This window comes from Peribacillus sp. ACCC06369, assembly GCF_030348945.1.
Lineage (GTDB): Bacteria > Bacillota > Bacilli > Bacillales > DSM-1321 > Peribacillus.
Genome location: NZ_JAUCEN010000002.1, coordinates 2,941,248 through 2,998,918, shown reverse-complemented (window position 1 = coordinate 2,998,918; position 57,671 = coordinate 2,941,248). Strand labels below are relative to the sequence as shown.

At 39.3% G+C, this 57,671-nt stretch carries 60 protein-coding genes, 1 pseudogene and 1 riboswitch (2 of these 62 cut by a window edge); of the genes and pseudogenes, 44 read left to right on the top strand and 17 right to left on the bottom strand.

From position 1 onward, the window contains the following. Window positions 1-536 carry the 3' portion of a HelD family protein gene (locus tag QUF78_RS15355; RefSeq protein WP_289325345.1) on the top strand. The gene continues 1,714 nt to the left of window position 1, outside the view, so 536 of the gene's 2,250 nt are visible here — the last part of the coding sequence; its start codon lies beyond the left edge, outside the window; the stop codon is at window positions 534-536. Between the two features lie 36 nt (window positions 537-572). Here the strand turns inward: QUF78_RS15355 and QUF78_RS15350 are convergent, their stop codons facing one another. Then, on the bottom strand, window positions 573-1,094 hold the full coding sequence (locus QUF78_RS15350; RefSeq protein WP_289325344.1) for a GNAT family N-acetyltransferase: 522 nt from the start codon (window positions 1,092-1,094) through the stop codon (window positions 573-575). Between the two features lie 141 nt (window positions 1,095-1,235). Here QUF78_RS15350 and QUF78_RS15345 point away from each other — a divergent pair, with 141 nt between their 5' ends. Then, window positions 1,236-1,427 (top strand): hypothetical protein, encoded by a 192-nt coding sequence (locus tag QUF78_RS15345; protein WP_289325343.1) that lies wholly within the window; start codon window positions 1,236-1,238, stop codon window positions 1,425-1,427. An 80-nt stretch (window positions 1,428-1,507) separates the two neighbouring features. Continuing rightward, entirely contained in the window at window positions 1,508-1,921 is a 414-nt protein-coding gene (locus QUF78_RS15340; RefSeq protein WP_289325342.1) for a hypothetical protein, read from the top strand. An 84-nt stretch (window positions 1,922-2,005) separates the two neighbouring features. Here the strand turns inward: QUF78_RS15340 and QUF78_RS15335 are convergent, their stop codons facing one another. After that, a complete protein-coding gene (locus tag QUF78_RS15335; protein WP_289325341.1) occupies window positions 2,006-3,196 on the bottom strand; it encodes an alanyl-tRNA editing protein in 1,191 nt (396 codons plus the stop codon). A 193-nt stretch (window positions 3,197-3,389) separates the two neighbouring features. On the opposite strand from QUF78_RS15335, the gene QUF78_RS15330 reads away from it, so the two are divergent. Together QUF78_RS15330 and QUF78_RS15325 are read left to right on the top strand one after the other, a co-directional pair. Next, window positions 3,390-3,545 (top strand): hypothetical protein, encoded by a 156-nt coding sequence (locus tag QUF78_RS15330; protein ID WP_289325340.1) that lies wholly within the window; start codon window positions 3,390-3,392, stop codon window positions 3,543-3,545. A gap of 31 nt (window positions 3,546-3,576) precedes the next feature. Then, complete coding sequence (locus QUF78_RS15325; protein ID WP_289325339.1) at window positions 3,577-4,449, top strand: CvfB family protein; 873 nt, start codon at window positions 3,577-3,579, stop codon at window positions 4,447-4,449. A 45-nt stretch (window positions 4,450-4,494) separates the two neighbouring features. Here QUF78_RS15325 and QUF78_RS15320 read toward each other — a convergent pair whose 3' ends face one another. Genes QUF78_RS15320 through QUF78_RS15310 form a run of 3 tightly spaced genes read right to left on the bottom strand, consistent with a single transcriptional unit; the run spans window position 4,495 to window position 5,577 of the window. Beyond that, window positions 4,495-5,064 carry a manganese catalase family protein gene (locus QUF78_RS15320; RefSeq protein ID WP_289325338.1) on the bottom strand — a complete coding sequence of 190 codons (570 nt, stop codon included), beginning with the start codon at window positions 5,062-5,064 and terminating at the stop codon, window positions 4,495-4,497. 12 nt (window positions 5,065-5,076) lie between these two features. Then, the gene (locus QUF78_RS15315; protein WP_289325337.1) at window positions 5,077-5,343 is read right to left on the bottom strand and encodes a spore coat protein CotJB; all 267 of its coding nucleotides are present in this window, start codon (window positions 5,341-5,343) and stop codon (window positions 5,077-5,079) included. Then, window positions 5,344-5,577 (bottom strand): spore coat associated protein CotJA, encoded by a 234-nt coding sequence (locus QUF78_RS15310; RefSeq protein WP_063234475.1) that lies wholly within the window; start codon window positions 5,575-5,577, stop codon window positions 5,344-5,346. It abuts the gene before it with no gap. Window positions 5,578-5,832: 255 nt separating this feature from the next. Here QUF78_RS15310 and QUF78_RS15305 point away from each other — a divergent pair, with 255 nt between their 5' ends. From QUF78_RS15305 to QUF78_RS15290, 4 genes are all read left to right on the top strand, one after another. After that, window positions 5,833-6,648 (top strand): 3D domain-containing protein, encoded by an 816-nt coding sequence (locus QUF78_RS15305; protein ID WP_289325336.1) that lies wholly within the window; start codon window positions 5,833-5,835, stop codon window positions 6,646-6,648. A 156-nt stretch (window positions 6,649-6,804) separates the two neighbouring features. Then, a complete protein-coding gene (gene recQ / locus QUF78_RS15300; RefSeq protein WP_289325335.1) occupies window positions 6,805-8,928 on the top strand; it encodes a DNA helicase RecQ in 2,124 nt (707 codons plus the stop codon). Between the two features lie 132 nt (window positions 8,929-9,060). After that, window positions 9,061-9,267: a cold-inducible protein YdjO-related protein gene (locus QUF78_RS15295; RefSeq protein WP_061463486.1), complete on the top strand. Its 207-nt coding sequence runs from the start codon at window positions 9,061-9,063 to the stop codon at window positions 9,265-9,267. Window positions 9,268-10,123: 856 nt separating this feature from the next. Then, window positions 10,124-10,318 carry a cold-shock protein gene (locus QUF78_RS15290; RefSeq protein WP_034307294.1) on the top strand — a complete coding sequence of 65 codons (195 nt, stop codon included), beginning with the start codon at window positions 10,124-10,126 and terminating at the stop codon, window positions 10,316-10,318. Between the two features lie 85 nt (window positions 10,319-10,403). Here the strand turns inward: QUF78_RS15290 and QUF78_RS15285 are convergent, their stop codons facing one another. Beyond that, entirely contained in the window at window positions 10,404-11,318 is a 915-nt protein-coding gene (locus tag QUF78_RS15285) for a YitT family protein (protein WP_289325334.1), read from the bottom strand. 1,099 nt (window positions 11,319-12,417) lie between these two features. Here QUF78_RS15285 and QUF78_RS15280 point away from each other — a divergent pair. The 8 genes and pseudogenes from QUF78_RS15280 (at window position 12,418) to QUF78_RS15245 (ending at window position 18,829) form a co-directional block, all read left to right on the top strand. Then, window positions 12,418-13,614: an MFS transporter gene (locus QUF78_RS15280; RefSeq protein ID WP_289325333.1), complete on the top strand. Its 1,197-nt coding sequence runs from the start codon at window positions 12,418-12,420 to the stop codon at window positions 13,612-13,614. Between the two features lie 207 nt (window positions 13,615-13,821). Next, window positions 13,822-13,969 (top strand): annotated as a pseudogene (locus QUF78_RS15275) (bile acid:sodium symporter family protein); the annotation flags it as partial. A 242-nt stretch (window positions 13,970-14,211) separates the two neighbouring features. Beyond that, the gene (locus QUF78_RS15270) at window positions 14,212-15,003 is read left to right on the top strand and encodes an SGNH/GDSL hydrolase family protein (protein ID WP_289325332.1); all 792 of its coding nucleotides are present in this window, start codon (window positions 14,212-14,214) and stop codon (window positions 15,001-15,003) included. Next, window positions 15,000-15,914, top strand: coding sequence for an ABC transporter ATP-binding protein (locus tag QUF78_RS15265; protein WP_289325331.1), 915 nt, complete (start codon window positions 15,000-15,002; stop codon window positions 15,912-15,914). The genes QUF78_RS15270 and QUF78_RS15265 overlap by 4 nt, the downstream gene beginning before the upstream one ends. Beyond that, window positions 15,907-16,887, top strand: coding sequence for an ABC transporter permease (locus QUF78_RS15260; RefSeq protein ID WP_289325330.1), 981 nt, complete (start codon window positions 15,907-15,909; stop codon window positions 16,885-16,887). Before QUF78_RS15265 ends, QUF78_RS15260 begins: the two co-directional genes overlap by 8 nt. Window positions 16,888-16,911: 24 nt before the next feature. Next, a complete protein-coding gene (locus QUF78_RS15255) occupies window positions 16,912-17,112 on the top strand; it encodes a hypothetical protein (RefSeq protein ID WP_289325329.1) in 201 nt (66 codons plus the stop codon). A gap of 368 nt (window positions 17,113-17,480) precedes the next feature. Then, complete coding sequence (locus QUF78_RS15250) at window positions 17,481-18,317, top strand: MBL fold metallo-hydrolase (RefSeq protein WP_289325328.1); 837 nt, start codon at window positions 17,481-17,483, stop codon at window positions 18,315-18,317. Between the two features lie 80 nt (window positions 18,318-18,397). Further along, window positions 18,398-18,829, top strand: coding sequence for a CBS domain-containing protein (locus QUF78_RS15245; RefSeq protein WP_289316146.1), 432 nt, complete (start codon window positions 18,398-18,400; stop codon window positions 18,827-18,829). A 41-nt stretch (window positions 18,830-18,870) separates the two neighbouring features. Here the strand turns inward: QUF78_RS15245 and QUF78_RS15240 are convergent, their stop codons facing one another. Next, a complete protein-coding gene (locus QUF78_RS15240; protein ID WP_289325327.1) occupies window positions 18,871-20,844 on the bottom strand; it encodes a S9 family peptidase in 1,974 nt (657 codons plus the stop codon). A 170-nt stretch (window positions 20,845-21,014) separates the two neighbouring features. Beyond that, window positions 21,015-21,335, bottom strand: a complete 321-nt coding sequence (locus QUF78_RS15235) for a YckD family protein (protein ID WP_289325326.1) — start codon at window positions 21,333-21,335, stop codon at window positions 21,015-21,017. 256 nt (window positions 21,336-21,591) lie between these two features. Here QUF78_RS15235 and QUF78_RS15230 point away from each other — a divergent pair, with 256 nt between their 5' ends. Beyond that, window positions 21,592-21,738: a lmo0937 family membrane protein gene (locus QUF78_RS15230; protein WP_289316149.1), complete on the top strand. Its 147-nt coding sequence runs from the start codon at window positions 21,592-21,594 to the stop codon at window positions 21,736-21,738. 95 nt (window positions 21,739-21,833) lie between these two features. Here QUF78_RS15230 and QUF78_RS15225 read toward each other — a convergent pair whose 3' ends face one another. After that, window positions 21,834-22,751, bottom strand: a complete 918-nt coding sequence (locus QUF78_RS15225; protein ID WP_289325325.1) for an NAD(P)/FAD-dependent oxidoreductase — start codon at window positions 22,749-22,751, stop codon at window positions 21,834-21,836. A gap of 690 nt (window positions 22,752-23,441) precedes the next feature. Here QUF78_RS15225 and ltrA point away from each other — a divergent pair. After that, the gene (gene ltrA, locus QUF78_RS15220; RefSeq protein ID WP_289323229.1) at window positions 23,442-24,704 is read left to right on the top strand and encodes a group II intron reverse transcriptase/maturase; all 1,263 of its coding nucleotides are present in this window, start codon (window positions 23,442-23,444) and stop codon (window positions 24,702-24,704) included. Window positions 24,705-24,793: 89 nt separating this feature from the next. On the opposite strand, the gene QUF78_RS15215 is transcribed toward ltrA, so the two are convergent. Beyond that, window positions 24,794-25,117, bottom strand: a complete 324-nt coding sequence (locus tag QUF78_RS15215; protein WP_252281196.1) for a catDE operon transcriptional regulator CatR — start codon at window positions 25,115-25,117, stop codon at window positions 24,794-24,796. Between the two features lie 237 nt (window positions 25,118-25,354). On the opposite strand from QUF78_RS15215, the gene QUF78_RS15210 reads away from it, so the two are divergent. The 4 genes from QUF78_RS15210 (at window position 25,355) to QUF78_RS15195 (ending at window position 29,812) form a co-directional block, all read left to right on the top strand. Then, entirely contained in the window at window positions 25,355-26,461 is a 1,107-nt protein-coding gene (locus QUF78_RS15210; RefSeq protein WP_289325324.1) for a nitric oxide synthase oxygenase, read from the top strand. Window positions 26,462-26,525: 64 nt separating this feature from the next. Continuing rightward, on the top strand, window positions 26,526-26,795 hold the full coding sequence (locus QUF78_RS15205; RefSeq protein ID WP_289325323.1) for a hypothetical protein: 270 nt from the start codon (window positions 26,526-26,528) through the stop codon (window positions 26,793-26,795). Between the two features lie 305 nt (window positions 26,796-27,100). Further along, the gene (locus QUF78_RS15200; RefSeq protein ID WP_289323635.1) at window positions 27,101-28,459 is read left to right on the top strand and encodes an IS1182 family transposase; all 1,359 of its coding nucleotides are present in this window, start codon (window positions 27,101-27,103) and stop codon (window positions 28,457-28,459) included. A gap of 414 nt (window positions 28,460-28,873) precedes the next feature. Next, window positions 28,874-29,812 carry a magnesium transporter CorA family protein gene (locus QUF78_RS15195; RefSeq protein ID WP_289325322.1) on the top strand — a complete coding sequence of 313 codons (939 nt, stop codon included), beginning with the start codon at window positions 28,874-28,876 and terminating at the stop codon, window positions 29,810-29,812. A 30-nt stretch (window positions 29,813-29,842) separates the two neighbouring features. On the opposite strand, the gene QUF78_RS15190 is transcribed toward QUF78_RS15195, so the two are convergent. Further along, on the bottom strand, window positions 29,843-30,034 hold the full coding sequence (locus tag QUF78_RS15190; RefSeq protein WP_289316154.1) for a hypothetical protein: 192 nt from the start codon (window positions 30,032-30,034) through the stop codon (window positions 29,843-29,845). Between the two features lie 98 nt (window positions 30,035-30,132). On the opposite strand from QUF78_RS15190, the gene QUF78_RS15185 reads away from it, so the two are divergent. Continuing rightward, a complete protein-coding gene (locus QUF78_RS15185; protein WP_289316155.1) occupies window positions 30,133-30,294 on the top strand; it encodes a hypothetical protein in 162 nt (53 codons plus the stop codon). Between the two features lie 135 nt (window positions 30,295-30,429). On the opposite strand, the gene QUF78_RS15180 is transcribed toward QUF78_RS15185, so the two are convergent. Further along, on the bottom strand, window positions 30,430-30,564 hold the full coding sequence (locus QUF78_RS15180) for a YuzL family protein (RefSeq protein ID WP_089363323.1): 135 nt from the start codon (window positions 30,562-30,564) through the stop codon (window positions 30,430-30,432). Window positions 30,565-30,662: 98 nt separating this feature from the next. Between QUF78_RS15180 and QUF78_RS15175 the strand changes: the two genes are divergently transcribed. Continuing rightward, on the top strand, window positions 30,663-30,914 hold the full coding sequence (locus QUF78_RS15175) for a YkuS family protein (RefSeq protein WP_289325320.1): 252 nt from the start codon (window positions 30,663-30,665) through the stop codon (window positions 30,912-30,914). 45 nt (window positions 30,915-30,959) lie between these two features. On the opposite strand, the gene QUF78_RS15170 is transcribed toward QUF78_RS15175, so the two are convergent. Next, window positions 30,960-31,415: an OsmC family protein gene (locus QUF78_RS15170; RefSeq protein ID WP_289325319.1), complete on the bottom strand. Its 456-nt coding sequence runs from the start codon at window positions 31,413-31,415 to the stop codon at window positions 30,960-30,962. A gap of 349 nt (window positions 31,416-31,764) precedes the next feature. Here QUF78_RS15170 and QUF78_RS15165 point away from each other — a divergent pair, with 349 nt between their 5' ends. The 3 genes from QUF78_RS15165 to QUF78_RS15155 are packed head-to-tail and all read left to right on the top strand — an operon-like array spanning window position 31,765 to window position 34,102. Continuing rightward, window positions 31,765-32,526 (top strand): SDR family oxidoreductase, encoded by a 762-nt coding sequence (locus QUF78_RS15165; RefSeq protein WP_289327329.1) that lies wholly within the window; start codon window positions 31,765-31,767, stop codon window positions 32,524-32,526. A 27-nt stretch (window positions 32,527-32,553) separates the two neighbouring features. Beyond that, a complete protein-coding gene (locus tag QUF78_RS15160) occupies window positions 32,554-33,057 on the top strand; it encodes a hypothetical protein (protein ID WP_289325318.1) in 504 nt (167 codons plus the stop codon). Continuing rightward, the gene (locus QUF78_RS15155) at window positions 33,050-34,102 is read left to right on the top strand and encodes an alpha/beta fold hydrolase (RefSeq protein WP_289325317.1); all 1,053 of its coding nucleotides are present in this window, start codon (window positions 33,050-33,052) and stop codon (window positions 34,100-34,102) included. The genes QUF78_RS15160 and QUF78_RS15155 overlap by 8 nt, the downstream gene beginning before the upstream one ends. Window positions 34,103-34,283: 181 nt before the next feature. Here QUF78_RS15155 and QUF78_RS15150 read toward each other — a convergent pair whose 3' ends face one another. After that, window positions 34,284-34,883: a nitroreductase family protein gene (locus QUF78_RS15150; RefSeq protein ID WP_289325316.1), complete on the bottom strand. Its 600-nt coding sequence runs from the start codon at window positions 34,881-34,883 to the stop codon at window positions 34,284-34,286. Window positions 34,884-35,126: 243 nt separating this feature from the next. Here QUF78_RS15150 and QUF78_RS15145 point away from each other — a divergent pair, with 243 nt between their 5' ends. From QUF78_RS15145 to QUF78_RS15115, 7 genes are all read left to right on the top strand, one after another. Beyond that, window positions 35,127-36,104, top strand: a complete 978-nt coding sequence (locus QUF78_RS15145; protein WP_289325315.1) for a ring-cleaving dioxygenase — start codon at window positions 35,127-35,129, stop codon at window positions 36,102-36,104. Between the two features lie 24 nt (window positions 36,105-36,128). Continuing rightward, complete coding sequence (locus tag QUF78_RS15140) at window positions 36,129-37,076, top strand: ring-cleaving dioxygenase (protein WP_289325314.1); 948 nt, start codon at window positions 36,129-36,131, stop codon at window positions 37,074-37,076. Then, the gene (locus QUF78_RS15135; protein ID WP_289325313.1) at window positions 37,076-37,684 is read left to right on the top strand and encodes an alpha/beta hydrolase; all 609 of its coding nucleotides are present in this window, start codon (window positions 37,076-37,078) and stop codon (window positions 37,682-37,684) included. The genes QUF78_RS15140 and QUF78_RS15135 overlap by 1 nt, the downstream gene beginning before the upstream one ends. 20 nt (window positions 37,685-37,704) lie before the next feature. Next, window positions 37,705-38,313 carry a flavin reductase family protein gene (locus QUF78_RS15130; RefSeq protein ID WP_289325312.1) on the top strand — a complete coding sequence of 203 codons (609 nt, stop codon included), beginning with the start codon at window positions 37,705-37,707 and terminating at the stop codon, window positions 38,311-38,313. Between the two features lie 231 nt (window positions 38,314-38,544). Next, window positions 38,545-38,647, top strand: a riboswitch (SAM riboswitch). Between the two features lie 82 nt (window positions 38,648-38,729). Then, window positions 38,730-40,118 (top strand): S-methylmethionine permease, encoded by a 1,389-nt coding sequence (gene mmuP, locus QUF78_RS15125; protein WP_289325311.1) that lies wholly within the window; start codon window positions 38,730-38,732, stop codon window positions 40,116-40,118. Then, window positions 40,115-41,077, top strand: a complete 963-nt coding sequence (gene mmuM / locus QUF78_RS15120; RefSeq protein WP_289325310.1) for a homocysteine S-methyltransferase — start codon at window positions 40,115-40,117, stop codon at window positions 41,075-41,077. The genes mmuP and mmuM overlap by 4 nt, the downstream gene beginning before the upstream one ends. 597 nt (window positions 41,078-41,674) lie before the next feature. Then, on the top strand, window positions 41,675-41,842 hold the full coding sequence (locus tag QUF78_RS15115; protein WP_162878727.1) for a hypothetical protein: 168 nt from the start codon (window positions 41,675-41,677) through the stop codon (window positions 41,840-41,842). Window positions 41,843-42,677: 835 nt separating this feature from the next. On the opposite strand, the gene QUF78_RS15110 is transcribed toward QUF78_RS15115, so the two are convergent. Next, window positions 42,678-43,076: a helix-turn-helix domain-containing protein gene (locus QUF78_RS15110; RefSeq protein ID WP_289316167.1), complete on the bottom strand. Its 399-nt coding sequence runs from the start codon at window positions 43,074-43,076 to the stop codon at window positions 42,678-42,680. A 230-nt stretch (window positions 43,077-43,306) separates the two neighbouring features. Between QUF78_RS15110 and QUF78_RS15105 the strand changes: the two genes are divergently transcribed. Both QUF78_RS15105 and aspA read left to right on the top strand, forming a co-directional pair. Then, window positions 43,307-44,293, top strand: coding sequence for an asparaginase (locus QUF78_RS15105; RefSeq protein ID WP_289327328.1), 987 nt, complete (start codon window positions 43,307-43,309; stop codon window positions 44,291-44,293). A gap of 23 nt (window positions 44,294-44,316) precedes the next feature. Further along, window positions 44,317-45,747, top strand: coding sequence for an aspartate ammonia-lyase (aspA, locus tag QUF78_RS15100; protein ID WP_289325309.1), 1,431 nt, complete (start codon window positions 44,317-44,319; stop codon window positions 45,745-45,747). A gap of 284 nt (window positions 45,748-46,031) precedes the next feature. Here aspA and glpT read toward each other — a convergent pair whose 3' ends face one another. Beyond that, window positions 46,032-47,393, bottom strand: a complete 1,362-nt coding sequence (glpT, locus tag QUF78_RS15095) for a glycerol-3-phosphate transporter (protein WP_289325308.1) — start codon at window positions 47,391-47,393, stop codon at window positions 46,032-46,034. A gap of 967 nt (window positions 47,394-48,360) precedes the next feature. On the opposite strand from glpT, the gene QUF78_RS15090 reads away from it, so the two are divergent. From QUF78_RS15090 to QUF78_RS15065, 6 genes are all read left to right on the top strand, one after another. Beyond that, entirely contained in the window at window positions 48,361-48,888 is a 528-nt protein-coding gene (locus tag QUF78_RS15090) for a DUF4309 domain-containing protein (protein ID WP_289327327.1), read from the top strand. A 221-nt stretch (window positions 48,889-49,109) separates the two neighbouring features. Further along, window positions 49,110-49,553 carry an SRPBCC family protein gene (locus QUF78_RS15085; RefSeq protein WP_289325307.1) on the top strand — a complete coding sequence of 148 codons (444 nt, stop codon included), beginning with the start codon at window positions 49,110-49,112 and terminating at the stop codon, window positions 49,551-49,553. A 166-nt stretch (window positions 49,554-49,719) separates the two neighbouring features. After that, on the top strand, window positions 49,720-49,983 hold the full coding sequence (locus QUF78_RS15080) for a metal-sensitive transcriptional regulator (RefSeq protein WP_289325306.1): 264 nt from the start codon (window positions 49,720-49,722) through the stop codon (window positions 49,981-49,983). Window positions 49,984-50,216: 233 nt separating this feature from the next. Beyond that, entirely contained in the window at window positions 50,217-51,677 is a 1,461-nt protein-coding gene (cls, locus tag QUF78_RS15075) for a cardiolipin synthase (protein WP_289325305.1), read from the top strand. Window positions 51,678-52,049: 372 nt separating this feature from the next. Beyond that, window positions 52,050-52,799: a (S)-benzoin forming benzil reductase gene (locus QUF78_RS15070; protein ID WP_289325304.1), complete on the top strand. Its 750-nt coding sequence runs from the start codon at window positions 52,050-52,052 to the stop codon at window positions 52,797-52,799. 238 nt (window positions 52,800-53,037) lie between these two features. Further along, window positions 53,038-54,300, top strand: a complete 1,263-nt coding sequence (locus tag QUF78_RS15065) for a glycosyl hydrolase family 18 protein (RefSeq protein ID WP_289325303.1) — start codon at window positions 53,038-53,040, stop codon at window positions 54,298-54,300. A gap of 207 nt (window positions 54,301-54,507) precedes the next feature. On the opposite strand, the gene QUF78_RS15060 is transcribed toward QUF78_RS15065, so the two are convergent. After that, a complete protein-coding gene (locus QUF78_RS15060; RefSeq protein WP_289325302.1) occupies window positions 54,508-55,746 on the bottom strand; it encodes an MFS transporter in 1,239 nt (412 codons plus the stop codon). A gap of 221 nt (window positions 55,747-55,967) precedes the next feature. Here QUF78_RS15060 and QUF78_RS15055 point away from each other — a divergent pair, with 221 nt between their 5' ends. Continuing rightward, window positions 55,968-57,671, top strand: partial view of an ABC transporter ATP-binding protein gene (locus tag QUF78_RS15055; protein ID WP_289325301.1) — the 5' portion only. The gene runs 12 nt beyond the window's last position; only the first 1,704 of its 1,716 coding nucleotides appear in the window; the start codon lies at window positions 55,968-55,970; the stop codon falls past the right edge of the window.

Sequence of the window (57,671 nt, the reverse complement as noted above, 5' to 3'; positions counted from 1 at the left end):
ATCGTATTTTCCCGCGGGCGACGTATACTGAATTACAAAAAAGTTATAGAACCACTGTTGAAATAATGAAACAAGCTAACCGGATTCTACAGTTGTTAACATACGATTTCCCGGAAGTAGAACCTGTAGTCCGTCATGGCCGGAATCCGGAATTCATTTCCATAGAAAAGGAAGGCTGGGAAGAAAAGCTGATCGAACTTATTGAAGGGCTTAAAGGGGAAGGTTTCAAAACGTTTGCCGTCATTGCAAAAACGATGAAAGATTGTAAACTGGCAAACGAGAAACTTAGTGGATTCCATCAAGGCTTTCATTTAATAAATGAGGCGGGAAACATCCCCAAGGATAAGACGTTAATTGTTCCTTCATATCAAGCCAAAGGTCTGGAATTCGATGTCGTATTTGCAATATCCCTGGAAGAAGCATATTGCCGTGAAAATGAGCTTGATATCAAACTGCTATATGTAACAATGACAAGGCCATTGCACCGGCTTTATTTTTTAGGTAATGAGAAAAATGCTTTCCTTATCGAGACATGAGAGGAAGGGGGAATGTAACCATCCTCCAGGTTATGTTTACAAATGAAAAAGGATATCCTGAATATCTTTCCACCCAAAACCGACTTCGATAAGCTCGATGCCAGCCATTCTAACGGTTTTTTCAGCAATGACTTGACCGCCGAGCGCCTTGTAAAAACCGCAAGAAGGATTATCCTTCAATGCCCAGATTATTAAATTCTTATGTTCCATTTTAATGAGCTCATGTATGACCGCTTTTATCATTTTTCGGCCAAGTCCCTGTCGTTGATATTCTTTTAAAAAATAGACAGCATATACTTCCCCTTGAATATGCGGATCATTCGTTTGTTCAGGCCCTGCGGCAGCGAAACCGATGATTTCCCCATTGGCATTTTCCGCAACAAAGGTGGCATTATGCAGCATCTTTAAATTTCTTTGCCAATTTTTCTTTCTGGCTTCCAGATTCAAGGAAGACAAGTATTGATCCGGGAGGATCCCTTTATATGTCGTTTGCCAGCTGTTTATATGTACATTTGCTATTCCATTTACATCTTCTTCTCTCGCTTTCCTGATTTTCATCAAAAACACCTTCTTTTTTTGTAGTTTTCCCTAGAATATCATGGGAAAAGTGAATAAGCATTTTATTTATGTTTATAACTGCATTAGAAAGGATAAGAAATAAAAGAGAGATTCAACCAGATGAAGGGAAGGATGAGAAAGATGAAATTGAAAGTTGGTTTTTATTTTCCAGGCGGCAAAGAATTAGAGCATGAGGTAGAGGGCGATGACTCCACTCAAATGATTTCAAATATTCAAAAGCACCGTTATTATAATTTGGTTAAAGGCGATTGCCATTATGTTGTAGATACGGAAAAAGCAGCTTATTTTTCTGTAACGGAAATAATGGATTGAGAATGAACCGCATTGGACTTTTGTTCCATTGCGGTTTATTCTTTTTGATGTAAGGAAACCGGAAAAGGAGTTAATGGACAATGAAGATCAATTTTACCAAGAAACAATATGAAACATTATTCAAAATGGTTCAGTACGGATATTGGGTTGCTTCCGATACTGAAAATAATAAAGAATTCAGTGAGATGGAACAGTATCTTAATTCCTTTGCCAAAGATTTCGGCATGGAAGGAGTACAGTATGTGAAGGAATATGAAATATATGATTTAAGCAAGGAACTGGAGGATCAACTTCATGAAGTCATAGATGAGTATGAAGAAGGCGTGTTCAGGGATAAGCTGGCCTATCATATGGCAAGAAAAGAATTTGCCGAGGAATCGGAAAACCATGAATATAATCAGGAGAAAGCATTTATACGTATCATGGAGCTTGAAGAAAAATATCATCTTCATATTGAAAAAGAAGGGTTACGGAAATTGAAAATAGAAGAATAAGGAGATAGAGGACTTTAACTGTCCTCTATCTTCTTATTTCTGTAAAATAAATCACGAGTTGGCATAGACTATTTCGCAGAAGTTTTATTCACCAGGATTTTGGCCTAATTTTTCAACTGTGTATTGGTAAAATGCCATTAGGTCATTTTGTGATGCAAAACCTGCTTGTGCAGTCTGTTCGTTCCCTCCGCCTTTCCCATTATAAGAACTGAGTTCAGCTTTAAAATATTGTCCGCAATGTAAGGGGAAGGACCCACTGTGCGAAAGAATAACCTTTTGCTCCTTACGTGATGCTAATAATACGATGACCTCTTCCATTTTTACAATCGTACCTGAAAGGTAAAGCAGTTCTTTCATTGAGCTATCTTCGAAAATATGAGAGATGAATCCCCCTACATTTTCAGCAAGCAGGGTGTCAGCAAGATACTTGGCATTTTCAAGTTTTAAGTTTTCATTTTCCGATAGCAGCTGCTTGTAGTCATTTTCCAGTTTCTCCACCCTATTAAGTATCTCTGTACGTCCGGTATTGAATTTAGTCGATAAGGCTGAAAGAATTCCAAGACTCTCGGAAAAATCGTCCAATGCCCTGAAGCCACACTTAAAATAGAGGCGGGTATGTTCTTTCTGCTTCTCCGTTTTGAAAATTTTTATTAAGCCAATCTCCCCGGTTCTTTCTACATGGGTTCCACCGCAAGGGTTATACTCAATTCCTTCTATTTCAACAATACGGATATTCTCAGACACTTTAGGCATTTTGACGACAGGAAGTGTCTGTAATTGCTCTTTTGTCACGTAATATATCAGTATTTCTCGATTCTCAATGATATATTGATTAACTTGCTTTTCAACTGCAGCCGTATGTACTTCAGTCCATTTAGATCCGGATGTAATATCAATCGTTAAATATTCCTTTCCAAGATGAAAGCTGACCGTATTAGCGTCAAACAATTCCCGACAGACTGCAGAGAGTAAATGCTGGCCGCTATGCTGTTGCATATGATCGAAACGGCGGGACCAATCAATTTCACAGTGAACCATCTCTGAACCTGGCCGTGTTTCAGTCTTATGAAGAATCCTTCCATCATTGCTATTTATAACGTCAAGAACGGTGATTCCTTTTATTTTTCCAGTATCTGCAGGCTGGCCGCCCCCTTCGGGATAAAAGGCGGTTTCTTCAAGAGTGATGTAGTAAAAGCCATTTTCTTCAAAGGTCTCCCGGATTTGGGTTTCCCATCGGGAAGTCTTGGTGGACGTATAATACAATTTATTTGTCATGAATGTTTTCTTTTTCCTTTCAGTTGATCGCTAAATTATATCATCGAAATAACTAAGATTGAAATTGCAGGATCAGAAGATCGTTCAGGTAGATAAGTATCGACCGCACTTGATGAAAGGGAAAAGGGAATCTCCTTGGGAGCTAAGATTATTTAATTAAACCATATAAACCGAGCCAATTATCCAAAGGATCATGCATAGTAATGGTAAACAAGGACAGATTCTGGTCCCTCAGGCTTTAGATAAAGACGGCAAGGGTGAAAAAAAAAACCGTAATAGGTATACAGAACAAGAAAAAAATGATAAATTCAAATATGATGGAAAAATAAATAATTGGGTACAATTGTAGGTAAAGGTAAGTCACAGGAGGATTTAAATACATGCAAAAAATTCAGGCCGGTTTGGCTGTAGAGTTAGAAGTGGAACGTAAGGCTGATTTCGGATGGTTTTTAACTGACGGTTCAGAAGATGTCTTACTTCATCATAATGAAATGAATGATGGAACGGAACTTGAACTTGGAGATGAAGTAACTGTATTCATCTACCATGATAAACAAGCAAGGCTAACAGCGACAATGAAGATCCCCGAAATTCAGATTGATCAGTATGGCTGGGCGGAAGTTGTCAATGTGAAAAGGAAACTTGGTGTTTTTGTGAACATCGGCCTTTCCAAAGATATTCTTGTATCACTGGACGACCTTCCGAATATTGATCGTTTATGGCCTGAGGTTGGCGACCGTCTATATGTATCCCTAAAGACAGATCGTAATGACCGTCTGTTTGGTAAACTTGCAACGGAAGATGTAATCCAGGAGATAGCAGTAAAAGCTCCTTTAAAAGGAGTCCGTAACACCACTGTTAAGGGAAATGTCTATCGTTTGCTTATGGTTGGGTCTTTCTTTGTTTCCCAAGAAGGATACCGTTGTTTCATTCACGAAAGTGAACGTAAGGAGGAGCCCCGACTTGGTGAATTAGTTGAAGGGCGCGTCATTGATAGTAAAGAAGATGGAACGCTTAACGTTTCTTTAATTCCCTTTAAACAAGATTTAATGGGGGAAGATGCTGATGTCATCTTCACATATTTAATGAATCGTGGCGGTGCCATGCCGTATGGCGACAAAACGCCACCTGATGATATCCAGTTTAACTTCGGTTTAAGCAAGGGAGCGTTCAAACGTGCTCTGGGCAAACTGATGAAAGAAGAAAAGGTTTACCAGGAAGATGGATGGACATATTCCTCAGACCGTAAATGAAAAAAGCAGCGGATTTTTATCCGCTGCTTTTTTCATGTGGTTTCATTAAAAAAACTTCTTTTTACCTTTTTCTTCTTTTAAAATCTCCACAGCTTCCCTGAACCTCATCGAATGGATAATTTCCCTCTCACGCAAAAACCTGAGTGAATCATTGATATCAGGATCATCCGAGATGTCGATCAACCACTGATAGGTTGCTCTGGCCTTCTCTTCAGCGGCGATATCTTCATATAAATCTGCAATGGGATCTCCTTTGGCTTGGATATATGTGGCAGTCCATGGATTCCCCGCCGCGTCATGATAATAAAGGGCACTATCATGATTAACATAATGATCACCTAGCCCGGCTGCAACCATCTGCTGAGGGGTTGCGTCTTTTGTAAGTTTATAAATCATCGTGGCGATCATTTCTAAATGGGCGAATTCTTCCGTTCCAATATCCGTCAGCAGGCCAATCACTTTATCTGGAATTGTATATCGTTGATTTAAGTAACGGAGTGCTGCAGCCAACTCACCATCAGCACCCCCATATTGTTCTATTAAATACCTTGCCAAACGAGGATTACAGTCTCTTACTTTAACTGGATATTGCAGCTTCTTTTCATAAACCCACATAGATATCTCTCCTTATACCTGCCATGGCCAAGGGCCTTGGCCCCATTCCCATTTATTTTCACCGTCTGGACTGTTTCCAAAACCCAATAACGGACCATATTTAGGCTCAAAAACCGATTTCAATTGTTTGGAGTATTCATGAAATTGATTGAATTGCTGTAATGCTTGCTGATCGTTAGGATGTGTATCCAAATAAAGAGTCAACTCGACAAGTACGAAATCCGCAGCCTGTATTTGTTCAAGCAACTGATAATATTCATCACCCAGTTTCTTATTCATTTATGTCTCCCTTTCCCGATATGGATTATCATAAAAATCATAAAAGAATTTCCAAAGTGTACCGTATTTCAAAGCTTCCTCAGGTGTGAACTGCTCCAAATTCGGCGGTTGAAAATTAATATACAAATTAGGAGGTGTCCTGTAGTACTTCCTCCCAATCGGCGGGCAAGGATCGAATTTACTATGGAAAGGTTTATATGACTTAACTAAGGTAAAAGTCTTTTCGCGCGTCAAAAAAATACCTCCTTTGTAAAGATATAGCCTCTAATTATTATGATTAGGCAATACATAATATGACTCAACTGGTATGGAAAGGAAAGAGACGGGAAATAATATATTTTCAGAATATTAAAATAACTTGTTATAGTGCCGTTATCTTCCTGTGATGTTTGTCATCTATTCTTTATCTGTTTGTTCTTTGTATAGAAAAAAGTTATGTTAAGATTGAACTCGTAGCTTATAAAGCAGCTCACAAGGAGGTAACAACATATGAAAAAATCAATCTTATCGTTAGCGGCAGCGGCTGCAATATCCGGTGCATTCACAATTCCGGTACAAGCAGAAGATGTCAAAGTGAAAGATGGAGACACATTATGGGGGATATCTCAAACATATAAAGTATCAATAGAAGATATTAAGTCTTGGAATGATTTGTCTTCAGACGCGATTTATGTAGGGGAAACAATACATATTTCTCAAGAAAAGCATTATAAAGTCAAGTCAGGTGACACATTGTCGGACATTGCAGACAAATATGATGTAGCTGTAAATGATATTAAATCTTGGAACGGTTTAAATTCAGATACTATCCATCCGAAACAGGAACTAATCATTAAACCAGCGGCTAACAAAGTCGAAGCGGCGAGTGTAGAGCCTGCGCAGAAATCTGAACAAGCGGCACCAGTTGAACAAGCGGCACCAGTTGAACAATCAAAACCAGTTGAACAATCAGAACCAGTTGAACAATCGGAACCAGCAGACACAAACAATGAATCCCAAGATCAAGCAGAATCTGGAAAAGAGATTACTGTTAGTGCAACCGCCTATACGGCTGATTGTCAAGGCTGCAGCGGAACAACAGCCACAGGAGTGGACTTGAAAGCTAATCCTGATGCAAAAGTGATTGCCGTGGACCCTTCAGTCATTCCACTAGGATCAAAGGTTTATGTTGAAGGTTATGGCTACGCAACGGCAGCCGATACAGGCAGTGCCATCAAAGGAAATAGAGTGGACATATTTGTTCCAAACGAACAGGATGCCGTGAATTGGGGCGTTAAAAACGTTAAAGTGCAAATCCTAAATTAATTTAACCATGCAAAACATGTTTATATATTGAAAAAAGTAGACACAGAGATTTAATGTGTCTACTTTTTTTGTCCTTTTGGTTCACGGGAAAAGCAGGTACAATGAAAGTAATAGATCCTTATAAATCCTTACAAGGTAAATAGGAGGAGTAGTGAATTGATGGAAAAAGCACGTGAGTATTTACAAGAATATTTTGGTTATGAGTCATTCAGAAAAGGTCAGGAACAGATTATCGAACAGGTGTTGGGAGGAATAAACACCGCGGGAATCATGCCTACTGGCGGAGGTAAATCGATATGTTACCAAATTCCAGCCCTTTTGTTACCTGGTATAACACTCGTGATATCCCCACTTATTTCCTTGATGAAGGACCAAGTAGATGCCCTCGAACAAAACGGGATTGATGCCACATTTCTTAATAGCTCCATTTCTGGGTTAGAATCATCCAATAGAATGAACGATATTAAGCAAGGAAGATATAAATTGGTTTATGTGGCACCGGAACGCTTGGAAAATCCTGCATTTCAACAGGATTTATTTAATGTGGACATTTCAATGGTAGCCATTGATGAAGCCCACTGCATATCTCAATGGGGTCATGACTTCAGACCAAGCTATTTAAAAATCAAAACCTTATTGAAAAACATGCCATCATCTCCGACTGTACTGGCATTAACGGCAACAGCCACTCCAAATGTGACCGATGATATTTGTCAGTCGCTCGGAATATCAGGGGAGCATACAGTATCTACGGGATTTTCCAGAGATAACTTGTTCTTTTCCGTTGTAAAAGAAGAAAATCGCGGACGGTTTTTAATGCGCTATTTAGAGAAAAACAAAAATGAATCGGGTATCATATATGCAGCTACTAGGAAAGAAGTCGATTCTTTGTATGCCAAGCTTAATAAAGCCGGATTCAAGACAGGCCGTTACCATGCCGGGATGAATGAACAAGACCGTTCGGAACAGCAGGACCAATTCATTAGGGATGACATTCCCTTGATGGTAGCGACATCTGCCTTTGGGATGGGAATCGATAAGTCGAATGTTAGATACGTCATCCATTACCAAACTCCTAAGAACATGGAGAGTTATTATCAGGAAGCCGGCCGTGCAGGGAGGGATGGTTTGGATAGTGAATGTATTCTTTTGTATTCCCCCCAGGATATGCAGATACAGCGTTTCTTGATTGATCAATCAAACCCTTCGCAGGAGTGGCAATCCCAGGAATTGAAGAAGTTGAACAGAATGAAAGATTATTGTTTTACCGAGGGGTGTTTGCAAGCCTTCATTCTTCGATACTTTGGAGATGAAAACCCTGAAGATTGCGGTCATTGCGAAAATTGTACAGATAAACGGGATTCCGTAGATGTAACTACACAGGCTCAGATGGTCCTTTCATGCATGTTGCGAATGGGTGAGCGATTCGGTAAAACGATGATTTCCCAAGTCCTCACGGGTTCACGCAATAAGAAAATTGAAGAGTTCGGTTTTCAAAAGCTTTCTACCTATGGAATCATCAATAATCAATCTGCAAAGGATGTAGGTGATTTCATTGATTTCCTGACAGCAAAACAGTATATCGAAATGACGGGCGGCCAATTTCCAGTCCTTAAAGTAACCAATGCTGGCAGGGAAGTGCTGTTGGGGCAGAAAAAAGTCCTCCGTAAAGAAATAAAAAAAGTAAACAGCATCAGTGTGGATCATGGGTTGTTCGAAGAGTTGAGACAATTAAGAAAAGAATTGGCTAGTAAGGAGAATGTACCTCCTTTCATTATTTTTTCGGATGCATCATTGAAAGATATGGCAGTGAAACTGCCGAGGACGGAAGAGGAATTCCTAGAAGTTAAAGGGGTAGGGTCCCAGAAATTCGAACGCTTCGGTGCCATGTTCCTAAAAGGTATTTCCCGTTATGTACAGGCACATCCTGAACTGGATAAGAATACACTGGTTACTAAGGAAACGGTAAAAAGAAGTACTAAACCATCACATTTAGAAAGCTATCGCTTATATCAGGAAGGTAAATCAATCAAGGAAATCGCGACATCCAGAGGGCTGTCTTCCATTTCAATTGAAAATCATTTATTAAAGTGTGCTGAAGAACACATGGATATCAAATGGGGAGAGATTTTCACGGATGAAGAGTTTGACCTTGTTTTGGATACTGCGAAACAATTGGATTCTGAAAAACTGAAACCACTAAAAGAAGCCCTGCCTGAGAATATTTCCTACTATATGATTAAAGCGATCTTGGTTAAAGCAGGTTTGGGAAACACGTAGGTGTTAAGGTTTTTGGATAATTTCATCAATGAATAAATAAGAATTTGGTTTAATGCGTATACTAGGAATGATAAAAAGGTGAAATTTCGCACCTTTAATCAGAGTCTTTATATAAAAAAGAGGAGGTTGCTCATGTATTTTGGTAAAAAGAATTCAGAGGAACCAGAAATCGTTATGGAAGATACGATAGTATATGCGTGCGGATCAGCAGATTGTAATGGTTGGATGAGAAAAGATTTTGCCTCGGAAAACTATGATTGCCCAATGTGTGGAAGTCAATTGGTCGAGGAAGTCAGGGAACTTCCAAAAATTGAAAATGAATATAATGCGTTTAAATAAAAGAGGTGAATCATAGCCTCTTTATTTTTTATGAAGGGAAGTATAACGGAGTGATTTCATTTTAGATTAATGCTTTACATATATAAATAAATGTGGTAAGATTAAATTTCAGTGTTATTAAAAGAAAGCACTGGAGGGTAATTTAAAGTAACATTTTTATTAATGAAATAATTTTCCATCATTTTTCATGATGGAGTAGAAACAAGTTAAACACATCTAGAAAAAAGAAATACATGTAATCACCAAGTATTTTCCTCGATCCATTTCTGTTCTTCATTAACTTACTTCTATGTACCATTTATCTTTTGGAATTTACTTTTTCCCAATTGGAATTACGGACGGTTTTAATTAATAAACATGTACTTACAAGCTTTTATCTGATTCTCGCAGGCACGGTCTAGGAACCGTATGGATGGGAGAGAGGCAGGGCTTTCATTGTTTTAGGTTTTGGCACTAAAATTACTCTCATGCTCGATTCGCTTTGAATTTTTCATCCGAACGAGCAAGAAGAACCATATGGAATGGATTCTTAAACGGCGCAGTCTCGATTATCTTGAAGGGTAAGTCAGAGACTGTGTTTCATTTTTTGATTAGGAAAACCGACATCTTTAGAATCTTACTCAAATATATAAAGCATATATATGATATAATGGTTACTGAGATATTAAAAATTCATGTCGTAATCTCAAGTTCCTACCACTAAAAAAAGTTTGGGTGTAAGAACAAGAATTAAATCTTAGATTTGCGAATGAGTATTTACTCACAATTTAGATTAGCCATCTATTCTTTTTTTATCTTTATGGCTTGTGATCTGTTATGCAGTACGGAGTCAATTCAATTCTAAGGAGTGAGATATATGTATAGAAGAAATAATACGGAAGAAATCATTCCTGAAGAAACAAAGGTGTGGGAATGTACATCAGAAGATTGCAAAGGTTGGATTCGCGATAACTTTACAAGTAATGATGAACACGTTTGTCCGTTATGTAGCAGCGAGATGAAACCCGGCACCAGAATGCTTCAAGCAATCAACAATCCAAGAAACTATTAAGTCTGTATAAAAAAAGCTGAAGGGAATCTCCCTTCAGCTTTTTTTATCTTTTTGTCAATTTGATTTAGCAAAAAGCAGGTGATGATTAGTGAATATCTTTTTTCTTGAAGCGACCGCCTCGAACTTCCGCGATATCCCCTACGGCAAGAAATGCAGAAGGATCGAAGCTTTTGACTATATCTTTAAGTTTAGCTTCCTCAAGCCTGTTTATTACACAAAAGATGACTTTTTTATCATCACCGGAATAAGCACCTTCGCCCGCTAAATAGGTTACGCCGCGACCAAGGCGATTCATTATGGCGTCGCCGATATCATCAAATTCATCACTGATAATCCAAACAAATTTGGATTCGTCCAAACCAGCGATGACGATATCCATCGTTTTATAAGCCACGAAGTAAGCTATAATCGAATACATGGCGCGATCCCACGAGAAAACGAAGCCAGCACTGCCAAGGATGAATAAATTAAAAAACATGACGATCTCCCCAACGGAAAAAGGGAGCTTTTTGCTAGCGAGTATAGCAAGTATTTCTGTACCATCCAATGAGCCGCCATATCGAATGACCATTCCAACACCAATGCCAAGAATCATTCCGCCGAAAGCGGACGCTAGGAGGATATCTTGAGTGAAAGCTGGTACGTGATGAAGCAATGTAGTGGTAATGGAAAGGACTAAAATCCCATACAGAGTAGATAATGCGAAGGTTTTTCCAATTTGTTTATAACCGATAAAAAAGAAAGGAAGATTCAATACGAAAAGAAAGATACCGAGTTTCCATCCAGTGATGTAAGATAACATAATCGATATTCCCGTTATGCCTCCGTCGATTACGTTATTCGGTACTAAAAAAATCTCGAGGCCGACAGCCATTAAAACTGCACCGATTGTAATTAAAAGACCTCTCTGTAATATTTGTCTTAGTGTTAATTTTTTATGCTGGGTCTTCTTTTGCATAATTTCTGTTGTACTTGCACCTGCCAGGTCTGACATAATCATGCCCCCCACTCCTTCTCTCTATAAAAGTTCTATTTAATTATAAACCTATAGGTATAATTAAATAAAGAAATTAACATTCTTAATTAATATATTCTTGAATAATTATTTTTGTTTTTGATAATGACCTGCAAGATGAAGCAGGTGTGAATGCTTGTCAATATCATGTATTTCTATTCTACTCTATACAAAAGAATAGTATTTCTCATTTTATTGATTTTATGAAAGAAACCTACATTTACTTGAGATATGGGGCTGAATGGGGGTGGGAAGTAAAAAACCTTTTAGGTACTATGAATTTCCATTACAATAAAGGAGAATGGAACGGTAGAGGTGGTCAAGAAAAAAAATGGAACATTCAATTGCGACTTCATTATACCTGTCCACTTCATGATTACAGTACTTTTGACGATAATGGCGTGGTATACGGCGTTGGATTTACTAACAACGTTATTTATACGATCCAGAAGTATTAACGCCTATAATATAGGGAGCTGCCGCTCTATGGGATTGGCTACTTGGACACTTGATTTTGTAGACATATTCACTCTCGATAATTCAATATTGACGGCATACAACTTTTCTACAATAATTTTTAGTTAGCATTAGCGATTGCTCTTGCAGGGTTTGGTTTTATTACATATCGTATAAAACAATACATGTACTGCAAATGTCTTTTTTGCGGTTTCATGTTTTCGATGGATATATTATCATTAAACACAGTTTGAAATTAAGCCCATTGTTGGTAAGTCAGTACGCTTTTCAATATCTTTAGTTTACTGTACTTAGAGGGGGAAAGTGCAAGTATCCTTAACCGAAATAGGAATTGGGATGCCGCCAGAGCAGCTTAAGAGACTGGGAGAACATTTTTTACAACGAAAAAATCTAATCTGGTAATGTATCAGGTCTCGTGATCAGCTTAAAATTATAGAAAGCCACCTTGGAAATGTCTTTGTCGAGAGCAGGTTTAATAAAGGTACTGTCTTTAATACGTGCTACCTATGAAATATGCCTTTTCAATTGGGAATCATGAAAATAATCCGGAGTTCGTTGAGATATAAGAAAACTTGAGGTAGAAGATGACTGCATGGGGGAACAGGATTTGGAAAAACAAAAGGATGCAAATATTATAAGCTTGAAGGTATTTTACTTATTTTCATTTTTTGCAGTGGGAAGTTTAACACCACTATTAAGCGTTTATTTAGCCAATGAGGCAGGTTTGTCCGGTATTGAAATAGGTACGATCATGTCTGTTGGACCGATAGTGATGATCGTTTTTCAACCTTTTTGGGGAATTGTCTGTGATTGGAGTGGAAGACCAGCAAAAATACTTGCAATGACATCGTTGCTTGCTGGTGTATTCGGATTAAGTTACTTGCTGTTTGATCACTATTTACTTATAGTATCCGTGGCAATAGCTTTGGCTATCTTTCAAAGTGCCATAATACCAGTATCAGATAGCATCACCCTTCAATATACAACAAGAATCAAAGCGAATTATGGAAAAATCCGTTTATTCGGTTCACTTGGTTACGGTGTAGCCGTTTTTGTAATGGGGAAATTATCGGAATCCTTCATTGGTCCTTCCGTTATATTTTATGCCTTTTTCTTCGGTCTAGTGATCGCGGCTCTTCTAGCTCTCCGGTTGCCCGAAGAGCCTCCTCGAGAAAAGGCAAAACTTTTCGGTGGTATGAAAGAATTGATCACAATGAAACGTTTCCTTATCTTTCTTGCTATAACGTTCTTGATTTTTGGTCCTAATCTTGCAAATAATGTATACTATGGTTTGTTTGTAGAGGCTAGAGGCGGGACATATACAGGAATTGGCATTGCGTTCCTTTTAGCAGTACTATCAGAAATTCCATTTATGAGAATGGCAGGTACCTGGATTCATAAAATAGGCCTGCTGCCAATTACCTTATTGGCTGGAACGGCTTCATTGATCCGCTGGGGTTTGTACTATACCGAACCAAGCTTGACTACCGTATATGTGACTTCGATCATTCAAGGGTTTTCACTTGGCTTATTCATTCCGGCAGCTTTACAATATATCCGGGAAGTCGTCCCGGCCCGTATAACAGTTACGGCAGTAACGCTTTATTCCGCCATTGGAAATGGATTGGGAAACTGGTTCAGTACTTTCAGTGGCGGGATAATCTTGGATAAATCAGGGATATATGCGGTGTATTTATTTTACGGTTCACTCACACTGATCGGGATGTTGCTCACAATATGGCTCATGAGGTTAGATAAAAACATAAAAGTAATGGGGAAAACCCCTGGTATATTAGAAAAATGATTTGAAAATATAACTATTAAAAAATTTTTCTTATGAAAGCAAGAGACCTCTTCACCTTCCATGGTGTAGGGGTCTTTTTTAATCGTCCATTTAAATGGATTGCTCCTTACATATACATTTTGCTTGGAATAATAATGTTTGATGGATCTCACTCTCTCGTTTAGTGATTTTAAAGCTGTTTTGAAGCAGCCAAATCCATTCGAAGATCAAAAAGCGATTTCCATTGAAGTGGGCATGCAAAACTCCGGTTTAGGTGCTACATTAGCGACAGCTCATTTTTCTCCACTAGCGGCGTCCCGAGTGCCATCTTAGTGTTTGGCATAATATTTCCGGGCCATTGCTAGCGACTTACTAGTCTAAAAGAGCAGACAAAATCAAAAAGAATTCCATGGTGGGACAGGAAACGATTAAACTGTAATTCAATAAAAGGCAGAATGGGTTTAGCTCCCTTTCTGCCTTTTTTATTAATAGGAGCAGCAGATTGGTGATTAGGATGATGGGGAGTACTATTTTTCGTATCAAGAGCAATCAGTTTTTTGTTTTTGGAAATAATATGATTTAATGGAAGATAGAGAATGGATGGAAGGATGAGTGTTATTGAGCAAACCAAAAGTGTTGGCCGCTACCATTGTATCAACTCTTATCGGATTGTTTTTTTTATTTTGCCTTGGATGGGCGATTATTGACCATTATGGAAAAAGGACTTCTGATATGGAAGCAATTGAAGAACCCCCCGTTAAAAAAGATCTGCCTGATGATTTTACCGTAGTGGCATTAGGTGATTCATTGACACGTGGCACAGGTGATGAAACAGGTAAAGGCTACGTTGGACTTGTTGTGGAAGATTTGAAGAGTGAATACGATAAAAAACCGCTCATTCATAACCTCGGAATTAATGGACAAGTGTCTAAAGAATTGGTACAGCAAGTGAAACAACCGGAAGTGAAGCGCCAAATACAGGCAGCTGATGTTATTTTAGTTACAATCGGAGGCAACGATTTATTTCAAAAAGGCCAGACCCTGCTTGATTATGATAGTGGAGCTATATCTGAATCACAAAAGAATTACTTGGTAAATTTACATGAAATTTTTAAAGATATCAATAATGTCAATGATACAGCTACCATTTTATTGCTTGGCCTGTATAATCCATTTATAGATTTGGATGAGGACATTGATACGAACCGGATCGTGCGGGACTGGAATAATGAAACGGCAGAAGTCGTGGCTCTTTATAAAAATGCTATTTTCGTTCCTACGTTTGATTTATTTCAATTGTCGGTAAATGAGTATTTGTATTCAGATAAATTTCACCCAAATAAGAAGGGATATCGGTTAATTGCTGATAGGGTTGCTCCTTTAATAAAATGGGAGGATGAGGAACGATGAAACAAGTGACATTATCCGTTAAGGGCTTGAAAAAAAAGATTGGCAAAAGGGAAATTATAAAAGGAATAGATTTTGAGCTGATTGAAGGTGAGGTTTTCGGTTTTTTAGGACCGAATGGAGCCGGTAAGACGACGACGATCCGCATGTTGGTTGGTTTGATTAGGCCATCCTCCGGTTCCATCCATATATGCGGGTATGATGTTCGTCAGGAATTTACGAAGGCAATGAAGCAAATGGGCTGCATCGTTGAAAATCCAGAGTTATACCCATTTTTGAGCGGGTGGGATAATTTGCTCCACTTTGCAAGGATGTTACCTGGAGTTGATGAAACAAGAATGATCGAGGTAATAGAACTTGTCGGTCTGCAAGCCAGAATTCATGATAAAGTGAAGACCTATTCCTTAGGTATGAGGCAGCGACTAGGAATCGCGCAGGCAATGCTGAATAGCCCTAAACTGTTGATTTTGGATGAACCGACCAACGGTCTAGATCCTGCTGGAATCCGTGAAATGCGACAATTCATCAGAAAGTTGGCTGAAGAAGAAGGTATGAGTGTTCTGGTTTCTTCACACTTATTAGGTGAAATACAGCAACTTTGTGACCGGGTCGCAATTATTAAAAGTGGGGAAATTATTAAAACGGATACAGTGGAAAGCCTATTATCCACGCAAGAGCGGATGATTTGGAGGCTGGAGCCTATACAAAAGGGAGCGGAAATCCTTAGCGGTTTCACCGATATTACCTTAGATCAGGAGTATATCATTACAGCATATGACGAAATCAAAACACCCGAATGGAATGCTGCACTTAACCAAGCAGGGGTGAGGGTGCATGAAATGAATCGGAAGCTCCCGGGATTGGAAGAGTTATTTTTACAAGTTACCGGTGTCGGAGGTGCAGGTATTGAATAACCTGATTCAAAATGAAATGATGAAGTTGCTGGCAAAGAAACGGTTAATCATAATAGGTATCATCGTCGGAATTTTAGTGTTGATGTTTACATATGCCCAATACAAGCAAGTGCAAGAGCAGCGGGAGAAGTTGGGAACTGATGATTGGCGTGCCTCCCTTCAGCAGCAAATCATCGATACCCAAAATCGGTTGGGCTCAAATAGGATGCTGGATGAGTGGCGGGAACAGCTGGAAGTAAGTCTGAAACAACAGCAATATTACCTGGATCATGACATCAACCCCTCAGAACCAGGCGCAGCTACTTTTACACGCATGTTTTTGGAAAATGCAATTGATTTATTCATTCCGCTGTTGATCATGATCGTGGCAAGTGATTTGGTTTCTTCCGAAAATAGTCAAGGTACGATCAAACTTCTGCTAACACGGCCAGTGGAGCGCTGGAAAATCTTATTGAGCAAATATGTAACATTATTATTGTCGGTTTCAATTATCGTGGCGATGACAGCCATATTGTCGTATTTGTTATCAGGAATCGTTTTTGGGTATCAAGGATGGGGGGCACCCGTAATAACCGGATTCGAATTGAAGGGTGCTGATGTGGATGTCAGTCAAGTAAGGTTGGTTGAACAATGGAAATTCCTATTGATGGATATGGGGCTTGTCTGGCTGGTGGCGGTAGTTGTAGGGACCCTTTCTTTCATGCTTTCGGTTTTAGTGCGAAGCACTCCTGCAGGTATGGGCATCATGCTGGCTGCATTGATTTCCGGGGCAATATTGAACAATATGGTGTCATCATGGGAATCAGCTAAATATTTCTTCATGGTGAATTTGAAATTGACCGCTTATATTAGCGGGACGGCTCCACCGATAGAAGGGATGACCTTATTATCCTCCGTCATTACTTTGCTCGTTTGGTGGGTGGTTGCATTAATTGTATCTTTTTCAGTATTTACCCGGAGGGATGTATACTAATAGGCAGCCTATATAATATATAGGTTGTTTCAGTTTGTTGTCAAAAGGGGATTCAGAAGTGTCGCACCCCGAACCATGTATTTAAAAGAAGACTCGGTTTTATCGCAAGCCGAGACTCCGCTAGATGCTTGCGCCGAGGAGGCTTGGCAGATAGTCGGCGGAAAGGGAGTGGATTTAGTGGTGGACCGCGAAATAAATGTTCTGGAATCGGGAATGATGAGGTGAAGGTCGAAAAAGATCGAGAGCTGCCGAAAAAAGTGCGTTTGAGATCGAAAATGTTCGTGTACAGCCGAAAAAAGTTAGCCTGAAATAACTGCAATATAATTTTTTATCGTTTTATATGAACTGAAAAACTCACTGGATTGAAGAAATATGCGACACTCCTGCCGAATAACTGGCTAGCCGAGACCCCACAGGCGCTTGCGCCGAGGAGGCTTGGCAGGCAGTCGGCGGAAAGGGAGCGGATTTCTGTAATCATCTGCAACTTTTAAAAAAAACTGCTGAAACAGCCTATATAAATTATAGGTTGTTTTTTATTTTCTTTTACAGGGTATCCTTTAAAAAACAGTATGTTCAAATTAGGAGGGTCATAAATGGATGATAATCATTTGAATGAAAAATTCCTGCCAATGACTTCAGTTTCCAGTGGAGATGTCCAGATTGTAAAAGAGGATATATATTGTCTGCCCGTCCAAATCGTTAATGTAATTTTTGTAGGCTCACCCAAAGATGAAAAATGGGTATTGATAGATGCAGGTATGCCCCGTTCAGCAGAGGTAATAAAGAAAGCTGCTGAAGATATCTACGGGCCAGATCATCCACCTGCTGCCATTATTTTGACACATGGACATTTCGATCATGTTGGTGCATTGATTGAGTTAATGGAGTACTGGAACGCTCCTGTTTATGCCCACATTAAAGAAATGCCTTATTTAACGGGACAGGAAAATTATCCTGAACCAGATTCCACTGTTGAAGGGGGGATGGTTGCCAAGATTTCTTGGATATTTCCGAATGAGGGAATCAACCTGGATGAAAAAGTTCAGCCATTGCCTGAGGATCATAGTGTTCCCGAGCTTTCCGGTTGGAAATGGGTTCACACCCCGGGCCATTCTAAAGGACATATTTCACTTTTCCGGGAAAGTGACCGAAGTCTGATTGCTGGAGATGCTTTTGTGAATGTTAGGCAAGATTCACTATATAAGGTCATTACACAGGAGAAAGAAATAGCAGGCCCGCCACGGTATTTGACAACAGATTGGGAGGTTGCCAAGGAATCGGTAAGGTTGTTGGATAGTCTTAAACCGGCTGTCGCTGTAACGGGTCACGGGTATCCTGTTGAAGGGGAAGAACTGGAAATGGGTTTATCAAGGCTTGCTAATGAATTCGATTCATTGGCTAAACCGGATCACGGGAAATATGTGGATTGAATCGTGTTTGTGTTTGATGAATAATTTTGCTTGAGAAGTCAAAAATAAACAAGCAACTTATGAAAAATGGAGGGATATCCTTGACTACATTAAGAGATATTATGACAACAGACGTGGACTGTTGCACTGTGGAAGATAATATATATGAAGCAGCAGTCAAAATGAAGGATGATGATGTTGGTGTCATTCCTGTATTGGAGAATAACCATTTAGTTGGTGTCATTACAGACAGGGATATCGTTATCCGCTGTGTTGCCGAGAAAAAGCCGAATTCGACTAGAATTACCGATGTTATTTCCACGGATCTTGTAACAGGCACCCCTGATATGTCAGTGGAGCAAGCTGAGGAGTTAATGAGTACTGAACAAATCAGAAGGCTTCCTATAATTGAAAATGACAAGCTGGTCGGAGTCGTGGCATTAGGTGACCTAGCTGTACACAATCAGACAAATTCAATGGCGGGAAATGCACTAAGCTCAATTTCCGAGGACAGAGATCAAATCCAACACTAAAACGAAACTCTGTTAGCCAAAGCTAACAGAGTTTCGTTCTTTTAAAAATATTTATTGAACCATCCTTTTATTTCTTCTACATGTTGCAAGCGCATTTTGGGGGATCCGCTTCGTGATACTTCATGAGTTTCATCCGGGAAGGAGACAAGTACCGCTTCTTTATTTTGCCGTTTTAAAGCAACAAAAAATTGCTCGCTCTGTTCAATGGGACAACGGAAATCCTTTTCACCGTGAAGTAAAAGTAAAGGGGTATTCACATTGGCAACATATTTTAAAGGTGAGTGCTGCCACAATTTTTCAGCAGAGTTAACGATATCGCCGCCTATTTCCCACTCGGTAAAATAATAGCCAATGTCACTGACACCATAAAAACTTAGCCAGTTACTAATGCAACGCTGAGTCACAGCAGCCTTGAAACGGTTGGTATGACCAATAATCCAATTAGTCATGAACCCTCCATAACTGCCACCGCATACCCCCAAATCTTCATGCTCAATAAAATCATACGTTGCTAAAACATGGTCAACTCCAGCCATTAAGTCCTTATAGTCCATGCCTCCATAATCGCCTCGGCATGCATTTACGAAATCTTGACCATATCCCACACTCCCACGCGGATTAGTGAACAACACAGTGTACCCTTCATTAGCCAAGGTCTGGAATTCGTGAACATAGGTATTGGCATACATCGCATGCGGACCGCCGTGGATTTCTAAAATGAGTGGATATTTTTGATTTTCATTAAAATCGGTCGGTCTCATGATCCAGCCATGGATGGTAAGTCCATCAACAGATGGAAAAGTAATGGGTTCAGCCATGGACAAATGTTTTTCCTTTAAAAAATCTTCATTAACAAAACTGATTTGTTCTTTTTCCCCATTAGTAAGGTTATAGGCAAAGAGGTCACCTGGATGAACAGGTGTACTAATCGCCACGACGGCACGATGGCTTTCGGGATCTATAGTCAGTCCGTATATATGCTGCGGATCAAGTATGGATGGATACATAGCTCCTTCAATGGAACCATAATATACTCCAGTATTTCCGTAATCGCTTATTAAAAAGTAAAAGCCTTGGCTATCGTTTGTCCATAAAATGCCTGGGTCGACTGCTCCGATTTGGAAATCCCCAATAGCTGAATCTCCAATTTGAACATCCCAACCATCGGTTAAACACTGAATCGATTGATCCAATATGGAGTACAACCAAATATTTGAAAAGGTGGCACCGGCAAAATCTTTATTATGGCCAATGAAGGAAAGGTATTCGCCATTTGGAGACCACTTCGGATCTCTAAAGAAACCTGTACTATCCGTTATCTTCTGAAGAGAGTTCGTTTCAAGGGCCATGATGAATATATCAGAAAATAGTTCAACATCACTTTTTTCTGCATCCCCGCTTATGAATGCAATATGCTGACCGTCAGGGGACCATGCGTTCGGGTGGTGATCGATATTGTTTTCCGTTAGCAATATAAATTCGTCATTAAAAACATTCACTATTACGAGCTGCTGATATAATTCATCGAAATAACCTCTACCATCCCATTTGTACTTAATCCGGTCATACCTATGAACTTCATTGGACAAATCATTTTCCTTGACCGTATTAAGGTTTTCGCCCTCTTTTAGCCCGGTAGAAAGCAAAAGCTTGGTGGAACAAGGAGACCAAATAGGTTTGGTTACTCCGTTAACGAAATGGGTCAGCTGGCGAGCTTCCCCACCAATGCTCCCAATGATATGGACTTGCTTTTTTCCAGATCTGTCTGATAAAAAGGCGATATGTTTGCCGTCCGGTGACCAGGCAGGTGATGTATCACGATTATCCCCAAACGTCCATTGCTTTGTTTCATTCGTAATCAGGCTGAACATAAATAGATTGGAAATGTATTTTTCCGTTTTTTCATCAATTCTAGTTTGGACAAAAACCGCCATGCTGCCATCCGGTGATAGCTTTGGGTCGGTCACTGATTTCAAGTGAAATAAGTCTCTTGCTGTAATACCTATTTTGTTCATCCTTTTCACCCTTTCATTTCTCATAGTTATGTATTTCGCTATAGGGAAATATAAATCCTTTAGTAAATGGTAAACGCGTAAGGTTTATTTATCAAGGACGAAAGAAATGAAAAAAAATCCGGCCATTTTATTGGACGGATTATCATGCTATATAGGTAAAGAACATAGAATCACTTATGCATGTGTCGTGTATGTGGACGGTGCGGAGGAATTTGAAAATTATGTTCTTCCATCATTTTATAATGTTTTTCAAAATGTGAAACCATTTTATCGGCTTCTTCTTTCGAAAGCGCGCCATACTCCACATATTTTTCAATCAATTTCTTTTTGTCCGCGAGTATCTGCTTTTGGATCTTGGCGATTTCCGATTTTTGAGCATCAGTGAATTGTACACTTTCCGGTTTTGTTTTATTTTCCTGTGCAAACGGGTGATCCAGGTTAACTAAGAATAGGGAACAGGCTGTTAAACAGATCAGTAAAAACTTTTTCATGAATGAACGACTCCTTCTTTAGTTTTTGCCTAACTTCAAAGATCTGTAGTTCTTCCTTAAGGGGTTATCAATTGGAAGATTCCTTAATTATTTATTATCATTTACAGCATTTACAGTTTTATGTAATATTTTTGGGTTCACCCACTAAAGGGTTTGTTACAGAAAGATATGGGTAATTTAAATATAAGCTGAAAATTTTGAAGGAACTTCTCATTATGAAAGATCGAATATGAGAAGGGAAGGAAAGGAGATTATTATGCTTTGGACAATTATTGGTGCAATAATATTATTATGGGTTCTTGGTTTAGTCTTTAAAGTGGCTGCAGGCTTTATACATATCTTGCTTATCATCGCGGTCATTCTCATTCTGGTCAATGTTTTTAAAGGTAGGAAACGAATGTAGATTAATAAAAGAAGGCTTAGACAAAAAAGTTTATTAATATGAATGAAAAAGGCGGCCTGGTAAACAGGTCGCCCTTTGAATATTCCAAAAGGTTGTTAATCATAAGGAAGTGGCTGTCCCATCAGTCTCTTATGAATCCAAATAGCTGCTTGGGTCCCGTCCCCCATCGATATGGTGACTTGTTCGGAATGGGCAACAAGGTCGCCGCCAGCCCAGACTCCTTTAATATTCGTTTCTTTAGTGCGGGGATGAATCACGACATGATTGTTTTCGTTTACTTGCACACCTAATTGTATGGCGAGGCCATTATTGAGTTTGTTCCCTTTAAATGCAGTGAATGCCTTTTCAGCTTCAATTATTTTACCAGAAACTAATTGTATTGCGGTTAACTGCTGTTTGGCATCTATATGAACCTCTACGACTTCCTCTTCAAATACGGGAATCTGGTTCTCCTTTAACTTTTCCCGATACTTATCATCAATTTTTGATTTCAAGTGATTTACGTAAATGATATCTTTTGACCAATATAGTAGAGTAAGGGCCATACCTGCACCTGTATTTCCGCCTCCTAGGACCACGGTTTGCTTATCCATGATCTCATACCCATCACAGTCAGGGCATATATAAGTGGATGTCCCAAGAGTTGGATAGATGTTTTTGATTGGAGGGATGTTATCAGTGATGCCAGTACCGAGAAAAATCATTTTTGCTTGATATTCCATGTCATTCTTTGTTTGGATAAAAAACTTGTCCTGCTTTTTTTCAAGTGATGTCACAGTATCATCGAAGAATTCGACACCGAATTTTTCTGCGTGCTGTCTGCCCAGAGTCCTTAATTGTTTGCCGCTTACCCCGTCTGGCCACCCAAGAATGTTATGGTAAGCCTTTGCTATGGAAGAGCGGCCTTGAGCAGAATCAATGACGATAATATCATGTTTATATCTTCCGAGCTGGATAGCTGCCTGAATACCGGCTATACCGCCACCAATAATAATGCAATCTGCTTGCTTCATGAATTCACCGCCCATACAATTTGGAATAACCCTAGTGTTATTCTATCTGTAAAAAATATACCACTTGTCGCAGGCGCTTAAACAAATGCAAGATATAAAAAAAGGGAAAGTCCGCCAGCTGGCGACCTTTCCCCCTTTTCGTGCGCCCGGCATGGGTGCAATCTATAGGGTGTGAGTCCCGAACCATGAAGGCAGTAGTAATGGTTAGCTTAATGCAAGGGTGTCCATGGTGACGTGGAATCTGAAGGAAGCAAGCGGCAAACCTCCGGTCTGAGGAACACGAACTTCATATAAGGCTAGGTATCATTGGATGAGTTTGCGAAACAAAACAAAGTCCTTACTGCCGAAGGTGGTACAGAGTAAATGAAGCAGATAGATGGAGGGAAAGATTGCACTCTTACCCGGGGAGGTCTGATGACAGCCAAGTACACTTGGTAACCTGTCCAGTGATGGACAGCTGAATCATCAGAAGTCAGCAGAGGTCATAGTACTTGTCTACTCGAGAAGATAAGGAAGGACCGAACAGATTAAGGAGGATGAATACTAGGCGTTCGTTATCTGCGAAGAAGCAAACAATTCCTAACGGAACTTATTTGAAGGAAGAAGTGGTGAATACACGGGGAACTTCAAAAGGGTGGAGCAGATAAAGGCACAAATAGACCATTTATCCACGTAGAAAGGATATCAACGATGTTAATGGAACAGATACTAGAGAGGGAAAACTTAATACAGGCATTGAAGCGTGTAGAAAGAAATAAGGGAAGCCATGGTGTAGATGGAATGCCGGTTCAAAACCTGAGACCGCACCTCGCAACTGAATGGTACAACATGAAAACTGCCCTTTTACAGGGTACCTATCAACCGCAGCCCGTCCGTCGTATCGAAATCCCGAAACCAAACGGCGGAGTTCGGCTATTGGGTATTCCAACCGTTCTAGACCGTTTCATTCAACAAGCCATTGCCCAAATATTAACCAGGATATATGACTCAACCTTTTCGGAGAATAGCTATGGTTTTCGCCCTAACAAACAAGGGCACCAGGCGGTTCGAAAGGCAAAGTCCTATATAACCGAAGGTTATACATGGGTAGTGGATATGGACTTGGAGAAGTTCTTCGATAAAGTGAATCATGACAAGCTCATGGGAATGTTAGAGCGGAAAATTGAAGATAAACGAGTTCTCAAACTGATTCGTAGATTCCTTCAAGCAGGCATTATGATAGGCGGACTTTTTCATAAAAGTGAGGAGGGAACTCCGCAAGGAGGTCCGTTAAGTCCTTTATTATCTAATATCATGTTAGACGATTTAGATAAAGAACTAGAGAAACGCAATCTTCGATTCGTAAGGTATGCGGATGACAGTACTATCTTTGTGAAGACACGAAAAGCCGCCAAACGTGCAATGGGAAATATCTCAAGCTTCATTGAAAATAAACTGAAGCTAAAGGTCAACTACGAGAAGTCGAAGTATGATCGCCCTTGGAACAGAACGTTTCTCGGTTTTAGTTTCACGAAGTCAAAGAAGAACCCGAAGGTTCTACTGGCTAAACAAACGGTGAAGAGAGTAAAGAAACGAATCAGGGAAATGACCTCGAGAAAATTACCGAAACCCATGAAACTCCGAATAAATAAGTTAAAGCAATACCTTAGAGGTTGGATGGGTTATTTCGCCCTCATTGATACTCCGAACGTTTTGAAGAATTTAGATTCATGGATTCGAAGAAGACTCAGGATGTGCCTATGGAAGCAATGGAAATTGCCAAGAACGAGAGTGAGGAAACTCAAAGGATTAGGCGCCCCATTTGGAAAAGCGTATGAATGGGGAAATAGCAGAAAGGGTTATTGGCGCATAGCGCATAGTCCTATTCTAGACAAAACCCTTAATAATGTTTATTGGCACCACCAAGGGTTAGTAAATCTATATGAACGATATACAAAACTACGTCAGACTTAAACTGAACCGCCGTATACCGAACGGTATGTACGGTGGTGTGAGAGGTCGGAGGCTAGGCGCCTCCTCCTACTCGATTTCAAATGCCTATTTCATTGATTCTGTATTGGTTCGAGCCATTCTTGTGCCCATTTTTGGATTTCGTTCATTACCGGTGCAAGAGCCTTGCCTTTTTCAGTTAAAGAATATTCAATCCTGACCGGTGTCTCTGGATATACGTCCCTTTTTACAATGCCTTCAATTTCCAAGTCCTTTAAACGTTCAGAAAGAATCCTGCCGCTGATCGGGAAGGCAGATTCAATATTACAAAACCGTTGAGGGCCATTAAGCAATTGATTGACAATCAATCCAGTCCAGCGTTTACTCAAGATTTGCATTCCTTTTTCAAAGCGTGGACAAAGTGTCGTATTATTCATCATATCACCCCATTATTATTATATTATAATGCATTTACCTCTTAGGTAACAACTTTACCGATTATTATTTAGTTACTAGAGATGTTATGGTATAAGAAATTTATAAGCTTACTTTAAGTATCAACAAAAAAATTCCGCCTCGGAATTGCCACATTTTAAAAAGATATGCTCTTTAAAAAATGTGTTCATTTAGAGATACTATGAAAAATATGTTACTTTATTATGGAAGTCAAAGTTATGCAAATGGAAGGATCCGTGGGAAAGATGAGTGATTTACTGCAAGAGGCCTTATCCTTTATCAGGACAAGCTATCCGGAATTGTTGAAAACGGAAGAGGAAATAAATGACAGGGTTGAACAAATCAAAAGGGAAATTAATGAAACAGACAGATATGAACATACATATGAAGAATTAGTATATGGTGCTAAATTAGCTTGGCGTAATAGTAATCGCTGCATCGGTCGCTTTTTTTGGGAGTCGCTGAGGGTGATTGATAAAAGGATGATTCAAAGCGAACAAGAAATTGTATCGGCTCTGTATGAGCATATCGACTTTGCTACGAATAATGGAAACATCAGGCCAGTGATTACAATTTTCAAACAGAAAGATCATGATGGGAAATTGGATATTTGGAATCATCAGCTTATTCGTTATGCTGGATATGAGACGGAAAATGGTGTAATTGGCGATTCAAGTTCAATAGAATTCACTAAGAAATGTATGGCATTGGGATGGGAAGGGAAATTTGGACCTTTCGATATATTACCCATTGTAGTCCAATTGGAAGGGAAAACGCCTAATTTTCATGAAATTCCTGAAAGTCTCGTTAAAGAAGTGCCAATCACACACCCGGAGCTTAAATGGTTCAAAGATCTTCAAATCAAATGGTATGCAGTTCCAATCATTTCTGGTATGAGGCTAGAAATTGGCGGTATTACCTATTCAGCTGCACCATTTAATGGGTGGTACATGGGAACGGAGATTGGTGCCAGAAACCTTGCTGATGAAGAACGCTACAATATGCTTCCAGCAATCGGGGAGAGGATGGGCTTGGATATTAAGCGTGATTCGACTTTATGGAAAGATCGAGCCTTGATCGAACTGAATGATGCCGTCCTACATTCGTTTAAAAAACATGGAGTCAGCATTGTTGATCATCATACTGCAGCTAAACAATTCAAGAAATTCGAAGAAAAAGAAACTTCTTGTGACCGGAAAGTAACAGGGGACTGGACATGGTTAATTCCACCGGTGTCTCCAGCTACGACGCACGTTTTTCATAAGCCGTATGACAATGAAATAATGAAACCTAATTTCTTTTATCAAAAGCCTCCATATAAATAAAGGTTTACATTAACTGGCATCGGGTATATATATATTAATCCAATAAAAAAGGGGGAAGGTAATGATGGCATTAGGAAGAAACGCATTATTACTAGGAGTCGGAGTTGCCGGAGTCTCATTTTTATCAAGTAAAACGAACAGAGTAAAAGTGAAGGGCGTATGGTCCAATGCAAAAGATAAGACATTAAGCTTTTGGAATAGGAAGGCTTCAGAGCTAGACCCTGTAATTGAAAAGGCAGGTCACCCTGATCCATATGATCATGAAGATAATAAAATGGTAGATGAAGGCGCCATGTATGGTGTTCACTATTATAATAATGCAAAGCATGGATAATCAAAAATCGCTTGGGGATTCCCAAGCGATTCAGACTGTAGACAAACTCGATGAAAATCGAGTTTGTCTATTTTTTATGAGTTGTACAATTTGGCCGTTGATTTTCCACTCCAGGCACTCGCTTTCCGCGGGCGGTCGGGGAGCCTCCTCGGCTTTCGCCTGCGGGGTCTCCCCTAGACGCGCTTTTCCCGCAGGAGTCTCGTACCTTCCGTTCCAATCAACTTTGTCTTACCTTTTAGATAAACACTTTTGCCTGGAGTCATTTTTGTTTTAAAATAGAAGTATTAAAACTTGAGGTGATGAGGATGCTTTCTAAACATGATTCTATTCAGCGAGATCAACTTGAAATGATTACGTTAGATCAACTGGTGCCACTGAACCATTTGGTTCGTAAAATGGAGGCTGCCATTGACTTCACTTTCATTTATGACTTGGTGAAAGAGATGTATTCAGAGGTAGGACGCCCAAGTATTGATCCAGTTATTTTAGTTAAACTGACATTCATTCAATATACCTTCGGTATTCGTTCCATGCGTAAAACGATTGAAGAAGTTGAAACCAATATGGCTTACCGTTGGTTCTTAGGCTATGGTTTCCATGATAAAGTACCTCATTTCTCTACGTTCGGGAAAAATTATGAGCGACGCTTTAAAGATACAGACCTGTTTGAACAGATTTTCTATCGCATTTTAATGACAGCTGCTAATAAAAAGTTAATAAGTGCTGAACACGTTTTCGTGGATTCCACACATGTGAAAGCCAGTGCGAATAAAAGGAAATTTGAAAAGAAAATCGTTCGTAAAGAAACACGAGCGTATCAAGGGCGTCTTCAAGAAGAAATCAATCAAGATCGTGAAAAACATGGAAAGAAGCCTTTTCCATCAGATAAATTTGATAAAGAAGAGACCAAAGAGATTAAAGAAAGTACAACGGATTCTGAGAGTGGCTACTATGTGAAAGATGAACGAACAAAACAGTTTGCCTATTCATTCCATGCGGCCGCAGACCGCAACGGTTTTGTATTGGGAACGATTGTAACACCTGGAAATATACATGACAGTCAGATCTTAGAGCCACTAGTTGAACAAGTGATTGAGAAAGTTGGAAAACCGGAAGCCGTTGCCGCAGATGCAGCTTATAAAACACCAGCGATTACAAGCTACCTATTTAACAAAGAAATCATACCGGCTTTACCTTATACACGTCCTCGCACCAAAGAAGGATTTTTCCGCAAACAGGACTATGTATACGATGAACATTTTGATTGTTACCTTTGTCCTTCGGGAGAGCTATTAAAGTACTCAACAACCAATAAAGAGGGCTATCGCGAGTATAAATCACCCAAACACACTTGTGCGACATGCTCATTTTTATCTCAGTGTACAGAAAGCAAAGACCATCAAAAAGTGGTGACACGGCATATTTGGCAAACACATGTGGAAGAAGCAGATCATCTGCGTCATCATCAAGATGTAAAAACTATATATGCGAAACGTAAAGAAACGATTGAGCGTGTATTCGCAGATGCAAAAGAAAAGCATGGTATGCGTTGGACAACTTTAAGGGGACTTAAAAAATTGTCGATGCAGGCGATGCTTACTTTCGCTGCCATTAATTTAAAGAAGATGGCCAATTGGACATGGCGAGGTCCAAAAATGGCCTAACATAGTGGGCTCGTAGAGCCCCAATCTCCTAACTTCAGGCAAAAATTCAAAGGGAATCTCAAAAAGGGGTTCGGAATTTTTTAATTCCGAACCCCTTTTGTCTACAAACTGAATCGCTTGGGGATTCCCAAGCGATTTTTTTATCCCTTTATTTTATCGGTAAAAAAACAGATAATTGCGAATATCAAACCAGGTATTCAAGGTGGTAAATTCGTTATTGTGCTTTAAAAGAATAAGGATTAAGATTAAAGAATCGAAAGGAAGTGGATACGAGTGAGCAGCAGTTCTTATGATCCTGAACCCAGAAAGCAAGAGGAAGCCGATATGATGCTAGAAGTCGAGACTGTTATTCTCCCTGAGTATCTGCTCGAAGAAGGTAAATAAGGCTTTCTCTATAGAAGAGGAGGTCAACTAATGATTGAAATCTACAAGACGGATGAAAACCGTCACCAAAATAATATCGAGGAAATGACAAAAGGTTCCTGGGTGAATATCGTCGCGCCCACTGAAGCTGAAATAAGTTATATATGCACGACTTTGAAGTTACCGATCAATTTCATGAAAGACCCGCTGGACGATGAGGAAAGGCCTCGGATAGAAAAAGAAGATGATAATGTTTTAATAATTGTTGATTTTCCATATTTGACCCGGGACGAAGCCGACTTACCCATCTTTGAAACGATTCCCATAGGGATGATCTTTACCAAAGACTGTTTTATTACGGTATCTTTGAAAGAAACACCCATATTGGCGAATTTCAAAAACAATAAGATCAAAGGGTTTTTCACCAATAAGAAAACAAGGTTTGCTTTACAATTATTATTTGAAATTTCATCTTATTATTTACGTTATCTGAAACAGATTAACAAAATGACGAATGAAGCGGAACGTGAATTGCATCAGTCCATGAAAAATAAAGAACTGTATACTTTCTTGGCTTTGGAAAAAAGCCTCGTTTATTTTACGACATCATTGAAATCCAATCGGGTAGTACTTGATAAGATCCTCCGTTTTAATTATTTGAAAATGTATGAAGAAGATAAAGAATTACTTGAGGACGTAATCATCGAAAATGCTCAGGCAATTGAAATGGCAGAAGTGTATCTCTCGATTCTTAGCGGGATGATGGATGCATTCGCTTCGATTATTTCCAATAATGTCAATAATGCGATGAAGTTTCTAACCTCAGTGACAATTATTTTAACGCTCCCAACGATGGTGGCAAGTTTTTACGGAATGAATGTGGAACTGCCATTTGAACATAATCCGTATGCTTTCATCTTTACATTATTAATAGCCATCACTTTAGCGGGGACGACAGCATTCATTTTTTGGAAGAAAAAATATTTTTAAGATTAACCGGCTTATTAAGCCGGTTTTTTTTTATTCCTCAAAAAAATCAGCAAATCCCTCACTGTTGATCCGATCGGTATAGGGATTCTCATCATTTACATTCTTAGCATCCAAATTCGTTTTAATTACTAAACGGGGACTCTGTGAAGGTTCCCTGATGATACGGTCGTTCAACTCTTTAAAATCCGGTACATCCTTATTGCCGGGTTTGTTTGGTTCCAATAAAACCACCTCCATTAGTATCTTTGCAATAAACGATGGGGTATATTCATGAATATTCTTAGGATTGGGAAGGATAAAGGACTGAGGAGGAGATCATGATGACAAAATGGAATGAGCAAGCAGCTCCCGATAATAATTTAAAGGCAAGTGATTTAAACCAGGATGAAGCCGGGAGATCAAAAATGAGTTCAAAAGCCAAAGATGGGGATCACCTGAATGATCTTAAGATCCAACAGGAAATCAGAAAGCAAAATCTATAAGAAAAGAGCCTGGTCGAAAGTAAGGAAACTGGGTATGTTACATTTACATTGGATTAATCAGAGGAAAACGCTTGGCTGTTAAACCAAGCGTTTTTTGTGTAACATGTACACGGAAGTCCATGATAGTTTAGGTTATCATGAACGCTTTTGCTTTTTAAGTGAAGATGGTTGAGTGAAGGACCCGGTTTCTTTCGTAGTGGTACCTTGTCCCTCTACCTGAGAAGAACCTAAACGAGTTTGTGAAGCATCTTTCTTGTGTTTACCATTCATGTTTATCACCTCGATATTACTTTCCCTATTTCCTTTGCATCCTATACATATATTGAAGGTAAAAAGGACAGGTTAGAAAGTAGAGGAGGTGTGTGTTGATGTCAAAAATCGGTGTTGAAGAATCATTAACGAATATTCAGGAAGCACTTCGTGAAAAAGGTTTTGATGTTGTGGAGATTAAACAAGAAGCTGACGCAAAAAACGTGGATTGTTGTGTGGTAACAGGAATGGAAAGTAATGTGATGGGAATAAGCGATACTTCATTAAAAGCGTCTATCATAGAGGCAAATGGTTTAACGGCTGATGAAGTGTGCCGCCAGGTTGAAAATAAAGTGAACGCAATTCAATAGTTCAAAAAGTGCCTAACCCAATATAGGGTTAGGCACTTTTTCTGTTCAAGGTTGTTGTGATATGGAAATTGTCACGTTCAATTCCACCGCTACATTACCTTTGATCGCTCTTGAAATCATACAAGAAGTTTCAGCTTTTTCAGCAAGTATCCTCGCTTTTTCAGCCACTTTTTCTGATGTATCCCGTGCTAATACTAGTGTAGGGCGATGTATGATCTTCTTGTAGGTGAATACACCATTTGTAACATCCACTAAGGCTTCCGATTGCATGGTCAAGCTGTCCTTTTCTATATGGGCTCGCTCTAACATGGCAGCAAAGGTAATGATATAGCAGGTCGAGGCCGCTCCAAGCAGCATTTCATCGGGATTAGTGCCAATCCCTGGTCCCTCCATTTCCGTAGGGATACTTATCTGTGTTTGCAGATTTCCTGATTGAATCGTGCCGATATCATTTCTGCCGCCAGGCCATTCCGCGGTTAAATGAAAGTGATGTAACGTCATATTTTTAACCTCCTTACTATATCTAATAGTGTAAACGATTAAACAGGTTATGTATTCGATTTTGCTCGAAAGTGTTGAATCGTCGAATTAAGATTCCAAATGGCCGAAAAAAGTGCCGATCTGTTCGAATAATCTCCGAAAATGCCGAATAATGTGCCCGATCGGTCGAATTTCTCACAAACGACGAAAAAAATTACAGGGTGTCGAGTTAAGATTGGTCAAACAAAAGGCAGAGGCATTAGGCTATTTTAAGCACCATATTGGATAGGCTTTTCTATAATAATATAGATTAGTTATATAAATAATAATTCATTACGGAAGGGCTGAAAAGTTGACTACTTTGAGTAATATGTTCGATTTGACTAATAAAACGGCAATCATTACTGGTGGCGGTAGGGGACTGGGCAAACAGATCGCCATGGCGTTGGGGGAGGCAGGAGCTAATATAGTCATTGCCTCACGAAATCTTCCTGTATGTAAAGAGGTATGCGAACACTTGCAATCAATGGGGATTAAGGCAGTTGCCTTTGAATGTGATATCACGAAAGAGAGTGATATTGATCATGTGGTACAGGAAACGGTTGCTCAATTCGGTACGATTGATATTCTTGTCAATAATAGCGGCACGTCTTGGTCAGGGCCGCTATTTGATCTTCCCAAGGATAAGTGGGAAAAAGTATTGAATGTAAATGTTACAGGTACTTTCCTGTTTTCACAGGCTGTAGCGAAGATCATGAAGCAGCAAAATTCCGGAAAAATCATAAATATTGCATCTGTGTCGGGTCTTGGCGGGACGTTTCCAGAGCTATTGGATACCATAGCTTATAACACCAGTAAGGGTGCCGTCATTACAATGACTAAGGATTTAGGGGTAAAGCTTGCTAGGTACGGTATCCAAGTCAATGCAATTGCACCTGGATTTTTCCCGACTAAAATCACAAAGAAAATTCTTGAAAAGTCTAATTATGACATATTAGGTAAAACTCCGGCGGGGAGGTTTGGCGATGAAGATGATTTAAAGGGTGCCGCCGTATTTTTAGCCTCACAGGCTTCTGACTATATGGTTGGACATGTTTTGATCATTGACGGTGGAATATCGGCATTAGTGTAAACGGAGGAGAAAGGAAGGAAGAAATATATGACGGAAAAATCAAATTTTTTTAAAGGACTTAAACTGATAGGCACACAAAAAGAGCAGCAGCTGAATGATAAAATTAAGGATTTGCTAAATAATCGTGAGTTAATAGAAAGAATAAGCGATAATGCACAAATGCAGATTCCAAGAATAAATAGGATGCAGGAAGAATCAGAAAGAATGTCCATCATCATGAATTATCCAACAAAAAAAGATGTGGCAAGTGTAGCGAAATTAATCATCCAGCTCGAAGAAAAGATTGATAGGTTAGAAGAGTTGGTCTATACACTTGTTGAGGATAGAGAAGGGACTGTCAAAGGTAATTCTTCATTACGCAATAAACGGAATGCCAATTCATCGCGCAGTATGAAAAAGAAATCAAGATTGGAATCCAATGAAATGGAAGGGAGTAAAAAAAGGATATCGGATTTTATAAATAACTCTTTATTGTTAAGTGCACAGTTGCCTGGGTTCGATTCAATTGGACAGGGGAATTCAAATGGCTAAGCGGAAAGTGCCGAAAAATCAATCCGAATCCATAACTAAATGGAAACATTTAATGGATATTCCCAATCAGCCAATGCCTGAAGTGGGACTGACGCCGAAAATAGCGGTGTGGAAAAAAAATAAATCAACGCTTTGGCATTATCCGTCAGCACAAAAAAAATATGATGTACCGGTTTTTCTTATATATTCACTAATCAATACTCCTTTGATTCTTGATTTGTCCCCAGGGAATAGTTTAATAGAATCTTTTGTAAATGAAGGTTTTGATGTGTATTTGCTTGATTTTGGAAGCCCGGGCTTTGAAGATGGTGAAATATCGATCGAAGATTATATCATCGATTATATTCAAAAAGGGGTGCAGCGTGCATTACGCCACTCTGGAGCATCAGAAATTACAGTTATGGGATTTTGCCTCGGCGGTACAATAGCCGCAATATATGCTGCCATTGCAGACGAGCCAATCAAGAATTTGATCCTCTCCGTTACACCGGTAGATTTCAGTGCCTCAGAATTTTTTGATAAATGGCAGGAAGCGTTAAAGGAAGGTACCGCGAATTTTGACGAGACGATCGATATTTATCAAACGATCCCAGCCAGTGCAGTCAAATATGGAATCCGGTTAATTACATCTCCAATCTATTTATCACCCTATTTATCTTTATTGAATCAAGCGGATGATGAGGAATACGTCCAAAATTGGCGCCGTTTCAATGCTTGGGCTAATGGGCATGTACCATTATCCGGAGCAGCCGCAAAACAAATAACCAAAGAACTTTTGATAAAAAATAGTTTGGTTAATGGTGGTTTCAAGGTAAGGGGAAAAAAAGCGAAGCTATCAAAAATTGATGCTAGTGTTTTGGTCATAGCTAGTAAGTATGATCGATTGGTCCCACAGGAAATGATTTATCCGGTAATGGAGCATTTAACATGCAAGGATAAGACATTCAGTCTACTGAAAAGTGGACATGCTGCAAAACAATATTCGGGTGAACTCCCATCTTATTTGAAGGAATGGCTACCAGGGCGTTCTTCCCCAATTCAATAGGTTACTAGGGGGGTGCGAAATGTACGTTTTGAACGACAATGAGTATAATAAAATCATGCCGGTTGTAGAATTTATGGGCTTTGCGTCATTGATATTTTCAAAATTCTTTGCGACTTTCCCAGATTATTAAAGTGAAATAAAAGTAAGGGCTGGCTCAGTATGTAGAGCCGGCCCTAATGTATTATTGATAATATTTCACTCGTTCTTCAAGTGGTGAGACGTCTTTATCGCCAGGCTCTGCAGTGGGTCTTCCAAAAGGCATCTGTGCGATGAGTTTCCAATCGCTTGATATATCCCATGTCTTTCTCACCTCGTCATCGATTAAAGGATTATAATGCTGAAGACTTGCACCAAACCCCTCAATTTCCAAGGAAGTCCATACGACAAATTGTAAAATGGCAGATGATTGGTTAGACCAAATCGGGAAGTTTTCGGCATACGTTTTGAATTGTTCTTGAAGCCTTTCTAAAATGGCCTGATCTTCAAAGAATAAAACCGTACCATAACCATTTTTAAATGACTTCATTTTTTCTTCCGTTTTTTCAAAATCTTTGTCACCGACTGCTTTTCTTAATGTTTCTTTTGTGATATCCCATAATTGGTCGTGGCTTTTCCCGGTTAAAACAATCACTCTTGCACTTTGTGAGTTGAAAGCGGAAGGGGAATATTGAACGGCATGATCGATAACTTCCTTAATCCTTTTATTAGGGACGACACTTTCCTTGCTAAGGGAATAATATGAGCGCCTATCTTCAATTGCACTTGAAAAATCTTTAGCCATATATCACACCTCCATTAATTATACCGACTTATTTTGACCTGATATTATTATTTTATTAAGTGAATGGTTTGAAATATTTGAATCAGGGATGGTTGACAAATATATAAATGTCGTTTATCTTTAATTCAAGATATTTTTATTAAAAGTGTTGTGTATAACAGATTAGATACCTCGAATTCGAGATATTATTGGCGGATAATTCATCTCCTTAAGGGGAGATTTATAAAGATAGGAGTGGTACGGATGGAATTAAAAGGATTACATCATGTTTCGGCGATTACAGCTAGAGCGGGAAACAACTTTGAATTCTACACGAAAGTATTAGGGATGCGATTAATCAAAAAAACGGTGAATCAAGATGATATTCGTGTGTATCACTTATTTTATGGAGACCAAATTGGTTCACCGGGAACGGAACTGACGTTTTTTGAAATTCCCAATGCTGCCCGCACTCATGAAGGAAACAATAGTATTTCAGAAATTTCTTTACGGGTGAGGGATGATGAAGCACTCGAATATTGGAAAAAACGGTTTGTGGAATCCAAGGTTGATCATGATGAAATATCAACCCGTTTTCAAAGGAAGGTTCTTTCTTTTAAAGATCCTGAAGGGCAAAGGCTTCTTCTTGTTTCCGATCAGGATAATAAAGGCGTTCAAGGAGGGTTACCATGGGATGGAAGCCCGGTACCGCAAGAGTTTTCCATAATAGGATTAGGACCAGTTAAACTTACTGTACCCAATATTGAACAAACGCAAAGCGTTCTTACCGAAGTATTGGGGTTCAGGAAATCAGGCACATACCCATCCTCAATTAGGGGGCAAAATCCGATTGTCGTTTACGAGATAGGTGAGGGAGGAACAGGAGCGGAAGTCCATGTCGAAGAAAGGAATGACATTCCCCGAGAACGATTGGGGAGAGGGGGAGTACACCATGTTGCCTTCCGGGTGGATAATGAAGTAGAACTGAGAAAATGGATAGAGAAAATTAGTGAATCGAAATTCGTGAACTCGGGATATGTGGACCGCTTTTATTTTCGTTCACTATATTTTAGGGAGCCGAATGGCATATTATTTGAACTAGCGACTGATGGACCTGGTTTTGCAGTGGATGAAGCAGAGGAGCACCTAGGTGAGAACCTCGCACTGCCACCATTTTTAGAATCGAAAAGAAAAGATATTGAATCGAATTTAAAACCCCTGAATACTAAATCAACAAATTAATCAACGGGAAAGGAAGTAATCGGCATGCGAAAGCAAAATGCAGGAATACATCATATAACCGCAATTGTAGGCAATCCTCAAGAGAATGTGGATTTTTATGCTGGAGTATTAGGAATGCGTATGGTGAAGAAAACCGTTAATTTTGATGATCCAGGCACCTATCACTTATATTTCGGAGATGAATCAGGTTCACCGGGTACTATCATCACTTTCTTTCCTTGGCCTGGGGCATACCGAGGGACAATTGGCTCTGGACAAGTGGGGATTACGACATATGCCATTCCGGAAGGTTCAATGGGCTTCTGGGAAATGCGTTTGGGTAAATTTAATATAGACTTTGAAAAGTCATCACGTTTCGGTGAGGAATATCTGAAATTCCAAGACCCACATGGTTTACAACTTGAACTGGTTGAGCGTAAAGAAGGTAAAAATAGCGAGTGGTCATTCGGCGGTGTACCAGCTGATAAGGCGGTCAAGGGATTCGGCGGTGCTGTATTATTGACGTCAAAACCGATCAAAACGATGGAACTATTAGAGGAAGTGATGGGCCTGCAAAAGATCGGGGAAGAGGACGATTTCATCCGCTTCAAATCCACATCGGACATCGGAAATTTAATAGATGTTAAAAAAACCGTATTGCCAAATGGAAAAATCGGAGTAGGAACTGTTCATCATCTGGCATGGCGTGCAATCGATAATGAAGATCATAAAGAATGGAGAGAACATATCGGTAACAATGGCTATGGCGTGACCCCATTTACAGACCGTCAATACTTCGATGCCATTTATTTCCGGGAAGATGGAGGCATACTCTTTGAAGTTGCCACAGATCCACCTGGCTTTGCTCATGATGAGACGAAGGAAACGATGGGTAGTAAATTGATGCTCCCGCCATGGCTGGAAGAAAAAAGGGGAATCATGGAGAAAACGTTACTGCCGGCAGTGCCGAGAGTACTAGAGGAGGATAAATGATGAAGCATATTTTTCAAAAAGGAAGTAATCCAGAAGCTCCGTTACTTTTGCTTTTACATGGTACTGGAGGAACGGAAACAGATCTCTTGCCATTATCGGAAATGGTTTCACCGGGTTCATCCGTATTGAGCGTACGGGGAAATGTACTTGAAAACGGAATGCCTCGTTTTTTCCGTCGGTTAGCTGAAGGGGTTTTTGATGAAGAAGATTTGATTTTCCGTACGAATGAGCTTAATGACTTCTTGGAATTAGCGTCCGGACAATATGACTTCGACCGTGACAGAGTGGTAGCATTAGGTTATTCTAATGGTGCAAATATAGCGGCAAGTTTGATGTTCCATTTCGAAGGGGCACTACAAGGAGCGATTCTTCATCATCCAATGGTGCCTAGACGCGGGATTGCTATGCCGTCACTCTCAGAAATACCTGTATTTATTGCTGCAGGTAAAAACGATCCGATTTGCCCGGCAGAAGAAACGGATGAACTTAATCAACTTTTATTGCAAGCTGGTGCTTCGGTGGAAGTTCACTGGGAAAATTACGGTCATCAGTTAACACGTTCAGAGGTCGAGGCAGCAGGTTCATGGTTTCATAAGAACTTTATATAAGAATGAAAGAGGGAATGATGATGATTTCAGTAAATCCTGAAAGTCTGACTGAACGGGAAAATTATAAGTTTTTGACTGGAAGCATTATACCGAGACCCATAGCTCTGGTTACGACACAATCCGAAACCGGTACCATCAATATAGCGCCGTTCAGCTTTTTTAACATAGTCAGTTCCAATCCTCCGATGATTTCCATTTCTGTTCAACGGAAAGAAGGAGTTTCAAAGGACACTGCCCGAAATGCAATTCAATCAGGGGAATTCGTTGTTCATATCACTGATGAAAACAATGTTGCTGATGCAAATCGAACGGCCAAGGAACTCCCATCAGATGAAAGTGAATTGGGCCTGACCAATTTCACGACGGCTGTTAGTAATAAGGTATCCGTACCAGGATTGCAAGAAGCGAAGGTACGCTTTGAATGTACATTAGAGCATGCGATTCCATTGGGAGGTTCCCTAGATAAACCTGGTTGTGATTTATTGATAGGGAAAATAGTCTGCTATCATATAGAGCATGATATTTACCATAATGGCCGAATTGACCAGAATGGGCTTAAACCTGTAGCAAGATTGGCGGGTCATACTTATACAAAACTAGGGGAATTATTTGAAATGGAACGACCTTAAGTGGATAAGAAAGAAAAAATGGCGTCATCTTTTAAGATGTCGTCATTTTTTTTTATACCAAATTTATTCCCGGTTAGCATTATCTGCAATTCTAATACGGTGAGCGACTGTACCAAAACAAGCAATCATGCCGGAGGTGACGAAATCGTCAGAATGTAAAGGGAATTCTTTATATTCCAAAACAAAACTTGACAATTTTTTCATAGATTGATAAAGTTATAAAAAATTAATTTCTTATCCAGAGAGGTGGAGGGACTGGCCCTATGAAACCTCAGCAACAGGTCCGCTAAGACACTGTGCTAATTCCAGGGGGTGAAACCTTGATAGATAAGACCGTACGTTTTTATTTGTCAGTAGCGCACTCTTTTTAGAGTGCGTTTTCGTTTTTTCTGGATGCAGGATAAAGGAGAGTATGAATGGAGAACAAAAGGAAACAAGAATTTCAAAGGGAAATGAAAACACGGCATTTAATCATGCTATCGCTTGGCGGGGTGATTGGAACAGGTTTGTTCTTAAGTTCGGGTTATACGATTCAGCAGGCTGGCCCGTTTGGCACTATCCTTTCGTATCTGATTGGAGCATTAGTGGTTTATCTAGTTATGCTATGTCTAGGTGAACTGGCAGTACATATGCCCGAGACAGGTGCGTTTCATAGCTACGCAGCCAAATACATCGGACCAGGGACAGGGTTTACAGTAGCCTGGTTATATTGGCTAACCTGGACTGTTGCACTAGGTTCGGAATTCACGGCTGCAGGATTGTTGATGCAGCGATGGTTTCCATCAATCAATGTCTGGATATGGAGTGCTCTATTTGCCATATTGGTTTTGGCATTAAATGCTTGGACCGTTAAGTTTTTCGCTGAATCCGAATTTTGGTTTGCGTCTATAAAGGTAATTGCGATTGTGATATTTATTATTTTGGGAGCAGCGACAATGGTAGGTTTTATTCCAATGACTAACTCACAATCAGCACCGCTATTTTCCAATTTTACAAGTGCAGGTTTATTTCCGAATGGTGCTTTTGCCATTATAATGACGATGCTTGCGGTGAATTTCGCATTTTCTGGAACTGAATTAATCGGAATTGCAGCTGGAGAAACTGTGAATCCAGAAAAAACGATACCAAAGGCAATCCGCATGACATTATGGAGATTGATCATCTTTTTTGTAGGAACCATCGTTGTATTATCCGCATTATTGCCTGTTTCGGATGCAAGCGTATTAGAGAGCCCCTTTGTTGCAGTTCTTGAACGAATTGGAGTGCCATATGCAGCGGATATCATGAACTTTGTTATTTTAACTGCCATTTTGTCTGCTGCAAACTCAGGTCTATATGCCTCTTCCAGAATGCTTTGGTCCCTTGCAGATAAGAAAACGATATCACCTATATTTGCAAAATTGACAAAAAGAGGTGTTCCGATAAATGCAGTCATTTTCAGTATGTTGGGTGGTGGCTTAGCCTTGTTTTCGAGTATTATTGCACCGGATACGGTGTATATCGTCCTTGTATCCATTTCGGGTCTAGCCGTGGTTGTAGTTTGGATGAGTATTAGCGCTTCACAGTTCCTATTCAGAAGACGTTTTATAAAAGAAGGAAATTCAGTAAATGATTTGGCTTATCGTACACCATTATATCCGTTCGTACCAATCGTTTCTTTCATACTCTGTCTTGCTTCTTGTATAGGAATTGCCTTTGACCCTACACAAAGGATAGCACTTTATTGTGGTATTCCATTTATTTTGTTTTGCTATGGAACTTATTATATTACACAATCTTCAAAGAAAAGAGGAGTAAAATCATGAAGAATAAAATAAACCCAATTGACGCTATTTTACGAGATCATTCAGTCATGATTCTGGACGGAGCTCTAGCTACAGAGCTTGAGCGGTATGGATGTGATTTGGACGATCCCCTGTGGTCTGCACGTGTATTAATTGAAAATCCAGAAGTGATTTATAAGGTTCACTCTGCTTATTTTCGTGCTGGAGCGGACTGTGCGATAACTGCAAGCTACCAAGCCACCATTGAAGGTTTCTCCCTGCATGGGATACAAGAAAAAGAGGCCATGGAGTTAATTCGGAAAACGGTGTTACTCGCAAGGAAAGCAAGGGATGATTATTGGAAGGATGAAACGCAAACAAATAGACCCAAGCCATTGGTTGCTGCATCAGTTGGACCTTATGGGGCGTACCTTGCAGATGGTTCAGAATATGTAGGAAACTATGGTGTTTCAGATGAAACCTTAGTAGAATTTCATCGCCCAAGAATATCAGTTTTGATTGAAGCAGGTGCTGATCTCTTAGCATTTGAAACGATTCCATCCCTTCAAGAAGCAAAAGTATTGGATTCATTATTGAAAGATTATCCAGAAGTGTATGCTTGGCTATCCTTTTCCTTGAAAGATGAGAAAGCGATAAGTGACGGTACATTGCTGGAGGAGTGTACGAGGTTGTTTGAGGAAAATGAGCAAATTGCAGCGATTGGCATTAACTGTGCACCAGTATCAGTTGTCACGGAAGCTATCAATGTGTTGAGTGCAAACACGAAAAAACCAATTATTGTTTATCCGAATTCTGGTGAAACTTATAATCCGGATACCAAAACATGGCATGGTCAAGAATCTTGTAACAAGTTCGACCTGAAATCCGAAGAATGGCACCATGCAGGGGCACGTTTGATTGGAGGTTGCTGCAGAACGGCACCTCATCATATTGAAGAGATTTCAAGAAAGTGGCGACCATCCGAGGTGGTATCCTCATAGCCTTTTTTTTGGATTTCAAACTGTTTTTATAAGCTATGTAAGAAGTGGGAAAACCCTCCCTCTCGTCTTGTCAAAAATAAAAAGAACAGGAATCGTCTTAATCAGGCGGTTCCTGTTCTTTTTGTCTCTTTATTCAGATTTGAGTTATTGAAAGGAAAGGGAGAATTTCTTATTGTTTCTAGGGGCTTCTGAAATAAGTTGATTCGTTTCATGTATGCACTTGACCGAATTGCGCCTACTTAACGGTGGTTGCAGATCTTGCCGCTTGATTGCTTGGGTCATGATGTACAATTAGACGAATATTGAACGAGAAAGGAGGGATTTGGAAATATTAGGTGCTATCTCTCGGGATTTAGAGAGTAATGTATCCGATTTTGCAGCAGGTTCAGATTCACCTTTACTTTTTTAGCCAAACTGCTTAAGGCAACAATGTAAAACAGCCTTCATTAAAGCAAGAAGCAATGAGATGTGAGTCAACCTAGAATGAAAGTTCCTTATTAACAAAATGATTCACGATCAGTAAAAAGGGAAATTAAATCATATTTTTTTTACGCTTGGGAAAACTAAACAAACAAGAATAGAAAGGAGAGAATGAATATGAGTCGTGGTAAAAATTTTAATCACAAAGAAAAAGGACATCCAGGGAATTTACCTAATAATAGAATAAGCGAAGAGAAAGAACACAGTCGACAATATGAACAGATAGAGGATATTGTCACACATGAAGCTTTTAAAAATCGGGAAAAAGAAGACGAGATGCCTTAATTTATTGGGAAGCAGTATATAGTTTAGTCATTTTTAAAATATGCTCATAAGATAGTACTAGCAAGGTATTGCAATTTTATTGTTTGCTTAAGCAATTTCCCATTCTTTTAAGGCTTATAAAATTTCGCTTTCCGAAAAACAGCACATGAATAATAACGTATGTTCCACTTCATGATGATGGTTCCAACATTCAGCTTCGTATTTTCTTTTAAAGATTTCATTAATTTCCATATATGAGATTGGGAAAAAACCATGAGCTATGCTATGGTTTTTTCTGTCATTGGAAAGTCGGAGTGATTAAATTTAAATAAGCGAATAAATGGAGGGAAAACGGAAGAATTACAAAAAATTCTGTTAAATTTTTTTGTAAGAAGAGTGGAAAACAGGATAAAAATAATGGAGGATCTATGATAAGACGACTTTCTTCTATTAAATGATAAAAAACCTCCAACTTACTTTCTCGGGACATTGGTTTATTACAGAGCCCAGACCAGTTAGTAGTATAATCTATTTGTACACATATTATCTTGTCATAAAAAAATAGCGATCATTTTAGTCATGGAAGTGCGAACTTCAATAACGAGGACAACTTATCCTAACAAAAGTTAAGGGAGTTCATGTTCTTAAAGAATCTATCAAGCCTACCATATCTTAATTTTCCAAGTAAGTTAATCCCAACTATCAGGAGATAGTGCAATAAGTCCACTTTATAACTATAAGACCCTGCGTTATGTCAAACGGTTCTGTCCCTCATAAATGTTTCAGGAAAATAGCAATTTGATTTCGTATTTTTGTTGCTAAATGAAAGGTTATATCAGATTCCACTTACCAGAACTTAGCCCAATGGCTCTTTTGTTTTATTAAGTTTATCTCGATTTACTTCCACTTCTCGCTTAGCTCTAATAAAAGCAATAAATTGAATCGTTTCTTCTTCAGAAAGAGAAATTCCATCGACAGAAAGCTTCATATTTGATAAATCGGTTAATTCCAAGACCTGAAGTGATTCTGTGGAAACCTCTTTAGGCAGAGAAGCTGGATAATCTACTCTACCTAGAAGATAATCGGTGGATGTATCATATAAGCCGGCTAATAAATTAATCGTTTCTAATGAAGGGCGGCGGTGGCCCGATTCGTAACCTGCATAGGTACTCTTGGCGATTCCGAGCCTGTCAGCCGTATATTGCAAAGACCACCTTTTGCACTTCCTTAATGTAGTTAATCTATTTAATATCATTTTTATTACTCTCCTTTTATATAAATCCATTATACCATCATATGACAATAAAGTGTACGCGTAATGAATAACTTTAGCTTGATTTCACACTTGAACAGAACTATAATTACATGTGATGTACGCGTAACATGAACATTTACAATGAATACATCCTTTCTGAGATGCTTAGAATGATTGGGATACAGGGAGGCTTTATAGGGGGTAGTAAATTGGAGAAATTGAAGTCAAAAATTAAGAAGTTGATGTTAATTACTACCGGTGGTACAATTGCATCGTTAGAAGGGGAAAATGGACTGGTTCCAGGGATGAAAGCTGACGAAATTTTAGGTCACCTTCCGGGATTAGATTTATGTCAGATTGATAGTAAGCCTTTGATGAATATCGATAGTACAAATATGCAGCCGGAAGATTGGACAGAAATGGCACAATCCATCCATGAGCACTACCATGATTACGATGGCTTTGTGATCACCCATGGGACAGATACGATGGCTTACACTTCAGCTGCGCTCTCATATATGTTACAAGATTTAGGGAAACCAGTTATTATTACAGGTTCTCAAATCCCAATTGCCTTTAAAAAGACGGATGCCAAAAGAAATATCTCTGATGCGATTCGGTTTGCTTGTGAAGATATTGGAGGCGTATATGTAGTTTTTGATGGTAGAGTCATCCAGGGTACAAGGGCCATTAAATTGAGAACGAAAAGCTATGATTCGTTTGAAAGTATTAATTATCCTTATATTGCTTCCATATCAAAAGATAAAATTGAGTATCTTAAGCCAGTTCAATCAACAAAGAATAAGGAAGCCAAGTTAGATGCTTCCATTTGTACTGATGTTGCTTTGGTTAAGCTATATCCGGGGATTAAGCCCGAATTCTTTGATTTTCTGAAAAATCAATATCGGGGAATTGTAATTGAAAGTTATGGGAGCGGAGGTATTCCGTTTCAAGGAAGAAATATTTTAGAGAAGTTGAATGAGTTGGCCGAGTGTGGAATATCCATTGTCATTACTACCCAATGTTTAGAGGAAGGGGAGGATATGGATATATACGAAGTGGGACGAAAAGTAAATAAGAATGTCATCATTCGTTCCAGAAATATGAATACAGAAGCCATCGTTCCTAAGTTGATGTGGATATTAGCAAAGACACAGGATCCCAAAAAGGTGAAGGAATTGATGGAAACACCGATTGCAGAGGACATTACATTCTAGAACAAACAAAGGGGCAAGAGGAAATGTTGATAGATGAGAGAACATACCGAATTGAAAAAGACTTTCTTGGGGAAAAGGAAATTCCAGCAGATGTTTATTATGGAATACAAACTTTACGCGCTGTAGAAAATTTTCCGATTACCGGTTATAAAGTCAATGAAGAAATGATTCGTGCACTTGCTATGATAAAAAAAGCAGCCGCTTTAGCAAATATGGATACCAAACGCTTGTATGAAGGTATTGGAAACGCTATCGTTAAAGCGTCAGATGAAGTGGTCGATGGAAAGTGGCATGAATATTTCATCGTTGACCCAATTCAAGGCGGCGCGGGCACTTCGATGAATATGAACATTAATGAAATCGTTGCCAACCGAGCGTTAGAACTTATGGGACACAATAAAGGTGAGTATGTTCATGTTAGTCCAAACAGCCACGTTAACATGTCACAATCGACGAATGACGTATTTCCAACTGCCATTCATTTATCAACACTACGACTATTAGAGCAGTTAATACAAACAATGACAAAGATGAGTACGGTCCTAAAGAATAAAGCAAAACAATTTGATCATGTTATCAAAATGGGTCGCACACATCTTCAGGATGCAGTGCCAATTCGTCTCGGGCAAGAATTTGAAGCATATAGTCGCGTATTAGAGCGGGATATAAAAAGAATCAGTCAATCACGTCAACATTTATATGAAGTGAATATGGGAGCAACTGCAGTTGGAACGGGATTAAATGCAGATCCGCGTTACATTGAAAATGTTGTTAAGTATTTAGCTGAAATCAGTGAATTGCCACTTGTCGGAGCAGAACATTTAGTAGATGCAACCCAAAATACGGATGCATATACTGAAGTTTCAGCTTCATTGAAAGTATGTATGATGAATATGTCTAAAATTGCTAATGATTTACGTTTGATGGCTTCAGGACCAAGAGCGGGATTAGGAGAAATCACTCTTCCAGCTCGTCAACCAGGTTCATCCATCATGCCAGGAAAAGTAAATCCAGTAATGCCAGAATTAATTAATCAAGTCGCTTTCCAAGTGATCGGGAACGATAATACGATATGCTTAGCATCAGAAGCGGGGCAACTAGAGTTGAATGTAATGGAGCCAGTGCTTGTATTCAATTTATTGCAATCTATCAGCATTATGAACAATGCTTTTAATGTCTTTACAGATTATTGTTTAGAAGGCATTGAAGCGAATGAGCAACATTTAAAAGATTATGTCGAACAAAGTGTTGGAGTGATTACAGCGGTCAACCCGCACCTTGGTTACGAAGTGGTTTCACGTATTGCGCGTGAAGCGATTTTAAAAGGAAAATCAGTTCGCGAACTTTGTTTACAGTATGATGTGTTAACTGAAGAAGAATTGGATTTAATTTTAAATCCTTATGAGATGACAAAGCCTGGTATAGCAGGTGCATCTCTTTTCGATCGGGAATAACCAGTAAATTTGTAGAAGACATTAAACTATATAATTTTGTTGGTATGACTATGCCTATTGGACCATTGGTTTATAGGCATAGTTTTTTATTGTATAATAATATTTTAATATGAAATTTTGCTCATTCATACGCACACCTGCGTGCGAAGATAAAAAAACCGAATATTCAGATTATGAATGAGGCTTGTAAGTTTATTTTGTGGTATTTTTGGCCATTGTCCTAAAAAATTAATCCCCCTTAGAAATACATCTAAAGGGGAAGCTTGAGCTAAATGTTTCCTGTATTAGCCTTTTACTACTTCCTGTCCACGAACATTCCATGTAAATGCAAAAACCACTACTGCTAGAACACAAGAAATTGTTATCAATGTAAAGCCTGCATTCCAACCTGCAAAGTCCACTACATATCCCATAATGGCATTAGCCGCTACTGATCCACCTAAATATCCAAATAAGCCAGTCAGTCCTGCTGCAGTACCGGCAGCTTTTTTAGGAACTAAATCAAGTGCTTGTAGACCAATTAACATTACAGGCCCATAAATTAAGAATCCAATAGCAATTAGTGAAATAATATCAATCATTGGGTTACCTGCAGGGTTAAACCAGTAAACAAGGACTGCGATTAATACTCCTAGCATAAAGACAACCCCAGCCGGTCCACGACGCCCTTTAAAAACTTTATCCGAGATATAACCGCATAATAAAGTTCCCGGAATGCCTGCCCATTCATATAAGAAATAAGCCGTACTGGATTCGTCCATGTTGAAGCCTTTTTCTTCGCTTAAATAGGTCGGAGCCCAATCAAGTACCCCATAACGGACGAAATAAACAAAGATGTTTGCAATCGCAATCGCCCAAACCCATTTGTTATTTAAAACATATTTAAATAATATCTCTTTTGTTGTCAATTCTGTTTCAAACGTTTTTTTCATTTTATTTGGAAAATCATTACGATACTCTTCAATTGGAGGTAATCCAACTGATTGTGGTGTATCGCGTATTAAGATAAAAGAAATGATTGCGATTATAATAGCAACTATAGCAGGTAGTATAAAAATCCCTTCATAACCTGAATAAGAAGAACCCATAAATGTTGCAAAGATGGAGACACCTGCAATCGCCAATGGTGCCATTAAGCCACCACCCACGTTATGGGCAACATTCCATACCGCTGTTTTTCCACCTCTTTCACTAACACTAAACCAGTGAACAAGTACTCGGCCTGATGGAGGCCAACCCATTCCTTGAAACCATCCATTAATGAATAACATAATAAACATAATTGCAACCGATGATGTGAAAAATGGAACGACGCCCATAAGTAAGCTAACAATTCCAGCAAGAATCAATCCTACTGGCAAGAAGTACCGTGCATTACTTCGGTCTGACACAGTTCCCATTACAAACTTACTTATCCCATATGAAATCGAAATGGCTGATAATGCAAGACCCAGCTCTCCAGTTGTAAACCCTTCCTCCTTTAAATATGGCATTGCCATGGTAAAGTTTTTGCGAATTAAATAGTACGCTGCATAACCAATGAAGATTCCGATGAAAACTTGTAATCTGAGTTTCTTATATTCAGAATCTATTTTATCTTCAGGTAATCTTTCCACTGGTAGGGCAGGCTTAAATAATTTGAGCATCGAATTCCTCCTTATTATAATTTTGAACCAAGTTAAGTATCGATGTTGAAACATAAAAAAACCCACACCTAAATAGTGCCCTTTTTGTTTAAAAGGTCTATTAAAGCATGAGTCTCCAAATCTCCATCATCGTTAACTTGTAATAAATATACTATCTTTATAAGAAAACGCTGTCAACCGTTTTTTTGTGCGGGTTTGGACAGTGTCTGGCGCCATTTGCATCAAGTTAACCAAATAAAATTGTTTTAGTCGTAGTTTTAAAATTAGGGCAATTAGAATGAAATGTGGTCCACTTGAAATGGCATGATCGGTATTAATCTTTCGATTGAAAGGATCAATAAATCGAGATAGAGCTAAATCGTAACGATGTGTTATGTTTTATGGGAATAACTAAATTAAGACAAGACGTGTATAAAATGCAATGCCCCGATTGTAAATGGAATTCATAGCTTGAAGAGAGGCATTTATACTCGTTTTTTGTTACGGTAGATTCAGTAGCCTCTGAAAATGATGGCTACTTCATTCCCATCTTCCGATTTCGTTCCTGAAACAAAAAAGCAGTTCTTAATCTTTTGGAATGCTCATCACTTTGAAAAGATTTTTTTCAGTACGAATGGCATGTGTCCAAAATACCAACGAATATTAATAGTAAAGGTAAAACCAAATGGAATGATATAGGCAATTCATTCAGTAACAGTCTAAATCATTTGCACAGTATTATTTAGCCCTGTTTCCAAACGGCAAATAATTTTTGTTCCAAAAAACTTTCATTTTGTTGAAGATATAACGTCCTTATTATGAGTGAAGAATGACACGTTTAAGAGGATTGAAGATGGTATTATTCTCAATTATTGAGCATATATAGAACTGCTGGATTACCTTGAATTTTCGGGATCCCTAATTAAAAGCGGTTAAAATAGTATAAGTAGTCATTATCACGAGAAAAGGGAGGATAACTTTGAAACAAGTGAATCGTTTTATCCGAAGCTTTACATTTCTAATGCTGGCATTTTTCATGTTTAGTGGGCAGGCTGTTTTTGCTTCTTCAGCTTCAATATCATCACAGTCCACGCCAGATCTCTTGATTAGGCAGATCATGGGATTAGCCTATGAATCCCAACAATCCATTAACAGTAAACCATTTTCTGTAGGTGATTCGTTGAAGAAAGTGGAAAAAGAATGGGGTACACCGGAAGATTTAAGTACTGTTGCAGCTAATTATTGGAGCCGTAATGTCCGATTTCTCTATGACGGCTCAACAGGTAGAAAAACGATTACCGCAATTGAGGATTTTGATCCGCAATTGCAAACGATTCATTTATCTAAGATGAAGGGATTGATTGGTGAACCTGTAAGTGAAGAGGAGCAAGAAGGAATGTATTATGTCACTTATACAGATTACGTAAATTATAAAGTGGTCTTCGTGTTTGAGAGCGCCTGGATTAACCCTGATCCAAAATTGAATATGTATACGGTAGAATTTGCGTCCGATTAACGAGTAAAAGGCATAAAAGGATCGTCCCGTTATTTCAGAGGGGCGATTCTTTGAATTTGAATGGTTGAAGGTTTTTAATGATCCAAATCTTTTAACTCGTATATAAAACAAATCCAAGAGGTAATATCGTGAAAATTTGTTTCCGTATCTAACCGTTCTATTCAATATTGTTCAGCCATACATTAAAAAGATGTAAGTAAAATGTTTAAGGGGGAACTGCTTTGTCAGAAGGTGTGCATAGTATCATATTACCTGTTCCAATAAAAACAGTATGGGGATTTGTCAGTGTCATAGATCGTTGGGCACCTCTTGTCCCAGGATATATCAATCATGTGATGATAAATGATGGGACACTTATATGGGAGTTTAAAAGCGATTTGGGATTAATGAAAAAGAAAATTAAACTTGAAGTGAATATATTGGAATGGAACGAACCCGATAAGGTAACATTTAAACTTAAGGGATTAAATGAAAAATTTGATGGGCATGGTTATTTTCTTGCAGAACAGTGCGGAAATGGACAGACTAAAATGACTGGTTGCCTGGCTATCTCGGCAAAAGGAGCTAAAGCTCCTATAGTAAATGCTTTGTTAAAAACCTATGTTCCCCAAATGACGATCGAGTTTTCTGAGGCTGTTGCACAGAGTCTTCTTGTAGAAAAATAGAAATTACATATGGAGCTAGGATATTGGCACTTGACAAAAATACGTAAGTGGTATGTATTATAAATTGTAAGATTTTTATCAAGCTTCATTTAATACTGAATGGGTTTTGTGATGGATGTCTGGATAGGATTCATAAGTAATAGGCAGGGTAGGAGGCCGACCTCACATGGAATATGATAAGCAGATGAAAAATAGAGTGAAGCGAATTGAAGGTCAGCTTCGTGGGATATTGAAAATGATGGAGGAAAACAAAGATTGTAGAGATGTAGTAACGCAGTTATCTGCCACTAGATCCGCTATCGATAGGACAATTGGGGTTATTGTAAGTTCCAATCTCGTAGAATGCGTTCGTGAGGCTAATGAAACCGGAGAAAAGAATCCCGAAGAGCTAGTCAAAGAAGCTGTGAATTTATTAGTGAAAAGTCGGTAAAAACTCGCATTTTTTATAAATGTGAGTTGGGGATTTTAAGAGAATGGTTATAAGACTACCTGACATACTGGGAAAATTTAGTGTGCGGGTGGATGGATTGCTTTAAATGGGCCTCTACAGAAAGAGGCCTATTTTTGTGAATTCTCTGTTTTCCTTTTCTAATAAGCAAATCCTTTGATATAGAGAATTTGCATGTTATCCTTAAAGGGATAAAAATTGAGTGAGGGTATGCTATGGAATTTACGCATGTTACATCGGTTTTGCTCGGCCTCGTTATCATTCTTAATATATTATTTGCCACGATTGTCATATTTTTTGAAAGAAGGGAAGCGAGCACGACCTGGGCTTGGTTATTGGTGTTATTTTTTCTGCCTGTAGCCGGTTTTATTTTATACCTCCTATTTGGAACGAGTTTAAGGCACGCCCACTTATTCCAATGGGAGGACAAGAAGAAGATTGGAATTGAAGAAATCCTTGATAAACAGATGGAAGATCTTTCTATGGATCATTTTCCCTTTCGAAATGCTTCTTCGAGTAATTATCGTGATTTGATTTATATGCACCTCCGAAACAATGATGCCGTTCTTACGGAAGATAATCAAGTCGATATTTTTACGGAAGGAAAAAGGAAGTTTGACCAGCTTTTTAAAGATATTGAAGAGGCCGAAAACCATATTCATATACAATATTACATCATCCAAAGGGACGGCCTAGGTAAGCGATTCATTGAAGCTTTGACTAGAAAGGCTAATGAAGGTGTCAAAGTTCGCCTTCTTTATGACGAGCTGGGTTCAAGAGGAATGACTAAAAGTTTCTTCAGGGAATTTAGGCAGGCAGGAGGACGAGTGGAGGCATTTTTTCCATCCAAGTTAAAATTTATTAATTTACGGTTGAATTTCCGTAACCATCGAAAGTTAGTCATTATAGATGGAAAGGTAGGGTATGTTGGAGGCTTTAATGTTGGGGATGAATATTTAGGGCTTAATCCAAAATTCGGTTATTGGCGTGATACACACCTTCGAATAAAGGGTTCGGCTGTCAAAGCCATTCAAACACGTTTTATCCTGGACTGGAATCAGGCTTCAAAGCACCATGATATAACTTATCAGCCTCATTATTTCCCTACAACTTTAAAGCCTCAAGGCAATATAGATTTGCAAATTGTGACAAGTGGACCGGATTCTGAATGGGAACAAATTAAAAATGGCTATATTAAATTAATTTCTTCAGCAAAGAAATCGATTCTCATTCAAACACCTTACTTCATACCTGATGCAAGTTTATTGGATGCACTCAAAATTGCCAGCTTATCGGGATTAGATGTAAAGATCATGATTCCGAATAAACCTGATCACCTTTTCGTTTATTGGGCAACAACGTTCAATGCAGGGCAGTTATTAAGAGCAGGAGCTAAGATATACATCTATGATAACGGCTTTATACATGCTAAGATGATCGTGGTGGACGAAGAGGTCTCTTCGGTGGGGACTGCTAACATTGATGTCCGAAGTTTTAAATTGAATTTTGAAGTCAATGCCTTCATATATGATGAAGGAATAGCCGAAACACTGACAAGGATTTTTTATAAGGATGTCGAAGTCTGCAGGCACCTTACAATTGAAGAGTTCGAAAAGCGATCAAAATGGATCCGCTTTAAAGAGTCCATTGCTAGGCTGGTATCACCGATTTTATAGCTTAATAAATAAGCAGCCATTACTATAAGGGCCGCTTCAGACTGTAGACAAACTCGAGAAAAGCGGGTTTGCCTGCATTTTTTATTTAAAAAACATTCCAGCTGTTTTAGAAATCCGTTCCCTGTCAGCTGACTGTCTGCCAAAGTCTCCTCTGGTGTCTCGGCTAGCAAGTTTTTCGGCAGGAGTGTCTCATAAAATCTTGAAGTATAACCAATCTTATTTTAAGGCGTGGTATTCATTCCCTCGATTAAATCGTGAAAGGGAATGAGACCATTCCAAACCTCGTTTTGTCGACCAAAAGAAGCGGCCCTTTACTATATGGGCGGCTTCTTTTGGTACAATAGATAATGATTCAAAAAAGGGGGGAATGCCGTGAAAACTTTTATAATCACAGGTGCTTCAAAAGGTTTAGGTGCAGCGATTGCCAAGGGATGTTTGCGGACAAGTGATCATTGCATTTTAGTTTCCCGTACAGCTCATCCTGAAATGGAGGAGATGGCTGACCAATCCGGGACGAAACTTACTTTTATATCGATGGACTTGAATGAAACTGAAAAGTTACCTTCCTTGGTCAATGAGATTCTTGCTGCTGTCGATGAAACAAGTGACATTTTCTTCATTAATAATGCAGGTGTCATTGAACCGATAAAGCCGGTAGGAAACCTTGGTAAAGTAAATTTGGAAACCAGCATGCGGGTGAATTTCATGGCACCCATCGTATTGGCGGATGAATTCGTTAAACAGACTAAGGACTGGAACCGAAAGAAGGTAATGGTGAACATATCTTCAGGTGCAGCAAAAAATCCTTATCATGGTTGGGCAGCCTACTGCAGTACCAAGGCGGGGCTAGAAATGTTCACCCGGGTTGCAGGGTTGGAACAGGGTAAAGTGTCGTTCCCTACGTCTCTTATATCTTTTTCACCAGGTGTAATGGACACGGAGATGCAAGGGACAATCCGGTCAGCAGACGAACGGGACTTTTCCGATCGAGACAAATTTCATGATTATAAAGAGAAGGGCATGTTAAGGAGCCCTGAATTTGTAGCAGAAAAACTATTGAAGCTTCTGGAGGTGGAAGATTTGGAGAATGGGAAGTTCTACGATATTAAGAATTTGCTTTGATGTATGGAAGAATGGCTGAAACAGAAATCGATTGATGTCCTATAGCGTGGGGGGTTTCCTTTTTGGACAGCCTCTTTTTTAGTAATCCTTTATTCCAATTCACTTAAACCTCCCCGTTTATAAATATTGCATCTGAAGACTAAAAATCCAAGATATCATCATTAGGAAATATGATAATTCGTTCTATCTAATTACCTGGATAACATAAACTTTTTGGAGGGGGTTTGGAGGGTTTTGAATGACGATCATTATTGTAAAAAAGGGAGACAGTCTTTGGCAAATTGCTACGAAAAATAAAGTTGACCCATCGAGGATTATTGAAGTCAACGGATTGGAATCAACAGCTTTGGTTCCTGGCCTGGCACTGTATATACCTGATGAAAATGTGGTGAATCGGAGGTATCTAATTAAAAGTCGGGATACCCTCTCTGGAATCGGCATTCGTTTTGGAACGAGTGCAGCGGCAATCACGAAGGCAAATCCAGGACTTGTGGCGAACTCGCTAAAGGTCGGCACGGAAATTTTGATACCGTCTCCTTACAAAAATCAATTGATTACGCTGGGGTTTGCCTTCCCGGATTCAGGCGGAGTAGTATTTGAAACACTTGAGGAGAATGGTGATAAATTATCCTATTTAGCCATTGTAGCTTATACCTTTACCAATGAAGGCTATGCATTCGCTGATGGTGATGATCTCCCCCTTATCGCGAAATGCGAGCAGACCGGGGTGACGCCGCTATTGATGATCCGGAACTTTAAAGACGGTGATTTTGATGCTGACTTGGCGGGTGGTGTCCTTAATAGTCCAGTATACAGAGCGAATTTAATCAATAGTATGCTGAATTTCGTTAGGGAGAAAGGCTATGGGGGTGTCAGTATGGACATCGAATTCATCCCGCCTGCCAGACGTTCTGATTATGTGCTTTTTTTAAAAGAATTAAAGGAAGAGTTGAACGAACTGATTCTGCATGTGAACGTACATGCAAAAACAGCGGATAATCCTGATAATCGAATTGTAGGCGGTCATGATTATCGGGGGATTGGAGAGGCAGCCGACCTTGTTGCCGTGATGACCATTGATTATGGGTATCCGACTGGCCCACCTGAACCAATTTCCCCACTTTGGTGGATGGGCGAGGTTCTCCGTTATGCATTGTCGAAAATACCTGAATATAAATTGCAGTCGGCATTTCCTATGTATGGATACGATTGGATAGTCCCAAGCCATGAGACAAAGGCTTTATCAGCTCAAAATGCCCAAAATCTTGCCATTGCAACTGCGGCGGAAATCACTTTTGACACTTCAGCGGCTTCACCTACCTTTACTTATCGAAGAGAGAATTCGAATCATGTTGTGTGGTTTGAAGATATTCGTTCGATAAGTACAAAATATGAAGTGATTGATGCATATGAACTGATAGGTGCAACTTATTGGCAGATAGGTTTGGAATTCCCACAGAATTGGGCGTTTATCGAACAGAATATCTTGATTATCAAATAGAATTATTGGGTGCATGCGGAGATAAGAGAAGTTGAGGATATTTTTGCTTGTTTGGTTGTGTGACTTTTTTCAGGGCCAAGCCAATCACACCAAGCAAGATTTATGAGCGCCAATCGTGTTCGACTGGCCTTGAAACCAATAAAAAGAAAGGAGCCATGGAAAACAAAGGCTCCTTTTCTTTAACGGTGAATCGAAAGGAATGCAAGATCAGCTAGGCATATTGGATGACTTGACAGTGATTGAGTGCAACTCCTTCCCATGTAAGTCCTTCCTTTTAAAAATTGCATAAAGAAAGGCAAGGAATATCAGGATGGAAGAAAATTGGAACGTTGTTTTGACACTGTATGTTTCCGTTATATAACCCAGCAGTAAGACAGAACTGGCAAATGTAAGATTGATGACCGCTCCCCAAACTGAATAAATTTTCGCAAGAGTCTTTTCCGAAGCATGGTCTTGGAATAGCTTTGTGTAAATCACTTCCCGGATTTGTTCCGGAAGACCGTACAGGCATGCCAGCAGCAAAGCCAAAGCAGGAATATTGGTAGTTCCAAAAAGCAGGATCAACAGTGAACTGAGAAATAGGCCGAAAGTGATGAAGAATCCTATATATTTTTCTAGTAACTTGGCAAAACGGATGACGATCAATCCACTGAAAATCATGCCGATAAAGTAGCTTGTGTTAATGTATCCCCACCACTCCTCACCAAGTTGCAGGTTCTGTTCAACATACACATATATAACGGCAGCTACCCACACGCTTGAAGCTAGAGTTGTGATAAAATCAATGGAAATGAGTGTACGGATAGTTGGAATTTGGCGAATCGCAATCCATCCGGATTTAATCGAATCCCAGTTTGACGGATGAACAGTGTCCGTTGTTTGTCCTGAGACTTCAATTTTTACTGTATAGAACGTTGAACCTGCAAATAGTATGACCGTTAGCCAAATAATGATACTGCTGTTGGTACTTATTAATAAAACGGAACCGAGTGGCCATCCTGCTACAAAGATGATCTGGGTGACCACATTCAAGAAACCATTCGCTTTCATCCGTTCTTCCATTGGAACTAATTGTGGAACCAAAGCTGCGCTAACCGGGGCAGCGACTCCATCCAATAATGAAATCAAGGCAATGAAGAATATAACCGGAACAGCAATACCATGATTGGTAATTGTTATATAGATTCCTAGGACAACGATTAAGATAGTTTTCCACCATTGAGATTGTACAAGGATTCTTTTTAACGGAAACCTGTCGATGACAACGGGGGCAAGCAGACTGCTGATAAATCGAAAAATCGTTGTAGTGAAAGGGAGCAAACTCAAATAAAAAGCCGATCCCGTTAAGGTATATAATAGTGAAATCAACCCGACTACATAAAATATATCCCCTAGATTTGCAAACGCCTGACCTATCCACAGGGACCGAAAAGATGTGTTTTTCATGAATACCATCCTTTTGCGAGAATAAAGTCCATTGATATTTAGAATGGATTTTTTTATTTACACTGGATTCACTCCTTCATTTAATAGAATGCTTGAGCCGGGTTGGGCTGGTTTATATAGATGATTTTACCATAATATGAACATGACGGTTCTGAAATGCTTGCTGATTATTGAATATGGAATTATACTCCTTAATATATGTATAAAAGGAGAAAAATTTGATGATTCGACGTTTTGCTTCATATTACCTGCCGCATAAGCGGTTATTCATTATTGACTTCTTCAGTGCAGTGGTCGTTGCTGTACTTGAACTCGCATTTCCGCTAGCCGTTCAGTGGTTTATAGATACACTGCTGCCTGGGGACGATTGGTCGGCAATTGTTACGGTAAGTGCCGGTTTGTTCCTTCTTTATATCATTAGTACCTTCTTACAGTTCATCGTAGGGTATTGGGGTCACAAATTGGGTATAAATATTGAGACTGATATGCGTGAGGAATTATTTGAACATGTGCAAAAACAATCTTTTCGTTTTTTTGATAACACGAAAACCGGTCATATCATGAGCCGCATAACCAATGATCTGTTCGATATTGGTGAACTTGCTCACCATGGTCCCGAAGATTTATTCATTGCATTCATGACTTTTATAGGCGCATTTTGGATTATGTTGACAATCAATGTGAAACTGGCACTCATATCGGTTTGTATTTTACCATTCCTCGTTTTATTAATTGTCATAAGTAATTTAAAGATGAATAAAGCCTGGAAGGAAATGTATACAGAAGTTGCGGATGTAAATGCCCGTGTGGAAGATAGCGTCTCTGGTGTGAGAGTTGTACAATCCTTTACGAATGAAACATATGAAATGAAACGATTTTCTACTAATAATCGCAGATTCCGTAAAGCTAAACTTCTAGGATATAAAGTAATGTCCTTTAGCTTATCAGGCATTTACATGATGACGAGGTTTATGACCCTTGCCGTGTTGGTGATGGGAGCCTGGCTAACTTTTCATGGGCAGCTCTCATATGGTGAACTGGTTGCATTCGTCTTGTATGTTAACGTACTATTTAAGCCTATCGACAAAATCAGTGCGTTGATGGAACTCTATCCAAAAGGGATGGCCGGCTTTAAGCGTTTTACGGAACTTCTGGATGTAGCGCCTGATGTCGAGGATAAAAAGGATGCAATCGCGGTATCTACCCTATTAGGGGATATTTCCTTTAAGGACGTTTCTTTTAATTATGAAGACAAAAAATCCGTGTTAAAAGGTATTGATCTTACTATTAAAGCAGGTGAAACCATCGCTTTTGTCGGGCCATCAGGAGCAGGGAAAACGACCATATGTTCATTGATCCCACGATTTTATGATGTTAATGCCGGTTCAATTTCAATTGATGGGATCGATATTCGAGAGATGACGAAAAAGTCATTGAGGTCACAAATTGGCATTGTCCAGCAAGATGTGTTTCTTTTTACAGGAACTGTAAAAGAGAACATTGCGTACGGAATGCTTGATGCAACGGATGAACAAATTCTGGAAGCCGCAAGGAAAGCCCATTTAGAGACTTTCATTGAAGGACTACCAGAAGGTTATGAGACACAAATAGGAGAACGTGGTTTGAAATTATCGGGAGGACAGAAACAACGAATTGCAATAGCAAGGATGTTTTTGAAAAATCCGCCAATATTAATTCTCGATGAGGCAACCTCTGCACTTGATACTGAAACGGAAAGAATAATTCAGCAGGCCCTTACTGAACTAGCTGAAAACAGAACAACGTTAATCATCGCGCACCGATTGGCAACTATCCGAAACGCTGACAAAATCGTTGTAGTTACGGAAGAAGGGATTGCTGAAGAGGGCGGTCACGATGATTTACTTAAGCAGGGGGGCATTTTTGCCAATCTGCATCAATTACAA

Excerpts from the sequence above, each read along its gene's own strand:
- QUF78_RS15350 (WP_289325344.1), bottom strand. The coding sequence starts at position 1,094 with ATGAAAATCAGGAAAGCGAGAGAAGAAGATGTAAATGGAATAGCAAAT.
- QUF78_RS15345 (WP_289325343.1), top strand. The coding sequence starts at position 1,236 with ATGAAATTGAAAGTTGGTTTTTATTTTCCAGGCGGCAAAGAATTAGAG.
- QUF78_RS15340 (WP_289325342.1), top strand. The coding sequence starts at position 1,508 with ATGAAGATCAATTTTACCAAGAAACAATATGAAACATTATTCAAAATG.
- QUF78_RS15335 (WP_289325341.1), bottom strand. The coding sequence starts at position 3,196 with ATGACAAATAAATTGTATTATACGTCCACCAAGACTTCCCGATGGGAA.
- QUF78_RS15330 (WP_289325340.1), top strand. The coding sequence starts at position 3,390 with ATGCATAGTAATGGTAAACAAGGACAGATTCTGGTCCCTCAGGCTTTA.
- QUF78_RS15325 (WP_289325339.1), top strand. The coding sequence starts at position 3,577 with ATGCAAAAAATTCAGGCCGGTTTGGCTGTAGAGTTAGAAGTGGAACGT.
- QUF78_RS15320 (WP_289325338.1), bottom strand. The coding sequence starts at position 5,064 with ATGTGGGTTTATGAAAAGAAGCTGCAATATCCAGTTAAAGTAAGAGAC.
- QUF78_RS15315 (WP_289325337.1), bottom strand. The coding sequence starts at position 5,343 with ATGAATAAGAAACTGGGTGATGAATATTATCAGTTGCTTGAACAAATA.
- QUF78_RS15305 (WP_289325336.1), top strand. The coding sequence starts at position 5,833 with ATGAAAAAATCAATCTTATCGTTAGCGGCAGCGGCTGCAATATCCGGT.
- QUF78_RS15295 (WP_061463486.1), top strand. The coding sequence starts at position 9,061 with ATGTATTTTGGTAAAAAGAATTCAGAGGAACCAGAAATCGTTATGGAA.
- QUF78_RS15290 (WP_034307294.1), top strand. The coding sequence starts at position 10,124 with ATGTATAGAAGAAATAATACGGAAGAAATCATTCCTGAAGAAACAAAG.
- QUF78_RS15285 (WP_289325334.1), bottom strand. The coding sequence starts at position 11,318 with ATGATTATGTCAGACCTGGCAGGTGCAAGTACAACAGAAATTATGCAA.
- QUF78_RS15265 (WP_289325331.1), top strand. The coding sequence starts at position 15,000 with ATGAAACAAGTGACATTATCCGTTAAGGGCTTGAAAAAAAAGATTGGC.
- QUF78_RS15250 (WP_289325328.1), top strand. The coding sequence starts at position 17,481 with ATGGATGATAATCATTTGAATGAAAAATTCCTGCCAATGACTTCAGTT.
- QUF78_RS15240 (WP_289325327.1), bottom strand. The coding sequence starts at position 20,844 with ATGAACAAAATAGGTATTACAGCAAGAGACTTATTTCACTTGAAATCA.
- QUF78_RS15235 (WP_289325326.1), bottom strand. The coding sequence starts at position 21,335 with ATGAAAAAGTTTTTACTGATCTGTTTAACAGCCTGTTCCCTATTCTTA.
- QUF78_RS15230 (WP_289316149.1), top strand. The coding sequence starts at position 21,592 with ATGCTTTGGACAATTATTGGTGCAATAATATTATTATGGGTTCTTGGT.
- QUF78_RS15225 (WP_289325325.1), bottom strand. The coding sequence starts at position 22,751 with ATGAAGCAAGCAGATTGCATTATTATTGGTGGCGGTATAGCCGGTATT.
- ltrA (WP_289323229.1), top strand. The coding sequence starts at position 23,442 with ATGTTAATGGAACAGATACTAGAGAGGGAAAACTTAATACAGGCATTG.
- QUF78_RS15215 (WP_252281196.1), bottom strand. The coding sequence starts at position 25,117 with ATGAATAATACGACACTTTGTCCACGCTTTGAAAAAGGAATGCAAATC.
- QUF78_RS15210 (WP_289325324.1), top strand. The coding sequence starts at position 25,355 with ATGCAAATGGAAGGATCCGTGGGAAAGATGAGTGATTTACTGCAAGAG.
- QUF78_RS15205 (WP_289325323.1), top strand. The coding sequence starts at position 26,526 with ATGGCATTAGGAAGAAACGCATTATTACTAGGAGTCGGAGTTGCCGGA.
- QUF78_RS15200 (WP_289323635.1), top strand. The coding sequence starts at position 27,101 with ATGCTTTCTAAACATGATTCTATTCAGCGAGATCAACTTGAAATGATT.
- QUF78_RS15195 (WP_289325322.1), top strand. The coding sequence starts at position 28,874 with ATGATTGAAATCTACAAGACGGATGAAAACCGTCACCAAAATAATATC.
- QUF78_RS15185 (WP_289316155.1), top strand. The coding sequence starts at position 30,133 with ATGACAAAATGGAATGAGCAAGCAGCTCCCGATAATAATTTAAAGGCA.
- QUF78_RS15180 (WP_089363323.1), bottom strand. The coding sequence starts at position 30,564 with ATGAATGGTAAACACAAGAAAGATGCTTCACAAACTCGTTTAGGTTCT.
- QUF78_RS15175 (WP_289325320.1), top strand. The coding sequence starts at position 30,663 with ATGTCAAAAATCGGTGTTGAAGAATCATTAACGAATATTCAGGAAGCA.
- QUF78_RS15170 (WP_289325319.1), bottom strand. The coding sequence starts at position 31,415 with ATGACGTTACATCACTTTCATTTAACCGCGGAATGGCCTGGCGGCAGA.
- QUF78_RS15165 (WP_289327329.1), top strand. The coding sequence starts at position 31,765 with ATGTTCGATTTGACTAATAAAACGGCAATCATTACTGGTGGCGGTAGG.
- QUF78_RS15160 (WP_289325318.1), top strand. The coding sequence starts at position 32,554 with ATGACGGAAAAATCAAATTTTTTTAAAGGACTTAAACTGATAGGCACA.
- QUF78_RS15155 (WP_289325317.1), top strand. The coding sequence starts at position 33,050 with ATGGCTAAGCGGAAAGTGCCGAAAAATCAATCCGAATCCATAACTAAA.
- QUF78_RS15150 (WP_289325316.1), bottom strand. The coding sequence starts at position 34,883 with ATGGCTAAAGATTTTTCAAGTGCAATTGAAGATAGGCGCTCATATTAT.
- QUF78_RS15145 (WP_289325315.1), top strand. The coding sequence starts at position 35,127 with ATGGAATTAAAAGGATTACATCATGTTTCGGCGATTACAGCTAGAGCG.
- QUF78_RS15140 (WP_289325314.1), top strand. The coding sequence starts at position 36,129 with ATGCGAAAGCAAAATGCAGGAATACATCATATAACCGCAATTGTAGGC.
- QUF78_RS15135 (WP_289325313.1), top strand. The coding sequence starts at position 37,076 with ATGAAGCATATTTTTCAAAAAGGAAGTAATCCAGAAGCTCCGTTACTT.
- QUF78_RS15130 (WP_289325312.1), top strand. The coding sequence starts at position 37,705 with ATGATTTCAGTAAATCCTGAAAGTCTGACTGAACGGGAAAATTATAAG.
- mmuP (WP_289325311.1), top strand. The coding sequence starts at position 38,730 with ATGGAGAACAAAAGGAAACAAGAATTTCAAAGGGAAATGAAAACACGG.
- mmuM (WP_289325310.1), top strand. The coding sequence starts at position 40,115 with ATGAAGAATAAAATAAACCCAATTGACGCTATTTTACGAGATCATTCA.
- QUF78_RS15115 (WP_162878727.1), top strand. The coding sequence starts at position 41,675 with ATGAGTCGTGGTAAAAATTTTAATCACAAAGAAAAAGGACATCCAGGG.
- QUF78_RS15110 (WP_289316167.1), bottom strand. The coding sequence starts at position 43,076 with ATGATATTAAATAGATTAACTACATTAAGGAAGTGCAAAAGGTGGTCT.
- aspA (WP_289325309.1), top strand. The coding sequence starts at position 44,317 with ATGTTGATAGATGAGAGAACATACCGAATTGAAAAAGACTTTCTTGGG.
- glpT (WP_289325308.1), bottom strand. The coding sequence starts at position 47,393 with ATGCTCAAATTATTTAAGCCTGCCCTACCAGTGGAAAGATTACCTGAA.
- QUF78_RS15080 (WP_289325306.1), top strand. The coding sequence starts at position 49,720 with ATGGAATATGATAAGCAGATGAAAAATAGAGTGAAGCGAATTGAAGGT.
- cls (WP_289325305.1), top strand. The coding sequence starts at position 50,217 with ATGGAATTTACGCATGTTACATCGGTTTTGCTCGGCCTCGTTATCATT.
- QUF78_RS15065 (WP_289325303.1), top strand. The coding sequence starts at position 53,038 with ATGACGATCATTATTGTAAAAAAGGGAGACAGTCTTTGGCAAATTGCT.
- QUF78_RS15060 (WP_289325302.1), bottom strand. The coding sequence starts at position 55,746 with ATGAAAAACACATCTTTTCGGTCCCTGTGGATAGGTCAGGCGTTTGCA.